Origin of the sequence: Pantoea sp. SJZ147, assembly GCF_007828605.1 — a bacterium.
Classification (GTDB): Bacteria; Pseudomonadota; Gammaproteobacteria; order Enterobacterales; family Enterobacteriaceae; genus Pantoea; species Pantoea allii.
Map to the genome: position 1 here is coordinate 110543 of NZ_VIVB01000015.1, position 46550 is coordinate 157092.

At 52.6% G+C, this 46550-nt stretch carries 41 protein-coding genes, 1 tRNA gene and 3 pseudogenes (1 of these 45 cut by a window edge); 31 read left to right on the forward strand and 14 right to left on the reverse strand.

The features are described 5' to 3' along the window. The 3 genes in view from FBY13_RS20240 to FBY13_RS20250 are tightly spaced (at most 24 nt apart) and all read right to left on the reverse strand, a layout consistent with a single transcriptional unit that may run on beyond the window. A protein-coding gene (locus FBY13_RS20240) for a molecular chaperone (protein WP_145394990.1) crosses the window boundary here: on the reverse strand, window positions 1-5 show its beginning. The gene continues 694 nt to the left of window position 1, outside the view; only the first 5 of its 699 coding nucleotides appear in the window; its start codon is at window positions 3-5; the stop codon falls past the left edge of the window. Window positions 6-29: 24 nt separating this feature from the next. Continuing rightward, window positions 30-551, reverse strand: coding sequence for a spore coat U domain-containing protein (locus FBY13_RS20245; RefSeq protein WP_109716928.1), 522 nt, complete (start codon window positions 549-551; stop codon window positions 30-32). 24 nt (window positions 552-575) lie between these two features. Further along, window positions 576-1142, reverse strand: a complete 567-nt coding sequence (locus tag FBY13_RS20250; RefSeq protein WP_063880923.1) for a spore coat protein U domain-containing protein — start codon at window positions 1140-1142, stop codon at window positions 576-578. Between the two features lie 706 nt (window positions 1143-1848). Here FBY13_RS20250 and FBY13_RS20255 point away from each other — a divergent pair. Then, on the forward strand, window positions 1849-3945 hold the full coding sequence (locus tag FBY13_RS20255; protein ID WP_145394991.1) for a bifunctional diguanylate cyclase/phosphodiesterase: 2097 nt from the start codon (window positions 1849-1851) through the stop codon (window positions 3943-3945). Window positions 3946-4024: 79 nt separating this feature from the next. Next, window positions 4025-5428 carry a PLP-dependent aminotransferase family protein gene (locus FBY13_RS20260; RefSeq protein WP_063881257.1) on the forward strand — a complete coding sequence of 468 codons (1404 nt, stop codon included), beginning with the start codon at window positions 4025-4027 and terminating at the stop codon, window positions 5426-5428. Here FBY13_RS20260 and FBY13_RS20265 read toward each other — a convergent pair. Together FBY13_RS20265 and FBY13_RS20270 are read right to left on the reverse strand one after the other, a co-directional pair. Then, complete coding sequence (locus FBY13_RS20265; RefSeq protein ID WP_014594608.1) at window positions 5425-5907, reverse strand: YlaC family protein; 483 nt, start codon at window positions 5905-5907, stop codon at window positions 5425-5427. The two genes, FBY13_RS20260 and FBY13_RS20265, sit on opposite strands and share 4 nt — an antisense overlap. Before the next feature lie 76 nt (window positions 5908-5983). Beyond that, window positions 5984-6847, reverse strand: a pseudogene (locus FBY13_RS20270) (amidohydrolase); the annotation flags it as partial. A 328-nt stretch (window positions 6848-7175) separates the two neighbouring features. Between FBY13_RS20270 and FBY13_RS20275 the strand changes: the two are divergent. From FBY13_RS20275 to FBY13_RS20300, 6 genes are all read left to right on the forward strand, one after another. Next, window positions 7176-7778: a cupin domain-containing protein gene (locus FBY13_RS20275; protein WP_063880910.1), complete on the forward strand. Its 603-nt coding sequence runs from the start codon at window positions 7176-7178 to the stop codon at window positions 7776-7778. A 336-nt stretch (window positions 7779-8114) separates the two neighbouring features. After that, the gene (locus FBY13_RS20280; protein WP_145394992.1) at window positions 8115-9821 is read left to right on the forward strand and encodes a lysophospholipid acyltransferase family protein; all 1707 of its coding nucleotides are present in this window, start codon (window positions 8115-8117) and stop codon (window positions 9819-9821) included. A gap of 74 nt (window positions 9822-9895) precedes the next feature. After that, window positions 9896-10963 (forward strand): ABC transporter ATP-binding protein, encoded by a 1068-nt coding sequence (locus FBY13_RS20285; RefSeq protein ID WP_145394993.1) that lies wholly within the window; start codon window positions 9896-9898, stop codon window positions 10961-10963. A 15-nt stretch (window positions 10964-10978) separates the two neighbouring features. Then, window positions 10979-11971 (forward strand): ABC transporter substrate-binding protein, encoded by a 993-nt coding sequence (locus tag FBY13_RS20290; RefSeq protein WP_145394994.1) that lies wholly within the window; start codon window positions 10979-10981, stop codon window positions 11969-11971. A gap of 2 nt (window positions 11972-11973) precedes the next feature. Next, on the forward strand, window positions 11974-13716 hold the full coding sequence (locus FBY13_RS20295; protein WP_145394995.1) for an iron ABC transporter permease: 1743 nt from the start codon (window positions 11974-11976) through the stop codon (window positions 13714-13716). Continuing rightward, window positions 13704-14792: an MBL fold metallo-hydrolase gene (locus tag FBY13_RS20300; protein ID WP_145394996.1), complete on the forward strand. Its 1089-nt coding sequence runs from the start codon at window positions 13704-13706 to the stop codon at window positions 14790-14792. Before FBY13_RS20295 ends, FBY13_RS20300 begins: the two co-directional genes overlap by 13 nt. Window positions 14793-14807: 15 nt before the next feature. Here the strand turns inward: FBY13_RS20300 and FBY13_RS20305 are convergent, their stop codons facing one another. Then, complete coding sequence (locus FBY13_RS20305) at window positions 14808-15872, reverse strand: LacI family DNA-binding transcriptional regulator (RefSeq protein ID WP_063880904.1); 1065 nt, start codon at window positions 15870-15872, stop codon at window positions 14808-14810. 220 nt (window positions 15873-16092) lie between these two features. Here FBY13_RS20305 and FBY13_RS20310 point away from each other — a divergent pair, with 220 nt between their 5' ends. Both FBY13_RS20310 and FBY13_RS20315 read left to right on the forward strand, forming a co-directional pair. Then, the gene (locus FBY13_RS20310; RefSeq protein ID WP_145394997.1) at window positions 16093-17400 is read left to right on the forward strand and encodes an MFS transporter; all 1308 of its coding nucleotides are present in this window, start codon (window positions 16093-16095) and stop codon (window positions 17398-17400) included. A gap of 10 nt (window positions 17401-17410) precedes the next feature. Beyond that, window positions 17411-19774, forward strand: coding sequence for a TIM-barrel domain-containing protein (locus FBY13_RS20315; RefSeq protein ID WP_145394998.1), 2364 nt, complete (start codon window positions 17411-17413; stop codon window positions 19772-19774). A gap of 70 nt (window positions 19775-19844) precedes the next feature. Here the strand turns inward: FBY13_RS20315 and ftnA are convergent, their stop codons facing one another. After that, window positions 19845-20351 carry a non-heme ferritin gene (gene ftnA / locus FBY13_RS20320; protein WP_063880901.1) on the reverse strand — a complete coding sequence of 169 codons (507 nt, stop codon included), beginning with the start codon at window positions 20349-20351 and terminating at the stop codon, window positions 19845-19847. 444 nt (window positions 20352-20795) lie between these two features. Here ftnA and FBY13_RS20325 point away from each other — a divergent pair, with 444 nt between their 5' ends. The 11 genes from FBY13_RS20325 to mrdA all read left to right on the forward strand — a co-directional run bounded on the left by FBY13_RS20325 (window position 20796) and on the right by mrdA (window position 33094). Then, a complete protein-coding gene (locus FBY13_RS20325; protein WP_145394999.1) occupies window positions 20796-21395 on the forward strand; it encodes a pentapeptide repeat-containing protein in 600 nt (199 codons plus the stop codon). Window positions 21396-21750: 355 nt separating this feature from the next. Further along, entirely contained in the window at window positions 21751-23337 is a 1587-nt protein-coding gene (prfC, locus tag FBY13_RS20330; RefSeq protein WP_063881256.1) for a peptide chain release factor 3, read from the forward strand. 256 nt (window positions 23338-23593) lie between these two features. Next, on the forward strand, window positions 23594-24208 hold the full coding sequence (osmY, locus tag FBY13_RS20335; protein WP_063880899.1) for a molecular chaperone OsmY: 615 nt from the start codon (window positions 23594-23596) through the stop codon (window positions 24206-24208). 99 nt (window positions 24209-24307) lie between these two features. Continuing rightward, on the forward strand, window positions 24308-24469 hold the full coding sequence (locus FBY13_RS20340) for a DUF1328 domain-containing protein (RefSeq protein ID WP_003848537.1): 162 nt from the start codon (window positions 24308-24310) through the stop codon (window positions 24467-24469). A 240-nt stretch (window positions 24470-24709) separates the two neighbouring features. Next, a complete protein-coding gene (locus FBY13_RS20345; protein WP_063880898.1) occupies window positions 24710-25759 on the forward strand; it encodes a patatin family protein in 1050 nt (349 codons plus the stop codon). Beyond that, window positions 25756-26529, forward strand: a complete 774-nt coding sequence (locus FBY13_RS20350; RefSeq protein WP_145395000.1) for a TatD family hydrolase — start codon at window positions 25756-25758, stop codon at window positions 26527-26529. Before FBY13_RS20345 ends, FBY13_RS20350 begins: the two co-directional genes overlap by 4 nt. Before the next feature lie 232 nt (window positions 26530-26761). Beyond that, window positions 26762-27541 (forward strand): deoxyribose-phosphate aldolase, encoded by a 780-nt coding sequence (gene deoC, locus FBY13_RS20355; RefSeq protein ID WP_145395001.1) that lies wholly within the window; start codon window positions 26762-26764, stop codon window positions 27539-27541. A 59-nt stretch (window positions 27542-27600) separates the two neighbouring features. Beyond that, on the forward strand, window positions 27601-28929 hold the full coding sequence (gene deoA / locus FBY13_RS20360; protein ID WP_145395002.1) for a thymidine phosphorylase: 1329 nt from the start codon (window positions 27601-27603) through the stop codon (window positions 28927-28929). A 94-nt stretch (window positions 28930-29023) separates the two neighbouring features. Then, window positions 29024-30247, forward strand: coding sequence for a phosphopentomutase (deoB, locus tag FBY13_RS20365; RefSeq protein ID WP_063880894.1), 1224 nt, complete (start codon window positions 29024-29026; stop codon window positions 30245-30247). A 33-nt stretch (window positions 30248-30280) separates the two neighbouring features. Continuing rightward, window positions 30281-30994, forward strand: a complete 714-nt coding sequence (gene deoD, locus FBY13_RS20370) for a purine-nucleoside phosphorylase (protein WP_145395003.1) — start codon at window positions 30281-30283, stop codon at window positions 30992-30994. Window positions 30995-31210: 216 nt separating this feature from the next. Further along, window positions 31211-33094 carry a penicillin-binding protein 2 gene (gene mrdA, locus FBY13_RS20375; RefSeq protein WP_096011840.1) on the forward strand — a complete coding sequence of 628 codons (1884 nt, stop codon included), beginning with the start codon at window positions 31211-31213 and terminating at the stop codon, window positions 33092-33094. On the opposite strand, the gene FBY13_RS20380 is transcribed toward mrdA, so the two are convergent. Genes FBY13_RS20380 through FBY13_RS20395 form a run of 4 tightly spaced genes read right to left on the reverse strand, consistent with a single transcriptional unit; the run spans window position 33091 to window position 36007 of the window. Continuing rightward, on the reverse strand, window positions 33091-33801 hold the full coding sequence (locus FBY13_RS20380; protein WP_063880891.1) for a GGDEF domain-containing protein: 711 nt from the start codon (window positions 33799-33801) through the stop codon (window positions 33091-33093). The two genes, mrdA and FBY13_RS20380, sit on opposite strands and share 4 nt — an antisense overlap. Beyond that, the gene (locus FBY13_RS20385; protein ID WP_096011839.1) at window positions 33798-34202 is read right to left on the reverse strand and encodes a DUF1987 domain-containing protein; all 405 of its coding nucleotides are present in this window, start codon (window positions 34200-34202) and stop codon (window positions 33798-33800) included. Before FBY13_RS20385 ends, FBY13_RS20380 begins: the two co-directional genes overlap by 4 nt. After that, entirely contained in the window at window positions 34195-34761 is a 567-nt protein-coding gene (locus FBY13_RS20390; protein ID WP_063881255.1) for a SiaB family protein kinase, read from the reverse strand. The genes FBY13_RS20385 and FBY13_RS20390 overlap by 8 nt, the downstream gene beginning before the upstream one ends. A gap of 16 nt (window positions 34762-34777) precedes the next feature. Continuing rightward, window positions 34778-36007, reverse strand: a complete 1230-nt coding sequence (locus FBY13_RS20395) for a SpoIIE family protein phosphatase (protein WP_145395004.1) — start codon at window positions 36005-36007, stop codon at window positions 34778-34780. Between the two features lie 294 nt (window positions 36008-36301). Here FBY13_RS20395 and FBY13_RS20400 point away from each other — a divergent pair. From FBY13_RS20400 to FBY13_RS20445, 10 genes and pseudogenes are all read left to right on the forward strand, one after another. After that, window positions 36302-36377 (forward strand) — tRNA-Phe (locus tag FBY13_RS20400). Window positions 36378-36676: 299 nt separating this feature from the next. Further along, window positions 36677-36976, forward strand: coding sequence for a hypothetical protein (locus FBY13_RS20405; RefSeq protein ID WP_255474517.1), 300 nt, complete (start codon window positions 36677-36679; stop codon window positions 36974-36976). Between the two features lie 149 nt (window positions 36977-37125). Next, window positions 37126-37476 (forward strand): annotated as a pseudogene (gene traF / locus FBY13_RS20410) (conjugal transfer protein TraF); the annotation flags it as partial. Window positions 37477-37588: 112 nt separating this feature from the next. Continuing rightward, complete coding sequence (locus FBY13_RS20415; RefSeq protein ID WP_370513246.1) at window positions 37589-38074, forward strand: hypothetical protein; 486 nt, start codon at window positions 37589-37591, stop codon at window positions 38072-38074. A 639-nt stretch (window positions 38075-38713) separates the two neighbouring features. After that, on the forward strand, window positions 38714-39706 hold the full coding sequence (locus FBY13_RS20420; protein WP_145395007.1) for a class I SAM-dependent methyltransferase: 993 nt from the start codon (window positions 38714-38716) through the stop codon (window positions 39704-39706). Further along, window positions 39703-40083: a cupin domain-containing protein gene (locus FBY13_RS20425; RefSeq protein WP_145395008.1), complete on the forward strand. Its 381-nt coding sequence runs from the start codon at window positions 39703-39705 to the stop codon at window positions 40081-40083. Before FBY13_RS20420 ends, FBY13_RS20425 begins: the two co-directional genes overlap by 4 nt. Beyond that, entirely contained in the window at window positions 40080-41123 is a 1044-nt protein-coding gene (locus FBY13_RS20430) for a histidinol-phosphate transaminase (RefSeq protein WP_145395009.1), read from the forward strand. The genes FBY13_RS20425 and FBY13_RS20430 overlap by 4 nt, the downstream gene beginning before the upstream one ends. 68 nt (window positions 41124-41191) lie before the next feature. Beyond that, complete coding sequence (locus FBY13_RS20435; RefSeq protein WP_255474520.1) at window positions 41192-42472, forward strand: MATE family efflux transporter; 1281 nt, start codon at window positions 41192-41194, stop codon at window positions 42470-42472. Window positions 42473-42494: 22 nt separating this feature from the next. After that, entirely contained in the window at window positions 42495-43727 is a 1233-nt protein-coding gene (locus tag FBY13_RS20440) for an acetyl-CoA carboxylase biotin carboxylase subunit family protein (RefSeq protein ID WP_145395011.1), read from the forward strand. A gap of 445 nt (window positions 43728-44172) precedes the next feature. Beyond that, a complete protein-coding gene (locus FBY13_RS20445) occupies window positions 44173-44415 on the forward strand; it encodes a DNA polymerase III subunit theta (RefSeq protein ID WP_145395012.1) in 243 nt (80 codons plus the stop codon). A 160-nt stretch (window positions 44416-44575) separates the two neighbouring features. Here FBY13_RS20445 and FBY13_RS20450 read toward each other — a convergent pair whose 3' ends face one another. From FBY13_RS20450 to FBY13_RS20460, 3 genes and pseudogenes are all read right to left on the reverse strand, one after another. Then, window positions 44576-45700, reverse strand: coding sequence for a lysogenic conversion protein (locus tag FBY13_RS20450; protein ID WP_255474518.1), 1125 nt, complete (start codon window positions 45698-45700; stop codon window positions 44576-44578). A gap of 48 nt (window positions 45701-45748) precedes the next feature. After that, a pseudogene (locus FBY13_RS20455) lies at window positions 45749-46261 on the reverse strand (DUF4113 domain-containing protein); the annotation flags it as partial. Window positions 46262-46285: 24 nt separating this feature from the next. After that, the coding region (locus tag FBY13_RS20460) for an integrase core domain-containing protein (RefSeq protein WP_145395014.1) at window positions 46286-46550 on the reverse strand (265 nt) is incomplete at its 5' end.

Below are 46550 nucleotides of genomic sequence, written 5' to 3' on the forward strand. Positions count from 1 at the left end.
GGCATGGTAAAGCTCCTTTGTACTTTTTATCACCAGGTCAGCGTGACGCTGAGCGTGTCGGAATAAACCCCGGCGCGCGTCGGGCCGGGTAACTGCAGCACGCCATAAATCGGTAACGTGATGTTATTGGCATTGCTGTAGCTCAGCGGCACTGCCGTATTCACCGGAATCGGGGTAGTGCGTGCTGCATTGCTAAAGAGGTAATAGGGAATCGTGTTGGTATTGTTCGCCAGCTTCAGGTTGCGGGTCGCGGTATAGTTACTGCCACCGTTGATGGTCATGCTCAGGGTGGTGCCGGGTGTACAGGCGAGGTTAATCGTTGAACTTTGCACATAGCTGGCGCTGACACTGCTGTTTGCCAGCCCGGACTGGGTGCCAAAATTAAGCGTGCCAAAGATCCCCGTATTGGTCCCGGAGATCACACAACCTGCAACGATTGACGCTGAAACCTGAAATGTCGTGGAGCTGGTCGTAATGCTCCACCCATTCACACTCACCAGGAACAGTAACCCGCCAGCGGTGATCGAACCAGGTGACCAGGTTGCTGTCATCTGCCGCTACTCAAACACGGGCGCTTAGTAGTTCACGGCAACGTTAATGGTATCGGTGTAAGTGCCAGCCGGAATCACAGGGTTAAAGCCGCCGCCCACCACGCGTCCGTAAATCGCGTAATTGGTGCCAAGCGTGGGATCGGTCGTGCCGCTTGGCGCAATATTGGTGTTATTCGCAATGGCGGTGCTAAAGGAGGCGTCGCTGTAGAGGGTATAAGCGATGCCCTGGGTGTTATCCGCGCCCAGCACCAGATAGCGCGGTGCAGATGACACAGTGCCGTAGACGGTTCCCGGTGCCGCATTACTGCTGGTCACCTGGACGTTAAACGTTTGCCCGGTAGTACAACGCACGTAGATACCGTTTCCTGCCGCGCCCACCAGGGTGGCATTCAGAGTATCGAAGGTGGCGGCACTGCTACCAAAGTTCAACGAACCAAAGTTTACGCCCGTGGTGGCTGACTGGCCGTTCACCAGACAACCTGTGGTTAATGTCAGCGTAGCGTTAATTGCACCCGTGGTGGTGGCAGCAAACGTCACGGACGGCAGCGCCGTGGTGAAACTGACAGCTAACAGAAAAAGCTTGAATTTCATAATCATTCCTTACCGATTATTCAGGACTTGTGCTTTTTCACCTGATGGCGTAATACAAAAAAACCAGAGAAAAGAAAACCTAACCGTAGAGTGTCAGCATCCTGCCGTTGTTTTTCCCGACAATCCAGAAAACAGGTAAGTCGATTTATATTAATTTTTTTTACTATACATCAGCCTGGCCGTTGTAGCGAAACCCGACGATAAATTTTTTATTAATTTGTTACATTCGTGCCCCCGGACACCCTTCATGGCCGCTCATTCTCGGTAAATGAAAATAAAAACAGGGGCATATTTTGCGCACCGTGACCCTTTCGAATTCGGTGGGATGGTCTTGCGCCGGTCAGAAACGGTTTCAGAATAATCGTCTAAGATAAGCAGATGTGGACAGGGGCGTGCAGACGAGTTGGCGGTATGTTTAATTATAATTTATTGGAATAGCAGTCTTTTTTAATTTTTCCTGCGTTTCTGTGTCTGTCGTTTCATGCCGGGAGAGCGGTAATTGCCTGGATAGCGCCCTGCGGACAACGACAGATTTCCTCGTTCGGCAGACCAGGTTGATTGGTCCGGACGCTCGGAAGCATTGGGAACCTCTATTAAAAAAGCCTAATTTAGTCTTTTTTCGCGCCGATAACCGGTAAATAAGACAAAACATCTTTTTCAACGTCAACATCACAGCTGCGCGCTCGGCGCTGTTCGGATAAACACTATGCTAGTGGCCTCATATAACGCATTCATCGTCGTCATTTCGGTATTAGTGGCGATGCTGGCTTCCTTTACCGCGCTGGATATGGCGGGACGTGTAGCCACTTCAACCGGTAAGGTCGCACTCGTGTGGCTGTTTGGCGGTGGCTTTGCCATGGGCATTGGTATTTGGGCCATGCACTTTATTGGCATGCTTTCCATGGACCTGGACATGATGATGAGTTATGACGCATCCCTGACGGCGCTGTCTGCCGGTATTGCGGTGTGTGCCTCCATTTTCGCCCTGTGGCTGGTCTGTCAGGGGGACCTGCCTCTGCCGCGCTTAGCCGGCGGTGCTGTTGTCCTCGGCAGCGGCATTGTCGCTATGCATTACACCGGCATGGCCGCCCTGGTGCTTTCGGCCCGTATCATCTGGAACTGGGGCTGGGTGCTGATTTCGGTGATCATTGCGCTGGCCGCCTCCGTTGCTGCCCTGTTGCTGGCGTTTAAGCTGCGCGAAGGGCATCAGGGACGCGTCGCCACACTGCGGCTGTGTGCATCGGTGGTGATGGGCGCCGCCATTGCCGGTATGCACTACACCGGCATGATGGCGGCTTCATTCCCTGCAGGCAGCCATACCATGTCTTCGGGCGTTAACAGCAACTGGTTAGCCATTGTGGTCACCGTAGTGACCATCGCCATACTCGGTATCACCCTGCTGGTTTCCATGCTGGATGCGCGCATGCAGGCACGTACGTCTATCCTGGCCAGTTCACTGGCTGAGGCCAATCGTGAACTGGCCCAGCTGGCGCTCCACGATAATCTTACCCGACTGCCAAACCGCATCCTGCTGGAAGACCGCCTTGAACAGGCGATGAATAAAGCCAATCGTGAGAGCAGCCAGTTTGCTCTGATGTTTATGGATCTCGATGGGTTTAAAGCGGTCAACGATGCCTTTGGTCACCACATTGGCGACAGTTTGTTGGTCAGCGTCACGGAAAGAATGAGTGAACAGATGAAAGGCTACTACACGCTGGCGCGTCTGGGTGGCGATGAATTTGTCCTGCTGATTGAAATCACCGAGCCAAATGATGCGGCGGCGGTCGCCGATCAACTGGTAAAAGCGGTGGTTCGCCCGTTCTCTATTTCCCGTTACGAGTTAGTGGTCTCCTTGAGCATCGGCATTGTGGTATATCCCGGTGACGGCGAGGATGAGCGCGAGCTGATGTTCAATGCGGATGCCGCGATGTACCACACCAAAAATAACGGCCGCAACGGCTATACCTTTTTCCAGCCCTCCATGAATCTGCTGGCGCAAAGTCAGTTACAGCTGAATAACGATCTGTGGCATGCGCTCGATAACAACGAGCTGCGGCTGTTTTACCAACCCAAATACTGTGCACCGCACGGCCCGATTATGGGCTTTGAAGCCCTGCTGCGCTGGCAGCATCCGAAACACGGCTTGCTGACGCCGGACTGCTTTCTGCCGATGGCGGAAAAAACCGGCATGATAGTGAATATCGGTAACTGGGTGATTAACGAAGCTTGCCGTCAATTGCATCAGTGGCACCTGCAGGGCCATCTGGCATGGTCCGTGGCGGTCAACCTGTCGGCGCTGCAGTTTGAGCAGAGCAACCTGGTCGAAACGGTTAAAGAGGCGCTGGCGCTGCACCATATTCCCGCCACGCAGTTAACGCTGGAGGTCACGGAAACGACGGCAATGCGTAATCCCGATGAAAGCGTCCGTATTCTGACCGAACTGACGGAGCTCGGCGTCAAAGCCTCGATTGACGATTTTGGAACCGGCTATTCCAGTTTGTTGTATCTCAAACGCCTGCCAGCCAGTGAGCTGAAGATCGATCGGGCCTTCGTGAACGAGCTTCAGCACCAGTCGGAAGATGCGACCATCGTCTCGGCGATTGTGGCGCTGGCGCAGTCTTTACAGTTAAAAGTCGTGGCTGAAGGCGTCGAAACGCCCGAGCAGCAGGCCTTTCTGACCCAACTTGGCTGCAACACGCTACAGGGATATCTGTTGGGTCGCCCCCTTCCACCGGAACGTATCGAAGAGCTTAACGAGTTTGTGGGCACTGAAGCAGACAAACCCGCAGCGCTGGAGTGCTAAGGCGTTAACCGCCACGGCTTTTTTTGTTACAGGTGATCAACATGATAAAGTGACGCCTCAGCATCAGGAGCGACATGCCGTGGCGAAATATCAGCAGTTAATGGATGACATTCAGCAGCAAATCGAAGCCGGTATCTGGCCGCCGGGCACCCGTTTGCCTTCGCTGCGCCAGCAGGTCGCCCGGCAGGGGCTGAGCCTGATGACCGTGCTGCATGCTTATGAATTGCTGGAAAGTCAGGGATGGATTGTGTCGCGCCCGCAGTCCGGTTATTACGTCGCGCCACGGGCGCTGGCAGCCGCACCGCTCAGCGTGGCTATCAGCGAGCGGGTGGATATTAATGACTTTGTGTTCGACGTTTTGCAGGCCACGCGCGATCCGGCCATTGTGCCGTTTGGTTCGGCGTTCCCCGACCCGGCTTTATTTCCCCAGCGTCAGCTGATGCGTTCGCTGGCGAACGTCTCACACCAGCTGACGCCCACCGATGCATTGCATAATCTGCCCCCCGGCAACGCCACGCTGCGCCAGCTGCTGGCGCAGCGTTACGCCCGACAGGGCATCACGTTATCCCCCGATGAAATCGTGATTACCAGCGGGGCGCTGGAAGCGCTGAATCTCAGTCTGCAATCCCTTACCGAACCCGGCGACTACGTGGTGATTGAACAGCCCAGTTTCTATGGCGCACTGCAGGCGATTGAACGGCTTAAGCTCAAGGCGCTGGCTATTCCCGTCGACACGCAGAACGGCATTGATTTACAGCAGCTTGAGGACGCGCTTCAGCGCTGGCCTGTTAAAGCCTGTTGGTTAATGACGACCCTGCAAAATCCCTCAGGTGCCACGCTGACCCCCGAGCGTAAACAGCAGCTGGTGGAATTGCTTGCCCGTCATCGGGTGCCGCTGATCGAAGATGATGTCTACGCTGAGCTGTCGGGTGAGGGCGCGCCGCCCCTGCCGGCAAAAGCCTGGGACAGTCATGGCAATGTGCTGCACTGCGGTTCTTTTTCAAAATCGCTGGTGGCGGGGTTTCGTGTGGGATGGGTCGCTGCGGGCCAGCATGCTCAACGTATTCAACGCCTGCAGTTGATGAGTACGCTTTCGACCAGTGCACCGATGCAGTTGGCACTGGCGGATTTTCTGGCGACCCGCCGCTACGATAATCATCTGAAACGGCTTCGGCAAAGTCTGGCAAAGCGCCAGCAACTGGCGCGTCAGGCACTGATGAAGGTGCTGCCCGCACCGTCCACGGTGAGCGACGCCGCCGGGGGCTACTTTTTATGGGTGACGCTACCGGACAGTATTAATACCACCCAGCTTTACCAGCGCGCGCTGGCAAAAGGTATCAGTATTGCACCGGGGCAGTTGTTTGCCGCTGGCGAACAGTTCAGCCACTGTTTTCGGCTTAACACCGCCTGGCCCTGGGATTCGCGAGCCGAGGCGGCGGTCGTCACCCTGGGTGAGATCATGGCCGACATGGCGCGCGGTTAAACCTGCGCAGCCTGGCGGTGCCCCCAGGTCAGGTAATAAACGTCGTAAAAGTCCACTTCCCCTTTCTGCTTCAGCAAACGGTCAATCCCTGTTTTGACGCGCTCTGGCGCATCCGGCAAAGACATAATGCGCGATACCGCCTGTTCAGGCACCGGCTGCACGTAATACCATTCGCCGTTGTAGCAAACCCGCAGATCCAGCGCATCGATATCTTCAAAACGGTATTTGGGATTGATATCCAGCAACATCAGAAAGCTCATCACCAGTACAAAGGCGGTCGCGAACCAGAAGGCTGGCCAGCCCAACATCTCAGTGGAAAAAATCAGTGCCACGCACAGGCCGTAGCACAGGTACATCACTGCCCACAGTCCGGGATGTTTTTTCAAAAAAGAGAAGCTGAAGCGCGGCAGGTTATCCCGGCGTTCTTCACGGTTGAGCGTATTAATTTCGTCGATCAAGATCTGTTTAATGGCGTCCATCGTTCCCCTCACTTTCAACTGATAGCTATTAGAACAGATAACAGTCAAGGCGTTCAGACACAGATTAGGCCATTTTTTATATAACAGTTTCGCTTTTGCTGACCGATTGCGCCGCCACCCGCGCCAGGGCGCGCGGTGCCAACTGTGTAAAATAGTCGACAGCGGGCCCCAGCATGGCTTCATCGGGATTAAACGCCGGATGATGCAGGCCATATTCGCTGGCACTGCCAATATTCACAAAGGCCCCCGGCACCTGTTGCAGATAAAAGGCAAAATCTTCACCGCCCATTAGCGGCGTAACGGCCTGTTCAGCGCGATAACCGCTTTGGGCGGCCTGATCGAGGGCCATTTCTGCCCATTCTGGCGTGTTTATCAGGGCAGGCGGCCCCGCTATCCATTCCAGCCCGGCGCGAGCGCCAAAGCCCGATGCGATTCCCTGAATCAGCGCCGTCATACGTTCAGGGATTTGCTGACGCAGCGCAGCATGGTGAGTGCGGACCGTGCCTTCCAGTTCCACCTCCTGCGGAAGCACGTTCCAGGTATTACCCGCCGTGAAACGGGTGACGCTCAGCACGACCGTTTCCAGGGCGCTAAACACCCGCGCAGGTAACGTCTGTAATGCCGTCACGATGTGGCTGGCAATCACAATGGCATCAATACCTTCCTGGGGCCGGGCGGCATGTGCGCCCTTGCCGTGCACCCGAATAATAAAGCGGTCGACATTGGCGTAAAACGCGCCAGGCCGGGTTCGCAGCGTACCCAGTGGCAGATCCGGCGCGTTGTGCATACCAAATATGGCCTGTACGCCGTCCAGCGCACCTGCGCCAAGCAGCTGTCGGGCACCTTCAAACGTCTCTTCTGCGGGCTGGAAAAGAATACGTACCCGGCCCGGAAGCGTGGCTTCACGTTGCTTAAGCTGATGGGCAACGCCGAGCATCGCGCATCGACCCGCCAGCCCTGGCGGGTTTTTTTGTCGCCGCGAAACAGATTAATGCCTTGTCATCGGCCCGTCATTTTCTGGGGTTATTAGCCTTAATCTTCACTTTGACGGATGCGCAGCGACTGCCGGTTCAGCGTGCAACCACGGGCGTTGTCTCTTTTACAGATTAATCCTACCACGTAAAAGAGACTTACTTACTTAGGGTGAAATTGTTAACAACTAATTTGGCTTTGGTTAGCGAGTTAGGGTGGTTGTGTAAATTGTGATGCATAGCGCACATTACAAACCCTGCGACCTTTGTCACACTAAAGAAAAAAGGAGACATTGTATGACTGCCCAAACCTCCAGTCTGATGTTGCTGATGTCTTTCGCAGCAGGAACATTTTCAGCCGGGGCATCAGATAACCCTCAGCATTTGATGTTCGCCAGTCCGTCTGGCGGCGTGCCGAATAATCCGTTACCGCTCATTATCTGGCCGCGCGTGGTGCCAGAGGATGAAGAGTATATCGCCGCCTGGTTCGAGCAGACGTTTGAAAAAAATGGCTGGCCACCCGACTGGCGCGATCAGCTGTTCCCTTACATGCATTACCATCCCAACACGCATGAGCTCCTTGGCGTGGCTGAAGGCTGGGCGGAAGTGCTGTTTGGTGGCGACAGTGGCCGTATGATTACTCTGCGGGCAGGCGATGCCGTGCTGATCCCTGCCGGTGTCGGACATCGACAGGTGTCTGCCAGCGAAGACTTCCTGGCGGTGGGTGCCTATCCTGAAGGCCTGAAGCCTGAAATCCTGCGCGATGAAATTGCCCATTTGAAGCTGTCGCAGGAAAAAGTGAAAACAGTAGCGCTGCCGAAACGGGACCCGTTCACCGGTAAAGCGGGCGCGATGACCGAGATCTGGCTCCCGGTTGCGACCATGATGCACAACCAGTAACGCGAAACGGGACCGGCTGCTCAGGATTGATGACAGTGCCGCTGCCGACAAACAGGCAGCGGAAATCGGTTCCGCCTTTTCTTGTCAAGCGGTGGCGAACGGACACGATTGCCGTTATCGCTAGCAGTATTAAGATTTTTCATGTCCCGACACCGTATCGCCCCGGTGAAATATCCTGCATTATCCCTCTGTTTTTATGGCTAAAAACCTGATGCGGCACCCATGTGTCGCTGACTGCGCCAACATATTTGTCTCTCGACCACTCGTTATTCATAAAAGTGCAAACAATGCGACTTACTTTCGCTGTATCTCCGGGACAGGCACGAAAGGTTAACTATGTTTTCAGTCGATCAGGTTATTGAGAGCTTCTGGCCCAACCAGCATCCCGCCAACTGGCAGAAACGGATTCTGAAGTGGATCTTACGTGAAGATGAATTCCAGCGATTTGCCGCGCGCTATCCTCACCTGAAAGGCCTGGATATGGTCGAGCAGGTGCTGGAGCACCTCGATGTACGTTGCGAGCTTAGTGAGCGCGATCTGGAGCAGATCCCCCCGCGCGGGCCGGTGGTCATCGTGGCCAACCATCCACTGGGAACCATTGACGGCATGGCGTTACTGCATGCGATATCACAGGTGCGCCCCGACGTGAAAATAGTGGCGAACCGGTTGATTATGCTGCTGGAACCGCTCAACAGCCTGATGTTGCCCGTCGACAATATTGGGAACCGCACCAGCCGCCAGCAGTTGCAGAGCATGCAGCAGCATCTTAGCAATCAGGGCGTGCTGATTATCTTCCCGGCGGGTGAAGTGTCCCGTCTTAGCAGTGCGGGCGTGCGTGACCGTGAATGGCATCACAGCTTCCTGCGTCTTGCGGCGAAAGCGCGGGCACCGCTGGTGCCGGTGCACGTTGAGGGCCGAAACAGCTGGCTGTTCTATGCTACCGCCAAAGTCGCACCGCCTGTGTCAATGTTAATGCTGGTGCGGGAAATGTTTAAACAGCGTGGGATGCGTATCAAACTGCGTATCGGTGCGCAGATTCCGTTTGCGCACTGGCACGACGGCCACACGCCAGGCAAAGAGCTGGCAAAGCGCGTGCGTAAACATGTCTATCGTCTGGGGCAGGGAAAAAAGGGCCTTTTTCAGACTGAATCCGCCATTGCGCTGGCGGAAGATCGTGCCGACCTGAAAAAAGCGCTGCTGCAAAGCGAACTGTTGGGGAATACCCCGGATGGCAAGCAAATCTATCTGTGGCGACGTAACGGGGCCACTTCGGTGCCGATACTGCGTGAACTGGGCCGACTGCGGGAGATTGCCTTTCGTGCCGTGGGCGAGGGCAGCGGCCGCCGACGTGATTTAGACAGCTACGATGATGACTATTATCACCTGATCCTGTGGGACGATGCAGAGCTGGAAATCGTCGGTGCCTATCGGTTTATTCCCGGTGGCGAACAGTTGGAACGCCGCGGCATGGAAGGACTCTACAGTCACAGCCTGTTTCATTACGACGAACGCATGATCCCCATCCTGCGTCAGGGCATCGAGCTGGGACGCAGCTTTATCCAGCCTGCTTACTGGGGCAAACGCGGGCTGGATTATCTCTGGCTGGGCATCGGAGCCTACGTCGCCAGATACCCTGAGGTGCGCTATCTGTTCGGACCGGTCTCTATTTCTGGCACCATGCCGCTGGCGGCACGTGATTTGCTGGTGGCGTTCTACCGCATCTATTTTCCGACGGACTTCCCCCTGGCCACGTCGCGCTGTCCTTATCCGGCCTCGCTGCCTGACGTGCTGGCCCAGTTCAGCGGCAATGATTACAAAGAGGATCTCCAGCGGCTGAAGCAGTTGCTCAGCAACCTCGGCGTGGCAATCCCGACGCTCTACAAACAGTATTGCGAAGTGTACGAACCCGGCGGCGTGCAGTTTATTGATTTTGGCAGCGACCCCGACTTCAACAACTGTATTGACGGGCTGGTTCTGGCGGATCTCACCAAAATTAAGCCGTCGCGCTATGAGCGCTACGTGGCGGTCCATCTGCCGAAGTAGCCTGCTGTCACGGTGTTGTCATCAATGTGTCGTAACGTTTTGCATAGAACGTTTATGGCACAGGCGACGTAATCATGGCCGCAATTTCACTCTCCGGGCTGCATAAAGCCTTCGCGGCGCAGCCGGTCCTTAACGCGGTATCGCTGGAGATCCAGCAGGGTGAATTTATCGCCGTGCTGGGTCCCTCCGGCTGCGGCAAGACAACCTTACTCCGCTTGATCGCCGGATTCGAAACCCTGGATCGCGGTGAGATCTGGGTAGGCGACACCTTGTTTGCCACTCAGGGTTTTCATCTTCCCCCCGAAAGTCGCGATCTTGGCGTGGTATTTCAAAACTACGCGCTCTGGCCGCACATGACGGTAGCCGAAAACGTGGGCTACAGCCTGAAAGTCAACGGCGTGAACCGTACAGAGCGGGCGGATCGTATCCGGCAAGCCCTGACGCTGGTCGATCTGCTGCCCTTTGCCGATCGTCGCCCGGCCGATCTGTCCGGCGGCCAACGTCAGCGCGTGGCGCTGGCCCGCTGCCTGGTGGCAAAGCCCAGGCTGGTCCTGCTTGATGAACCTCTGGCTAACCTTGACGTGCATTTGCGTAGCGCGATGGAAGAGGAGTTTCGCCGCTTTCATCGTCACAGCGGGGCAACGCTGGTCTACATCACCCACGATCAGCGCGAAGCAATGGCGCTGGCCGATCGCGTTGTGGTGCTGAATGCGGGGCAGGTCATGCAGTTTGCTTCGCCCCAAACGCTGTGGCGCGAGCCCGCCAACGAGATGGTCGCCACCTTCATTGATGAGGGACGGGTTCTGCCGGTACAGGATATTGAGCCGGTTGGACAGGGGCAGGCATCGGTCATGCTGTTCGGCGCACGACTGCTGCTGCGCTGCTCAGCGCAGCAGGCAACGTTACCCCACGGCAAAGCCAGCTTTCATCGTGCCAGTTTCCGCCTGATGCCTGTTAATCGCGGTCAGTTTAACGCGCAGGTTGAACGCATTATCTACCGTGGCGGTCATTACGACATTCACCTGTGCCCGCTGGCGCAGCCGGATGTCTCTTTCACCCTGGCCCTTGATGATGTTTCTGCGCTTGCGGTGAACGACACCGTAAGTATTGCTGTTAATGACGGCTGGATTCTTCCCGCATAAAGGACTTTAGACAATATGAAAAAGGTCATTCTTACCTCGCTACTGTTCACGGCTGCGCTGACAGGTTCAACGCTGGCGCAGGCGGCTGACAAGCCCAGCGGTAAGCTGGTGGTGTACACCTCGCAGGCACCGGAAATTGCGCAGCAAACCATGGATGCGTTCAAAGCCGCTTATCCCGCGATTCAGGTGGAATGGACGCGCAACGGCACCACGCAGTTAATGAATGTCCTGCACACGGAAATGATGAGCGGCAAGGTCAAGCCTGACGTGCTGCTGGTGGCGGATGCCATCAACCTCGGCGCGCTGAAGAAAGAGAAGCAGCTGTATGCGTACCAGGATGCGCCTGTCGATCACCTGAAGCCTGCGTTTTATGACCGTGATAAAACCTTTTTTGGTACCAAAATCATCGCCACCGTGATTGCCTATAACACGCAACGTGCCAAACCGGTCAACAGCTGGAAAGCGTTGCTCAATGCTGATAACAAAGGGCAAATAGCCGTACCCAGCCCGCTTTACTCCGGGGCGGCCCTGTATAAACTGCACACCGATATTACGACGCCGGACATCGGCTGGAACTTCTATAAGCAGTTGGCGGCGCTGGGTATTGCGCCGCAGGGCGGCAACGGACCGGCTTTAAAAGCCGTGGCCAGCGGGATGGATAAATATGGCGTGATTACCGATGCCGACATCATCCGGGCCAAAAAACAGGGTTCGCCCATCGACCTGGTTTATCCCGAAGAAGGGGTTTCTTACGTCACCGAACCGGTTGCCATTATGAAATCGGTACATAACCTGCCTGCCGCCAAAGCCTTTGTGGACTTTTTACTCTCCGAACAGGGGCAGAAACTGGTGGTGCAGCAGGGTAACCGGCCGGTCGATGACCGCGTTGCCGCGCCTGAAGGATTTGTCCCTGTCGACCAGATCAAACTCCTGACGCCGGACGTTGAGAAGGCGGTTGCGGACGATGCGCAGGTGCGGGAGCAGTTTACCGCGCTGTTTGGTGGCTGAACATGAGCGTGCTGAGTAACGACTGTCGGCCCCGCCGTTTGCAGCCCGCGCGCTGGCGTTTCCGCGCCGAGCCGTGGGTACTGGGGCTGCTGGTGCTGACGATCGGACTGCTGTCCGTCGCGCCCTTTGGGCGGCTGATCTGGACAGCGTTGGCGCCGCAGGGCGTGCCGGATCTGGCCCGGCTGACGCAGTTGCTGGTCAGCCGTCGGGTGCTCAGCGCCACGCTAAATACGTTAAGCGTCGGGCTGAGTGCCACCCTGCTGTCGCTGCTGCTCGGCACATTCGCCGCCTGGCTGGTCGCGCTGAGCGATATGCGCGCCAAAGCGGCCTGGGTCTTTGCGTTTATCTTACCGTTAATGATTCCGCCGCAGGTGACGGCGCTCGCCTGGCTCCAGGCACTGGCACCGGGTAGCCTGCTGGCATCGCTGTTTCAGCGGCTGGGTTTACCCTGGTTCGCGCCGGGTGAGCAGCCGCTCTGTTCATGGGGCGGAATTGTGTTGCTGCTGGGTTTGCACAATGCGCCGCTGGTGTTTCTGACGGTGCGAGCCGGTCTGCGACGTTTACCCGCCGAACTGGTGGAGGCGGCGCAGATCAGCGGTGCATCGCACGGGCAAATTCTGCGCACCATCATTTTGCCGCTGGCGCGCCCCGCTATTTTTGCCGGGGCGGCGCTGGCATTTGTGGCGGCCGTCGGTAATTTTGGTATTCAGGCGATGCTGGGCATTCCGGCGCGTTTACCGACCTTAATTACCCTGGTCTATCAACAGCTCAACGCCATCGGCCCCAGCGCGTTGCCGGATACCGCCGTCTATTCCTTGCTGATTGCGCTGATCACGCTGACCGGCATGATGCTAAGCGCGTGGCTGGGCGGTCGGCAGGATGTCCGGGTCAGTGGCTCGCCGCGCCCGTTCCATCAACCGCTAAAAGGCGCTCGCCTGCCCACGGAAGTCATGGCCTGGCTGTGGATGGCCGCCACGCTTATCATGCCCGTCAGCGCGCTGCTGACCACGGCGCTGACGCGGGGTTTTGGTCAGGCCTTAACGTGGCAAACCCTGACGCTGGAGAACATTTACCAGGCGCTGTGGGGCTATCCTGCAATCCGTCATGCTTTCGCGACCAGCCTGTGGCTGACCTCCCTGGCGACGCTGATCCTGACCACCATGGCGCTGTTTCTGGCTTTTTTCCTGAGCTGGCAGCGCACCCGGCTGGTTCGCGGCCTGTGGTTTGCCAGTGAACTGACGTACGCGCTGCCCGGCATTGTGACAGGCGTGGCAGCCATACTGTTCTTTCTGCCGCCGCTTCCGCTGCTGGAGGTGTCGATTTACGGCACGGTCTGGATCATTCTTGCTGCCTATCTGTCCAACTTTCTGGCTTTAGTCTTGCGGCCCACGCTGGCAGGCTTCGCACAAATTGAGCCGTCGCTGGACGAAGCCGCCCGTCTGTGCGGGGCTGGTTTTATGCGTCGCATGCGCGATATTTTACTGCCGCTGGCGGCACCGTCGGCGCTGGCGGGAAGCCTGTTGGTGTTTCTGACCGCGCTAAATGAAATTCAGGTATCGGTGCTGCTGGTGACGTCTGACACACAAACCCTGGGGCCTACCATCATCTTTCTCGATGAAGGCGGTTCCGCCCCGCTGGCTGCCGCCGTGGGATGCCTGATGATTCTGGTTGTTCTGACCTTAATGCTGCTGGCAACGCGTCTGACGCGCCGCCTGCCGCAGGGAGTATTGCCATGGCAAGCCTGACGGTGGTGAGCGGCGTGGGCGGTAAATTGCCCGCCGCTTTCCTGCTTGAGATTCAGGGATATCGCCTGTTGTGGGACCTGGGCGCGGGGCCTGAACCGGGCGTAAAGCCGGATCTGACTAAGACAGGCCAGGTTGATGCGATTTGCCTTACCCACTCCCACGGCGACCATGCCGGTGCGCTCGACAGCTGGCAACAACTGGGATCGCCGCCGGTTTATGCCACGGAGTTGACCTGGCAGCAGTTGGCTGCTTGCCCGGTGCCCGCCCGCTGGCGGCATTCTCTGCCGTTGCACGGGCAGTGCGCGATGGGGCCGCTTAACCTGTTTACCGGCCGGAGCGGCCACTCGCCCGGCTCCGTCTGGTTGCACCTGGCGGTCGCGGGCGGGATTACCTATATGGGAGACTGGAGCTGTGAGTCGCTGCTGCTGCCTTTTGACCGGCCGCCACGGGCGCGCTGGCTGATTACCGATGCATCCTACGGCGACCGCAATCAGCGTCTGAATCAGCAGGTTGATGCCCTGGTGCAGGCAGCCCGAAAAGGCGCGGTGGTCACGGCGCCGTTGCATGGCAGAGGCCCGGAGATGGCATTACGGCTGCGTAGCCAGGGTTTATCTGTCGTGCTTTGCCCGCAGGTACGTGAGGAAGTGTCACAGCTGCTGGCGCAAAATACATTACCTGCCGCTACCGCGCTGGCGTTACTGCCGCTACTGCGCGAGCCGACGCCAACGCAATGGCGGCCTGACAGCATTATTGTCGCAGCCGATGCGGTGGCAGACAGTGGCCTGGCTGCCACGCTAAGCCAGCGACCCGAATTCAATCTGATTTTTAGTAGCCATGTGGCGCGCGGCACGCGGGCCTTTGAGATGCTGCAAAACGGGTTGGCGCAGTGGCTACCCTGGAATGTCCACCCACCGCTGGACGATCAACTGGCGCTGATCCAACACAGCGGGGCGGAACAGGTGATCCCCGCTTTTGTCGATCCGGCGTTGTGTCAGCAGTTAATCGCCCGAACGCCCGCGACGCTGAACTGGCAGCGTCATTTCATGCTGTCATCCCGCTGGGAAAGCTTTGCCTGAGCGCGCGATGCCTCCTCAGCTGTAAAGCCCGTGTTGCTGCACCGAGGCATGGCCCGGATTATCCCGGATGCGGCGGACAGAGTCGCGTACCACCAGCTTGCCGTTCAGCAGCAGATTGCCGGGTGGCAGGTCCGGGTCTAAACGCAGGGCCTGAAGGACTTTAACGGCGGCTTCTCCCAGTTCATCCCGCGGCACCTGCACCGAGGTTAACGGAATCTCCTGTACGGTCGCCAGATTAAAACCATCCATGCTCATGACGGACACATCCTGCGGCACCCGCAGGCCGGCCTGTTGTAACGCCTGCACGGTTCCCGCCGCAATATAATCCCCACTTGCCAGAATCGCCGTGGGCCGCTGTGCCTGAGGACAATGACGCAGATATTCACCCAGACAAGCGCTGGCTTCGCTGCTGCTAAAGCTGTTGAGCGTAATCAGGTGCTGACGGCTGTCGAAGCGCAGATTCATGGCATGCCAGGCATCGCGCACTCCCTGCAGCCGCTGTTCCATGGTGTAACGCCGCAGGCAGTGCAGCGACAGAATTTGCCGGTGACCCTGTTCAAACAAATAGCGCGCCGAAAACTCCCCAATGAGCTGATGATCGGGCGATACCGAGGGCAGCCGCATTCGGCGATCGCGGGCATTGATCAGCACGCAGGGCTTATTCATTTCGGCTGCCAACTGATGGATGTGCTCGTCGTCGATACCGATTAACAGCGCCGCCTCCGTCTGCTGCATCTTGTCGATAAACAGGGCGGCATCGCTTTCCACCTCTTCCAGCGGGCAGTAGCGCAGCCGGACATCGTGCGGTTTGACGGCCTCGCTGATGCCCTGGATCACCTTGTAATAAAATATATCCGTGCGGATATCAAACGCGCGCGGTGGTGCAAACACCATCAGATCGTTGAGCAGCAGCCGCCCATGATGAAGGTTGTCCAGTACGCCTTGCTGTTGGGCAATGCGCAGGACTTTATCGCGCGTGGCGGTGCGGATATTGGCTTTCCCGGCCAGGACGCGAGAAACCGTGCTGACTGACACGCCGCTCAGGGCGGCAATCTCGCTCACTTTTAAGCTTTGTTTCATTCTGTGATCGCCCTCAAATCTGCAAATGAAAAAATTTTCATAACGTGCTGAATCGTGTCCCTACTGGTCTGAGAGGGGTTTTTTGTTATTTCCAGATAGTGTCATGAAAAGAGTTGCAAAAAATGGGCTGTACCCACGTTTTGCGCTTTTTTAAGGTCGGATCAGACAAAAAGGTTTGCTTCGCGGCAACGCGGTTATTACTGGCTACAGGAGTTTCATCATGAGTCTCGACTCGACCACCCGCACCAGCGCATCGCGCACGGTGCGGGTTATTAAAAATCTGCGCTGGTGGATGCTGGGTATGTTCCTGCTGGGCGTGACGGTGAACTACATCACCCGCAACTCCCTGGGCATTTTGGCCCCCGAACTGAAAAACACCCTGCATATGACTACGGAGCAATATTCCTGGGTGGTTGCCGCCTTTCAGCTGGCCTATACGCTGTTTCAGCCTCTTTGCGGTTGGTTGATCGATATTATCGGCCTGAAGATGGGCTTTTTAATCTGCGCCGTTATCTGGTCCATTACCTGTCTGCTGCACGCCGGAGCCGGAAGCTGGCTGCATCTGGCGCTGCTGCGCTTTGTGATGGGGGCATCCGAGGCCGCGGCCACGCCTGCGAATGCCAAAGCCATTGGGGAATGGTTTCCGAAAAAGGAACGACCGGTAGCAGCAGGCTGGGCTGGCGTAGGTTTCTCCATTGGCGCGATGCTGGCACCGCCCATTATTTATGTCGCGCATATCTCGTTTGGCTGGCAGGGCGCATTTCTGCTGACCGGCGGGCTGGGCCTGATCTGGGTCGCGCTCTGGTGGTGGGGTTATCACTCGCCTGAAAGCCATCCGCGTCTGTCGGAGGAAGAACGGGCGTTTATCACCCAGGACAAAGAAGTCATCGGCGAAAAGCTGCCGTTTTTCACCGCCATGAAAGAGATTGGTAAAGAGAAGAAATTTTACGGTATTGCCATTCCGGCCTTTCTGGCTGAACCCGCCTGGGCGGTACTGAGCTTCTGGGTGCCGCTCTACCTGGCCAATGAACGCGGCATGGATCTGAAACAGATCGTGATGTTTGCCTGGCTGCCCTTCCTGGCTGCGGATCTGGGCAGCATCGCCAGCGGTTATCTGACCAAACTCTATGTGCGCTGGTTTGGCTGCTCCCGCGTCAACTCTATCGTTGCCAGTTCCGTGACCGGGGCTGCCCTGATGATCTCTCTGGCACTAATGACGCTGGTTAAAGATCCCTATCTGGCCATCGCCCTGATCTCCATCGGCGGGTTCGGTCACCAGGTGATCTCCTGCATGTTGAGTGCGCTGGTGGTCGAGCGTTTTGATCGCCGCCAGATGGCAACGGTTAACGGGATGCGCGGCTCCTGTGCCTGGATCGCCAGCTTTATTTTCTCGCTGATTATCGGCGTCACGGCCGACACCATTGGCTTTAATCCCCTGTTTATTGCCATGGGCTTTTTTGACCTGATTGGCGCGGTTTTCCTGGTGATGTTTATCGCCGAACGCCGCCAAAGTACTGCTAAAAATTGAGGGTAACCTGATGAAAACGCTTAAGACATGGACGCTTCATCACCAGGCGGCGAATTTCGTCGAACTGAAAGTCGAGCAACGTCACTTTTTACGTATTTACGTATTAGAAAATGGCCTGATGCGCGTGCTGCTGAAACGCGATGGGGAGCTGGCGCTTAATCGCACCTGGAGCATTGCTCCCCAGGAGGATGTGCCATGGGAGGGACGCGATCGCGAATCGCTGGAAGGCTTTACACTGCCCGCTTTTACCGTTGAGCAGGAGGCGCAGCAAATCCGCCTGGCTACTGACCGGCTGCGCGTCACCGTGCATTATCCGCTGTGCCTCAGTTGGGAACATTTTGACGGCACTGGCTGGCAACCGCTGGCGGTCGATCGCCATACCGGGGCTTACCTGCTGAACATGCATGGCGATGGCGTGGAACATTATCAGCGCCGCCAGCCGCAGGATCGGGTTTACGGCCTGGGTGAAAAAAGTGGCGACCTCAACCGGGTTAACCGTCGTTATGAGATGCGTAACCTGGATGCCATGGGCTATAACGCGGCCAGTACCGATCCGCTCTACAAGCATATTCCCTTCACGCTGACCCAGCGTGACGGCGTCAGCTTTGGCCTGTTTTACGATAACCTCAGCAGCAGCTGGCTGGATCTGGGCAATGAGTTAGATAATTACCATCTGCCTTATCGTCGCTACCGTGCGGAGGCGGGCGATCTGGATTACTACATGATGCTGGGTCCGACGCTGCTGGACGTCACTAAGGCCTTTGTTCGCCTTACCGGTCGTACCCTGTTTCAGCCGAAGTGGAGCCTGGGCTATAGCGGTTCCACCATGCACTACACGGATGCGCCTGATGCGCAGCAGCAACTCCTGTCCTTTATCCAGCTGTGCCGTGAGCATGAAATTCCCTGCGATTCGTTTCAGCTGTCGTCGGGTTACACCTCCATTAACAACAAGCGCTACGTGTTTAACTGGAACTACGACAAGGTGCCGAACCCGGAGGGGATGAGCGCTTCTTTCCATCAGGCCGGGATGAAGCTGGCAGCCAATATCAAGCCTTGTCTGCTGCAGGATCATCCACGTTACAAAGAAGTGGCGGACCAGGGACTGTTTATCCGCGATTCGGAACATGACCGGCCTGAACGCTCGGTGTTCTGGGATGACGAAGGCTCGCATCTGGATTTTACCCATCCACAAACCGTGGCGTGGTGGCAGCAAAACGTCACTGAGCAGTTGCTGAAAAAAGGCATCGATTCAACCTGGAACGACAATAACGAATATGAAGTCTGGGACGGTGAAGCGCGCTGCTATGGCTTTGGTCAGCCCATCGCCATCAAGCATATTCGTCCGGTGATGCCGCTACTGATGATGCGGGCCTCGATGGAAGCTCAGCAGCGCTTTGCCCCGGAGAAGCGGCCGTATCTGATCTCGCGCTCTGGCTGTGCAGGGATGCAGCGCTATGTGCAGACCTGGAGCGGCGACAACCGGACAAACTGGCAAACCCTGCGCTACAACATCCGCATGGGATTAGGGATGAGCCTGTCAGGCCTGTTTAACGTGGGGCACGATGTGGGCGGCTTTGCCGGGGATAAACCCGATCCGGAGCTGTTTGTACGCTGGGTGCAGAATGGCGTGATGCATCCACGGTTTACCATTCACTCCTGGAATGACGATCATACGGTGAACGAGCCCTGGATGTATCCGGAAGCCACACCGATGATCCGCGAGGCGATCCGCCTGCGTTATCGTCTGATGCCTTATCTGTATACGCTTGCCTGGCAGGCCAGCGAGCAGGATGAACCCATGCTGCGGCCGACCTTCCTCGATCATGAGGACGATCCCCGTACGTACGACGAGTGCGATGATTTTATGCTGGGACGCGATCTGCTGGTGGCCAGCGTGGTGGAGCAGGGCGCACGCCAGCGCCAGGTTTATCTGCCGGAAAATACCCACGGCTGGTATGACTGGCACACCGGCAACTGGCTGGCGGGCGGACAAACCGTGACGCTGGATGCACCGCTGGATCGGTTGCCGTTGCTGGTCCGTGCCGGGGCCGCTATCCCACTGGGACAGTGCGAAACCACCACCGATGCGCAACGTGATAACGTGCGTGAGCTGCAGATTTGGCCTGCGCCGGGCGATGCCACCACCCAGGGTGAGGTGTTCGATGACGACGGCGAAACCCACGGTTGGCAGAAAGGCAATGCGTTATGGTTGAACTGGTCTTTAACCAGTAGCGCGTCACGGCTGGATCTGACCATTGAAAAGCGCGGCGATTATCTGCCGGCGTGGCGTGAGATAGCGATTATGTTGCCGCCGGGTGAGCAGCGTTCGCTGTGGATCAACGGTGAAAGGACGTCATGTTATCGGCTGGCGTAAGCGATAGCGCATCAGGCTGTCGTCATCCGCAATATTGATAACCGGCCCACCTGCGTGGGCCGGTTTATGTTCAGGCTGAGTGGTTTTCGGTGCTCATGCGTCCAAGGTCTTTATCGACCAGGAACAGACCGTTACCGCTGTCGCCCACCATCGCCAGTTTATCCAGCACGGTTTTAAACAGTTTCTCTTCTTCATGCTGTTCTGCAACATACCACTGCAGGAAGTTGAAGGTTGAATAGTCCTGCGTCGTCATGGCAGAGTGCGCCAGTTCGTTGATTTTGCTGGTGATCAGCTTTTCGTGATCCAGCGCCTGAATCAACACTTCGTTCAGCGAATTGTAAGCAACGGGCGGTGCAGCAATGCTGCCCAGCACCGGCATACCACCTGTATCACTCAGATAGTCGAACAGGCGCTGCATGTGTTGCATCTCTTCACGCGAATGCATTTTCAGGAAGGACGCTGCGCCCTCGTAGCCTTTATCGCTGCACCACGCACTCATTTGTAAATAGAGATTGGCGGAGAAGAATTCCAGGTTCAGCTGGTCGTTTAAACGTCCAGTCATTTCAGCAGTCAGCATGGCCGCGTCCTTTTGATTGTCATTAAATTAGTGGTGAATTATGCAACAGTCTGGTAACGAATGGGAAGCCTTTTGTTGAAAAAGTTGCAATTTATCTGATTGATTTAAAAAGAATTATTTCAACTGTTGAATGCGAGCGATTATCATTGTGGTCTGCTTTTCGCGCGGTCAATTTTCTCCCTGAATGTTAACCTGGCGGGGCGTGCGCCGATCCTTTGCGATGTTGCGGAGGGCTGAGGCGCAGTCTGTATGCGGCCTGGGGAGGCGACAGAGGAAAATCAGGTACGCGATCGGACCGCGCGTTTTTTTGCCCGCCACGCTGAACAGACATGTTCGATGACGGTTCATGAGGCAAAATATGAAGGGTGATCGTGAGAAGGTTCCGTCGCGAAAAAATCGCATAAGCTTTTGGTAAAATGCCACCGTTAACCGATAAGGGTGAATATGCAACGTATCGACAGTCACGCTGAATTTTATGATACCCATTTTTCAAAAGAGGATTTCACCGGTCTGACCATCGCTGAAACCCATTTTGAAGACTGCGACTTTAGTAACGTCAACTTCACCTCTGCGCAGTTTACCGCCTGTAAGTTCATTAACTGCACTTTCAGTCACTGTAATCTGAGCCTGTTGGATGCGCCGAATACCCGCTTTTATGGCCTGCAGTTCACGGAGTGCAAGCTGACCGGCATCGACTGGACAAAAGCCTACTGGCCTGATTTTCATCTGGATCATGAGCTGTATTTTATGAACTGCATGCTGACCAGCGCATCCTTTTATGGCCTTAAGCTTCAGGGGCTAAAAATGGAGGCGTGCAGAGTGGCGGAGGTTGACTTCAGAGAGTGCGATCTGACTGGCGCAACGTTCAGCGGATCGGAGCTGACAGGCAGCTTATTCAATCACACGCTGTTGCGGGGCGCCGATTTTACCGACGCATGGAATTACAGCATTGATGTCTTAAACAATACGGTCACTAAAGCCAAATTTTCGCGTCTTGAGGCGGTGTCTCTGCTGGAAAGCTTAGGGATTGAATTGGTGGATTAACCGGCACCGGGCCGCAGTGACGTGGGGGTTTTCACTTTCACAGCCGTGGCTGGCGGCGGGATGACTGCGCCGCGCGCCTGGGCCGCCGCATCCGTGCTAAGCCTCGTTAAGCGGAGTTTCAGGCCGACGTGACTTTCTCTTCGGTACGCTGTAGGCCATTAGCACAAAATATTGTATGCTATGCCGCCTTAAAGTTGACCAGGTAACCGGAAGCACGCCAATGTAACTTTGCGCTCACCCCGCGACGACATAAAGTCGCATTTGGCACCGTTTACCTGCCGGTAAGGTTCTGCCGGCCACCGTGATTTATCTGCTGCGCCTGTTAGTGCGTGGCTACGTTGAGAAGAATTCACTCATGTCTAATCCCTTTTTAGAAGAGGTGGCACGCCGCCGCACCTTCGCAATTATCTCGCACCCGGATGCCGGTAAAACCACCATTACCGAAAAAGTCCTGCTGTTCGGACAGGCGATTCAGACCGCCGGAACGGTAAAAGGCCGTGGCTCTAACCAGCATGCTAAGTCTGACTGGATGGAGATGGAAAAGCAGCGTGGTATTTCGATTACGACGTCGGTTATGCAGTTTCCCTATCGTGACAGCCTGGTAAACCTGCTGGATACGCCGGGGCACGAAGACTTTTCTGAAGATACCTACCGTACGCTGACTGCCGTTGACTGCTGTCTGATGGTGATCGATGCGGCAAAAGGCGTTGAAGATCGTACCCGCAAGCTGATGGAAGTCACCCGTCTGCGTGATACGCCCATCCTCACCTTTATGAATAAACTCGACCGTGACATCCGCGATCCGATGGAAGTGCTGGATGAAGTGGAAAGCGAGTTAAAAATTGCCTGTGCGCCCATCACCTGGCCGATAGGCTGCGGTAAGTTGTTTAAAGGGGTTTATCACCTTTATAAAGATGAAACCTATCTCTATCAGACCGGTAAAGGGCACACCATTCAGGAAGTCCGCACCGTCAAAGGCCTGGATAACCCGGAACTCGACGCGGCGGTAGGCGAAGAGCTGGCCGCTCAGTTGCGTGACGAGCTGGAGCTGGTGCAGGGTGCTTCAAACGAATTTGATGAAGAGGCATTTCTTAGCGGTCAGCTCTCTCCGGTGTTCTTTGGAACCGCGCTGGGTAACTTCGGCGTTGATCATATGCTGGATGGCCTGGTAGCGTGGGCACCACGTCCCATGCCGCGCGATACCGATACCCGCAAGGTTGAAGCCAAAGAAGAGAAATTCACCGGCTTCGTGTTTAAGATTCAGGCCAACATGGACCCTAAACACCGTGACCGGGTGGCGTTTATGCGCGTGGTTTCCGGCCGCTATGAAAAAGGCATGAAGCTGCGCCAGGTGCGCACCGGGAAAGACGTGGTGATTTCTGATGCCCTGACCTTTATGGCAGGCGACCGTTCGCATGTGGAAGAAGCCTATCCGGGCGATATCATCGGCCTGCACAACCACGGCACCATTCAGATTGGCGACACCTTTACTCAGGGTGAGAACATGAAGTTCACCGGGATTCCGAACTTCGCCCCAGAACTGTTCCGCCGTATCCGCCTGCGCGATCCGTTGAAGCAAAAGCAGCTGCTGAAAGGGCTGGTACAGCTGTCGGAAGAGGGCGCGGTGCAGGTGTTCCGCCCGGTGCATAACAATGACCTGATTGTGGGCGCCGTGGGTGTACTGCAGTTTGACGTGGTCGTTGCGCGTCTGAAAAGCGAGTACAACGTTGAAGCCATCTATGAGGCAATTAACGTCTCTACGGCGCGTTGGGTCGAGTGCAGTGACGCCAAAAAATTTGAAGATTTCCAGCGTAAAAACGAGGTTAACCTCGCGCTGGATGGCGGTGATAACCTGACCTATATCGCGCCGACGATGGTGAATCTGAACATTACGCAGGAACGCTATCCTGATGTGACGTTCCGCAAAACCCGCGAGCATTAATCCGCGCCTGCAAGGCCATTCCAGCGCGGGATGGCCCTGTTTTAACCGATACAGAACCCTCCTAAAACACGCTTTTTCCTCGCTTTTGACGCACGATCAACCAGTTACCCAAGCAAATCTCTAAATCCCGACTATGATTACTTCATCGGACGGTTAAAGAGACTTATTTCTCCCTGCGTCCAGTGCCGCAGCAGCACTGTTTGCTGCTCTTGCGCCCACAGTTTTGGGCGAGTTAACAGATAGAAGGATGATATCGATGCACACAACGAAGATTACTAAAACATTGATGGCTGCGATGATCGGTACTGCTCTGCTGAGCGGAAGCGCATTTGCAGAGGAATCCGCGTCTCAGAAAGCGTCACAGACGGCTGACAGCGCCGGTTCTAAAATCGACAGCTCAATGAAATCAGTGGGCGGCTTTATGGATGACAGCGCCGTCACCGCCAAAGCGAAAGCGGCCCTGGTTGATGACGACTCCATCAAAAGCACCGACATTTCTGTCAAAACCCATAAGGGCGTGGTGACGCTGAGCGGTTTTGTCACCTCACAAGACCAGGCTGAAAAAGCCGTGGCCGTGGTGAAAAAAGTGGAAGGCGTGAAATCCGTCAGCGACAAACTGCACGTGAAAGACGCAAAAAATCAGTCAATGAAAGGTTATGCCGGTGACGCTGCTACAACCAGCGAAATTAAAGCTAAGCTATTAGCTGATGACATGGTTCCTTCACGTAACGTGAAAGTTGAAACCACCGATGGTGTGGTTCAGCTCTCAGGTGAAGTGGCGAACCAGGCACAGTCCGACCGTGCTGAGAGCATCGCTAAAGCTATCGAAGGCGTAAAAAGTGTTAAAAATGACCTGAAGGTCAAGTCTTAACACGACCCGGTGCGGCTTCCCCGCGAGGCCGCACTGATAAAAATACCCATCGTTGGGATGAAACAAGCAGTTCAATATTAAATGGTGAAGGAGAGGCTTATGTTTCGTTGGGGCATTATTTTTCTGGTGATTGCACTGATCGCTGCTGCATTAGGTTTTGGTGGCCTGGCCGGTACCGCAGCCTGGGCCGCTAAAGTGGTCTTCGTGGTGGGTATTATTCTGTTCCTCATCAGCTTGTTCACTGGCCGTAAAAAGCTATAGCGATGACCCAGACAGTTTAATGCTGGCGTAGCCAGTATTAAACGGAGACCAGTTATTTGTAGCGAATGTTATTGTGAAGCAAAGGATGCTTCATATTCGCAACGATGTGTTAAACGGCGCAACGCCAATAGCACAATTTATGGACACCATAGCTGGTTCTCCGTGCTAGTATCGACCCACAATTCTACTCCCTGCATTCCCTACATTTGTCTATCGGGAACCCAATCTGAGGTCGGTACATTGGGTATACGTATTCCCGTGACGCTGGGGGCGATTGAACCCCTTGCTCTCACACCTTTTAAAGCCAGGAAAATCGCCTTAGTCTGCGAGGGCGGCGGTCAACGCGGCATCTTTACCGCTGGCGTTTTAGATGAGTTTCAGCGGGCTAAATTCAACCCCTTCCAGTTACTGCTTGGCACCTCAGCCGGGGCACAGAACCTGTCTGCCTTTGTGTGTGCACAGCCGGGCTACGCACGTCGGGTCATTACGCGCTATACCACCAGCAAGCTGTTTTTCGATCCGCTACGTTTCTTACGCGGGGGCAATCTTATTGACCTCGACTGGTTGATCGATATTACCCGAAGTGAATTTCCCCTGGCGATGAGCAGTGCCGAAACGCTGTTTGCTAACGGGCGCGAATTCTATATGTGTGCCTGTCGCAGTGATGACTATGCGCCCAGTTATTTTGCGCCCACCAGTGATAACTGGCTGGAAATTATTAAAGCTTCCAGTGCGATTCCGGGCTTTTATCGGCTGGGCGTGGATCTGGAAGGAATAAGCTATCTGGATGGCGGCGTCAGTGACGCGATTCCCGTCCGTGAGGCCGCAAAACGCGGCGCGGATACCATTGTGGTGATCCGCACCGTGCCCTCGCAGATGTTTGACACGCCGCGCTGGATGACGCGCATGGAGCGCTGGTTCAACGGCAGTGCGCTGCAGCCGATGATCAATATCCTGCATCATCACGAGCAGAGCTACCGTGAAACCCAGCAGTTTATTGAGAAGCCACCGGGTGATTTACGCATCATCGAAATCTTCCCGCCGCGCGCCTTAGCCAGTAACGCGCTGGGCAGCCGGGTCGCTTCGCTCAATCAGGACTACCATCTTGGACGTCGCTGTGGCCGCTATTTTATGGCCACGCTTGGCCAGTGGCTGAGCGATGCCGAACCCGCAACCGGGCTGGATATCGTGTTGCCATCAGCGCCGGTGGCGAATGAACCGGAGCGCGCGGCGGTGATCACGCCGTTGGCAGGCAACGATGATGCCTACAGTAAAGGTTCGCTGGCATGAGGTTTGTGGATACCCACTGCCACTTTGATTTTCCGCCGTTCGTGGATGAGGTCGACGCCAGTCTGCGCCAGGCCGCGAACGCGGGCGTTGAAAAAATTATTGTGCCGTCGGTAGAGGCCGGGCGCTTTGACCTGGTTTGCCAGTTAGCCCGCGAGCATCAGGCCCTTTATGCTGCCCTGGGGCTGCATCCGATTGTGATTGAACATCATAAAGAGCCGCACCTTGCTGAGCTTGAAAGGTTGCTGAAACAGCGGCCCGCTAAACTGGTCGCCCTCGGTGAGATCGGTCTGGATCGTTATCGTGAAGATCCCCATTTTGATCAGCAGACATATTTTCTGGATGCGCAGCTGAAGCTGGCGAAACGTTACGATCTGCCGGTGATCCTGCACTCGCGCCGCACGCACGATCAACTGGCGTTGCATCTGCGCCGTCACGATCTTCCGCGCCGCGGCGTCGTGCACGGTTTTGCCGGTAGCCTGCAACAGGCACAGGCGTTTATCAAACTCGGCTATGCGATTGGCGTGGGCGGCACCATTACCTATCCCCGTGCCAGTAAAACCCGGCAGACCATTGCGCAGCTACCGCTCTCCTCGCTGTTGCTGGAGACCGATGCACCGGATATGCCCCTCAACGGTTTTCAGGGACAGCCTAACCGGCCAGAGCGTGCCTTTCAGGTGTGGCAGGTGTTGTGTAAACTGCGTGACGAATCGCCCGAGACGATCGCCGATGCGCTATGGCATAACAGCCACAGCCTTTTTCTTCTTCCGTAATCCCGCCGGTTTACCCCTTTCTCACCAAAATGTTATAATAGTAACATTCTCAGTGCTGGCTTATACTGGGTTGACTCGGCCGGATAGCGTGCATTAATCCACTTTCTTGTTAGATATTGCAGTTGTTTCATACTTTGATGTGACGTATGGCACATATTACCCGGCCCCGAATTGTTACTATTATCACATGCAAGGGTGATTCAACGATTCACCCCATGTTCTGGAGAACGCTATGACCGATATCAAACAGCAGGCCCTGCGCGCGCTGAAACTGATGGATTTAACCACCCTGAATGAAGATGACACCGATGAGAAAGTGATTGCACTGTGTCATCAGGCTAAATCCCCGGCGGGCAATACCGCAGCCGTCTGCATTTATCCGCGTTTTATTCCCATTGCCCGTAAAACACTGCGTGAGCAGGGAACCCCGGATGTGCGTATTGCTACCGTGACCAACTTCCCCCACGGCAATGACGACATTGAGATTGCGCTGGCCGAAACCCGTGCGGCTATCGCTTACGGTGCCGACGAAGTGGACGTGGTTTTCCCGTACCGCGCGCTGATGGCGGGCAATGTTCAGGTGGGTTTTGATTTGGTGAAGGCGTGTAAAACCGCCTGCGCCGACGCCAGTGTTCTGCTGAAAGTGATTATCGAAACCGGCGAGCTGAAACAGGAAGCGCTGATTCGTCAGGCCTCAGAAATTGCCATTGACGCCGGGGCTGACTTTATCAAAACCTCAACCGGTAAAGTGGCGGTAAACGCGACGCCAGAGGTGGCGCAGATCATGATGAGTGTGATCCGCGATAAAGGCGTTAAAGCGCAGGTCGGTTTTAAACCTGCCGGTGGTGTGCGCACGGCGGAAGACGCCGCCATCTATCTGCAACTGGCAGAAGATACGCTGGGCGCTGACTGGGCTGATGCGCGCCACTTCCGTTTTGGTGCCTCCAGTCTGTTGGCAAGCCTGCTGAACACGCTTGGACACAGCAGCGATACTCGTCAGTCAGGCTACTGATATTTCTGGGCGGCATCCGGCCGCCTTTTCTCCTCTTTCCCTGACGTAAGGGGGCAACTTTGTACCTCGCACAAGAAATCATTCGAAAAAAACGTGACGGCCACGCGCTGAGTGAAGACGAGATTCGTTTCTTCATTAACGGCGTGCGCGATAACAGCGTTTCCGAAGGACAAATTGCCGCACTGGCAATGACCATTTATTTTCACGATATGTCGCTAGCGGAACGGGTGGCGCTGACGATGGCGATGCGTGACTCAGGTACCGTGCTGAACTGGACATCCCTGAACCTCAACGGGCCGGTGGTCGACAAGCACTCCACGGGCGGCGTCGGCGATGTCACGTCGCTGATGCTGGGGCCGATGGTGGCCGCCTGTGGCGGTTATATCCCGATGATCTCAGGTCGCGGGCTGGGGCACACCGGCGGCACCTTAGACAAGCTCGAAGCGATTCCTGGTTTTGATATTTTCCCCAGTGATGACCACTTCCGCCAGACCATTAAACAGGTTGGCGTGGCGATTATCGGCCAGACCAACTCCCTGGCTCCGGCGGACAAACGGTTCTATGCCACACGTGATATCACGGCCACCGTGGATTCCATTCCGCTGATCACCGCCTCGGTCCTGGCGAAAAAGCTGGCCGAGGGCCTGGATGCATTGGTGATGGATGTCAAAGTCGGCTCAGGGGCATTTATGCCGACCTATGAGGCGTCTGAAAACCTGGCGCAGGCCATTGTCGGCGTGGCCAACGGCGCGGGCTGCCGAACCACGGCGCTGTTAACAGATATGAATCAGGTGCTGGCCTCCACGGCCGGTAACGCGCTGGAAGTGCGTGAAGCGGTGCGCTTCTTAACCGGTGCGCAGCGTAACCCGCGCCTGCTGGAAGTGACGCTGGCGCTGTGCAGCGAAATGCTGATCTCCGGCAAACTGGCGGAAAATGATGCTGAGGCACGCGAAAAATTAATGACGGTGCTGGATAACGGCAAGGCCGCAGAGGTGTTTGCCCGCATGGTGGCAGCGCAAAACGGCCCGAGCGATTTTGTTGAGCGCTACGACAGCTATTTACCTGCGCCGACGATGAGCAAAGCGGTTTATGCCGACAGCGCGGGCTGTGTTACCCATATGGATACCCGCGCGCTGGGCATGGCGGTGGTCGCGATGGGCGGTGGACGCCAGCGCGCCAGCGATGCCATTGATTACAGCGTCGGGTTGAGCGACATGATTACCCTGGGTGAGCAGGTGGATGCCTCCCGTCCGTTAGCCGTTATTCATGCCAGCAGCGAAGCGCACTGGCAGCAGGCCGCTGCCGCCGTAAAAGCGGCCATCACGCTGGGTGACAGCGCGCCAGCGGCCATGCCCGTCGTGTATCGCCGGGTGACTGAGGCGGGTTAACGCGGATAGCGACTGTATACCGCACAGGATTCGGGTATACTGATCTGATCGCTTTTTTTTGACTTGTCGCGCGCTTTTGGCGCAGGAGACTGGCATGAAACGTGCTTTTATTATGGTGCTGGATTCTTTTGGAATCGGTGCCAGCAAAGATGCCGATAAATTCGGTGATGCAGGTTCAGATACGTTAGGTCATATCGCAGAAGCCTGTTTTAACGGTCAGGCGGATAAAGGTCGTAAAGGGCCGCTGCACTTACCGAATCTGACCGCGCTGGGGCTGGGCAAAGCGGCAGCGCTTTCAACCGGGCGTTTTCCGCCGGGACTAGACCCTGAGGCTAAGATCACGGGCGCTTATGCTTACGCCCGTGAACTGTCATCTGGCAAAGATACGCCGTCAGGCCACTGGGAAATCGCTGGTGTGCCTGTGCTGTTTGACTGGGGTTACTTCAGTGATAAGCAGAACAGCTTCCCGCAGGAACTGCTGGACAAACTGGTGGAACGCGCCGGTTTACCGGGCTATCTCGGTAACTGTCACTCATCGGGTACGGTGATCCTCGACCAGTTGGGCGAAGAGCACATGGCTTCCGGTAAGCCGATTTTCTACACCTCGGCGGACTCGGTATTCCAGATCGCCTGCCACGAAGAAACCTTCGGGCTGGAGCGGCTGTATGAACTGTGTGAAATCGCCCGCGAAGAGCTGACCGAAGGCGGCTATAACATTGGCCGGGTCATTGCCCGTCCGTTTGTGGGCGACAAGGCAGGCAGCTTTGAGCGCACAGGCAACCGCCACGATTTGGCCGTCGAGCCGCCATCGCCGACCATGCTGAAAAAGCTGGTGGACGAAAAGGGCGGTCATGTGATTTCGGTCGGTAAAATTGCCGATATCTATGCCGAGCAGGGCATCACGAAAAAAGTGAAAGCCACCGGGCTGGACGCGCTGTTTGATGCGACCATTCAGGAAATGAAGACTGCGCCGGATCAGGCAATTGTGTTCACTAACTTTGTCGACTTTGATTCCACCTGGGGCCATCGCCGCGACGTTGCGGGTTACGCGGGCGGGCTGGAGCTGTTCGATCGCCGTTTGCCAGAGCTCATGGAATGGGTCAAAGAGGATGATATTTTGATCCTCACGGCGGATCACGGTTGCGATCCGACCTGGCAGGGCACCGAACATACGCGCGAGCACATTCCGATCTTAATCTACGGACCAAAGGTTGAGCCGGGATCGCTGGGCTATCGTGAAACCTTTGCCGATATCGGCCAGACGATCGCGCACTATTTTGACCTGTCCCCCATGGACTACGGCAAGAACATGCTGTAAAAACAGCGAAATTTTTAAAAAGGATAGAGAATTATGGCAACTCCTCACATTAATGCAGAAATGGGTGATTTCGCAGACGTCGTACTGATGCCGGGCGATCCGCTGCGTGCGAAGCACATTGCAGAAACCTTTCTGGAAAATACCGTTGAGGTGAATAACGTGCGCGGCATGCTGGGTTATACCGGCACCTACAAAGGCCGCAAAATCTCGGTAATGGGCCACGGTATGGGTATTCCCTCCTGCTCCATCTATACGAAAGAGCTGATCACCGAGTTTGGCGTGAAGAAAATTATCCGTGTGGGTTCCTGTGGTGCCGTGCGTGCCGATGTGAAACTGCGTGATATCGTTATCGGCATGGGCGCGTCTACCGACTCGAAAGTCAACCGTATGCGCTTCAAAGATCACGATTTTGCCGCGATTGCGGACTTCGATATGGTGCGTAACGCCGTTGATGCGGCTAAAAATCTGGGCGTCGACGCGCGCGTAGGGAATATCTTCTCTGCCGACCTGTTCTACACGCCCGATCCGCAGATGTTTGACGTAATGGAGAAGTACGGCATTCTCGGCGTTGAAATGGAAGCTGCAGGCATTTACGGCGTAGCCGCCGAGTTTGGTGCGAAAGCGCTGACTATCTGCACCGTGTCGGATCATATCCGTACCCATGAGCAGACCACTGCGGCAGAACGTCAGACAACCTTTAATGACATGATTAAGATTGCGCTGGAATCAGTACTGCTGGGTGATTAAACCCCGACGTCATTAATGTCATCCTTAACCCGGCAGCGCGCTGTTGCCGGGTTAACGCGTCAGAAATTTACGCTTCCCGTTCTTTTCGCAACATTCTCATCAAATGACACACTTTTCATCAGGCTTGTGCATCTTGGCACTGGCAAGGATCGCTTATGTCACTATCATGAAGACGAACAATAAATAACAATATGCCAGACTGAAAATACCTGCCTGATGAATTTCCGAAATTTCGACGCTGAAGAGAAGTTATTTGTACGCCGTGCCGTGATGGCATTTGTGCTGGTCTGCATCTGCTTCACCATTCTTGGTTTAAACCTGTATCGCCTGCAGGTACGCGATCACAGCTATTACCAGACACGTTCAAATCAAAACGACATCAAGATGATCCCTATCGCGCCCACGCGCGGGCTGATTTTTGACCGTAACGGCATTCCGCTGGTGCGCAACGTAACCTGGTACGACATCACCATCACCCCGTATAAAGTGGATGATATGAAAGACGTGCTGCGCCAGCTCACGCCGCTTATCGATCTGACCCCGGACGATATAGAACGTTTTCAGCACGATCTTCACCAGAGCAGCCGCTATAAGCCGGTTATCCTCAAAGAGGAACTCACCGACGAAGAGGTGGCGCGCTTTTCGGTAAACCAGTTTCGCTTTACCGGCGTCAGCATTGATACCTACCAGGACAGAGAATATCCCTATGGGGCCGATCTGGCACATGTCATCGGCTACGTTTCTAAAATCAATGACAACGACTACAAACGGCTGAATGCAGAAGGTATTGCAGAAAACTACGCGGCTGACCACAACATCGGTAAACAGGGAATTGAAGGCTATTATGAATCCCTGCTGCACGGTAAGCCGGGTTATCAGGAAGTGGAAGTGGATAACCATGGGCGCATTGTCCGGGTGCTGAAAGAAGTGCCCCCGGTGGCGGGTAAGAATATCACTCTGACGCTGGACCTGCATCTGCAGCAGTATATTGAAAGCCTGCTGGCCGGGCAGCGCGCCGCGTTGCTGGTGGAGGACCCTCACGACGGCTCCGTGCTGGCCATGGTTTCCAGCCCCAGCTACGATCCTAACCCGTTCGTGAAAGGCATCAGCTACAAGGCCTACAAAACGCTGCTGCAGGATAAAAATCTGCCGCTGATCAACCGTGTCACGCAGGGCCTTTATCCCCCGGCTTCCACCGTAAAACCCTATATGGCGATGTCTGCGCTGTTAACCCATGTGATTACCCCGCAAACCACCTTTTTTGGTGGGCCGACATGGACCTTACCGGGCACCGATCGTCGCTATCGTGACTGGAAAAAAAGCGGGCACGGCACGCTCGATGTCACCAAAGCTATCGAAGAGTCTGCCGACACCTTCTTCTATCAGGTGGCCTTTATGATGGGCATCGATCGTATTCACACCATGCTCAGCAAATTCGGTTACGGTCAGCCCACGGGCATTGACCTGAACGAAGAGTACAGCGGGCTGCTACCGAGCCGCGACTGGAAAATGAAAGTGCATAAAAAGCCGTGGTATCAGGGCGATACGGTGTCGGTGGGGATTGGGCAGGGCTACTGGATTGCCACCCCGATACAGATGGTGAAAGCGCTGGTGACGTTAATTAATAATGGCCGGGTGATTGCGCCGCATCTGCTGGAAAAATCGCAGCGCGGCACCAGCGTTCAGCTCTATCAGGCTAAACTGCCCCAGGCGCAGGTTGGCGATCCGCATTCACCGTACTGGTCACTGGTGCGACATGCCATGTTTGGCATGGCCAACGCACCGAACGGGACAGGCTATAAATATTTCCATACTGCGCCCTACGGCATTGCAGCGAAAAGCGGGACATCACAGGTATTCAGCCTGAAAGAAAACCAGACCTATAACGCCAAAATGATTCCGGTACGGCTGCGCGACCATACGTTTTACACTGCCTTCGCGCCCTTCAACGATCCCAAAGTGGCGGTGGCCCTGATTCTGGAAAACGGCGGAGGTGAAGGCGTGGTTGCCGCGCCGGTCATGCGCCAGCTGCTTGACCATATCTTCCTGCCGCCGACCACCACACCGCCGGTCGAGGTGGTACAGCATCGGGCAGGCTAGCGGAAGAATACCCGATTACGCCCGTGCTTTTTGGCATCGTAAAGCGCCGCATCGGCATGGGTATACAGCGTTTCAAACCGGGTGCCCGCCGCGCCCCAACTGACGCCGAGGCTGGCCGTGACCAGCCGCTCTGGCAGGGCATTAAGCGGCGAGGCGTTTAATGAGGCAAGAATGGCCCCGGCAACGATCACCGCATCACCCAGCCAGGTATTGGGTAACATGATGGTGAACTCTTCACCGCCGATACGGCCGATGCTGGCCATGTCGGGCGTATTACGCTGAATGCGCTGCACCAGCTCGCAAATCACCTTATCTCCGACGGGATGCCCGTATTCATCATTGATGCGTTTAAAAAAGTCGATATCGAGGATGATTAAGGCCGCTGGTGTTTGATCCAGCGTGTCGCTGATGCGTTGAATAATGGCGCTGCGGTTCCAGACATTGGTCAGGGGATCGTGCGTGGCTTTGTACTCCAGCTCTGTTGCCAGCTCGTTAAGTTGTTCATTCACCCGGTTCAGCTCACGCTCTGCCCGATCGCTGCGCGAGATTAGCCGATAGGTTTCCCGCATCAGCCGCTGGTAGTGGCTGTTAAGCTGCAGCAACGCCTGGCGATACTCTTCGGCGTGCAGGCTTTGCTGTGCCGCGATATGGCTGGCCTGATTGAGTGCCTGGGTTTCTTCCAGAAACAGCTCGTTAAGTTGCGTCATTGGCGCTGTTCCGCATGCAGCTTCACGGTTAATGCGGTGAAATCCAGCGACAGCTCCTCACCAAACTCTTCCGAAACGTCGTCTTCGGCATCGTAGAACCAGTTGAGTATTATCGTGCAGCCGTTCTGCGCCAGCCTGTTGAACTGATCGAACAGCCCAAACAGCATCTTGGTGCTTGAGCTGTTGAAATAGCTCAGGTCAATATTCACCTCTGCAGGTTGGCTGGCCTGCGGTTGCCAGCACTCCAGCGCGCTTTGCAGCGGCCGGTAAAAGGCTGCGGCGTTCTCGGGCCAGGATTCTCCTTTCAGGGAGAATCGGTGGGCCGCAAAGTCAAACTCTACGGCGGGCGTACATTCAGTGGCGGTAAGTTGAATGGTTTGCATAAGGGTTTCTTCAGTCATGGCAGATAGTGGCCTTTAACCAAAAGGCAGAGAGCTCGCTGGCCTCCAGTGGCTGGAAACAATATTCCAGCGGTTCACTGACGTCGCGCGCCAGGGTAAGCAAGCCGATATTAGCGCCTTTGCTCCAGACCGGACTCTCAGCGCGTAACCGGTTTCGATAAGCTTGTTTAATTTCATCCGCATTCATCACCCGCAGCGAATCCAAATCACCGCGCAGTTGATGAGTGGCGTCACTGGCGACCAGGTTAGCGCTTTCCAGATAGTAGCGACCATCATCGTAGCGCAGGCTCAATGAACCAAAGCGATACAGCTGATCGTTATGGCTCAGCGCCCGGCTGTCCTGAGAGTAACGTAAAATGTTTTGCGCAATCTCGACAAAGCTGGAGAACAGCCGCCGTCTGACCTTTTGCGACTGCTCATGGTTTTCCAGAAACAGTTTGACCACTTCACCCATTGCCGTGATGTTCTGGGGTGAAAAAAAGCCGGTGTACTGTAGTGCAATAAGGCCGGACTGCGATTCGGTATTGAAGGGCAGACCCCGTAGTGACTCGTTTTTCATTTTCTTCCCGGTGCGGTCAATAGCGAAAGCCAAACCAGGTGACGTCATCGCGTCGCGCCTGGTTACCTTGCCAGCTTAAATAATCTTGCTGAAACGCCAGTGATAATTGCGGCATGGGCAACTGCTGATAACGCATCAGCAGAGACTGGATGCGCTTATTACCAAACATGATATTGCGCTCGCCACCCGGCTGGTCGGTGACGCCATCTGTCAGCACAAACAGCATGTCGCCACGGTTAAACGCTAAGCTCTGCTCAGGCCAGTGATAGTCTTCTGGCGTATCGGTATAGCCGACGCCGACGCGATCCTGACTGAGCGAGGTAATTTCTTTACTGATGTGGCTGAGCATAAAAGCCTGGGTTCGGGCGCTGGCCCAGCGCAGCTGATGCCGCTCGGTATCGACCGATATCACGATGGCATCGCAGCCGTCGTTAGAGAGTGACGTTTGCTGGGAGGCATTCAACTGGCCGAGCGTCTGTTTGATATGGTGGTTAAGGGCATGCAGGATGCTGGCCGGGGCCTGGAGATCGGCCTCGCGTAGCGCGTTTTCCAGCGCAGACTGCAAAATCACCGTCATAAAGGCACCAGGAATCCCATGGCCTGTGCAGTCGGCGATCACCGCCAGCCAGCCGCTGTCGTGACGGTGAAAGGCATAATAATCGCCACCCACGCCGTCACGCGGTTGCCAGTACAAACACCAGTCGTCGAGCAGAGAGGCGATTAACTGGTTGGAGCGGTCCAGCATCGCGTCCTGAATCACCCGCGCATAATCAATGCTCTGTAAAATCTGCTGATGCTGGCGCGCCTGTAAATCGGAGACGCGGCGAATCAGATCGATCCCTAAACCAATGCCGATATAGTGCCCGTGCTCGGTCAGGATAAACCCATCGGCCACAGACTTATCGCCGTTAGCCACCACCTGCTGTGCGACGCTTTCCAGGGTATTTTCCACGTCAATCACCAGCGGGAACTTATCCATAAAGGCGATACAGCTTTTGCGGTCATAGAGTTCGGGGAAAAACGGGCGCGCCATCTGCGACAAAAAGATGTGGCGGTTAATCATGCCAAACGGCTTGCCGTTTTCAACCACGGGCAGGCCGATAAGATCTTTATGCTCGGCAAAGAGCGCCATCACGGCACGGTTATCCGTGTCGGGGCTGACAAAAGGAACATCAATGCAGAGCACCCGTGCGTCATAACGGCTTGAGGCGGAAATCACAGTATTCACAGAGGCGGGTAACTGCATGATGCGGCTCTTGATTGTCCAGGAATAATCTTAGAGTAATGAGCGCAGATGACGGATTTATGGCAAAAAAACGGTTGGGAAAAAGAGCGCGGATAAATCGTGGATAAAGCAAAATAGCAGCGAAAAATCGCCTGTCAGAGGGCGTTCGGCAGCGCGAAAATCCGGTGTCTTTTTGAGCGCATCGCTAAATTTTCGTCCGTGACTATCCGGGTTGATGGAAAACCCGTCAGTTGATTTCATTTTTGTGAAAAGCGTTTGACGCTGGGGCCTGCATAAGGTTTAATGCGCCCCGTTGCCCGAATAGCTCAGTCGGTAGAGCAGGGGATTGAAAATCCCCGTGTCCCTGGTTCGATTCCGGGTTCGGGCACCACAAATTTGAAACCCTCGCTTCGGCGGGGGTTTTTGCGTTTGGGGGGTTTTAAAGCTGTATTTCAGTGGGTGAGTGAGCTTGGTTTAGGTGATGGTAAGGTTTTGATTTCCGGGATTGGGTGATAGTCGAGATTTCTACGAAAGGATTCGCGGAGCAGACGGGCGGTGATAGCACTGATGAGCAATGCCTCCATCGCCGAGAGCAACAAGCAGGTTCGGCATAGATAAGCTCGTACTAAATTACAGAAATGCATTAATGGGGATCACTAACCAAGTTTATTAGTAAGAGGAAACTACATAATGAGACGTGTATTATTTTTAGGCATCTTTTATCCCGCTTTGGCATTTTCAAACACTCCCGGTTTTATGACATCCGAAGTTGAATGCCTCAATAACAATACGATTCCTTTCATAAGCACAACAACTCCAGCAAATAAAATCGTCGAAGATGCATACATTAAATGTAAGCCGGAACTGGATGCCTGGTCAAAATCTCGTGAAATGCTTCCTGAAGAAATGAGAGAAAGCCAATATAAAGAGTTCCATGATTTTTATATAAGAATGATCGAGAAAAGACGGGCATATGGCGCTAAGAAATAGTGTAAATTGCTCAAAAAGCATAAGTAGGTTTTACAATTAACGGACCGGATCTTATTGGACTTACTAACTATTTGAAATAAATGGATGAATGTTAAATAGGAAATTCATGTAAAAATACATGTGCTCCTTGTTCATTCAAGCTAACTAAGGATGCCATAGGGCGAACCAGCGTGGCATCTTCAGGTTATCTAGCCGCTGCGCTGGCAAACCTCGCGCTGATGACCCGCCACAATACGAGTCATGACGTCGAACTCATCTTGCCGGGAGTGGGTGCACAAATCAGCAATCCGGATAGCCTGCGTGACGGACTGGACAAGGTAAAAAGCACCTTTGACGATTTCTGCGATTCAGCCGGAATCGAGATCAGCTCTCGACAGGCGGCAGCGCTGAAAAAAGCCCTGCAGGACGTTGACGGCGACAGCGGGCATGCCAGTGCTGATCTTTCTGCGGTAATTGCCATTCCTAATGACGCTATCCCATTCGTCTTTGTGGCCAGGGGCACGAGCTGCCGGGTGCATCCTGCCCCTAAACCGGAGAATGCCATGTCAAAAAAAAGTACTTACTCTTTCTGCCATTGTGCTGGCGACCACGCTTACAGGCTGCAGCAGCTTCGTGAGCGGTATTGGCAAGTCTGGTTCGCTGTATGACGGTCATCCAATTCCTTCAGATGTAAAAGACCAGACAACAGCGGAAAAACGCAATCAGGTCAGCGATGCCTGTGGCCCAATTGCCATACCGGCCGATACGGTGGCGATGCGTCTGAAAGAAAAGTTTGGCTTCGTCTCAGACGGGGATGGGGTTGCCGCACGCAACAGCGGACAGGGGAATGCGGGCTGGTCAGCCTCGGCCATTTCAGAGGGCACCAGCTGGTCGGCAGAGCCCGGCAACTATTACCGCATGTCCAGGAACTGGGCCGGAAATGACAGGCTGACGATTGAGGTTCACCGGACGTTCAAAGGCACGGGCGCCACCGGCAACAAAGCCGGGAGCTTTGTTGTATCAACGTATATCTCATCCGATCCGACGCACGTCACTGATGCCTGGACTAAACGTCTTTTCAGTCAGATTCATGCGGCGGCATGCGGTGAAGCGGAGTAACGCTGTCCTCAGGCACCGGATTGTCCGGTGCCTGAGAACGAACAAAGAGCATGCTGACTATGAGATATTCTTCGCAGAGCATGCACATAGTAATTGCGGTGCTCCCTTTACTAGACGTGACCATATTTACTACTGGCTCAGGGGGGCCCCTGTGTATAACGTATTGCTCTGCCATCAGGTAGACCCAAAAGTATGAAAAATAACGACAGGTACACAGATACGCAGAAGAGTATCCGGATTAAGGGGCTTTTTGCTGACGGCGTGCAGAAATACAGATTAGAGAAAAAAACCAATCGTGGCATGAGTGCATTGCTTATATGATAAAAAAAATCAAGCCAATGAGTTTTTATGTTATTAATTATAAAAAAAACGGGATTTAATTCCACATTGAAGGAATGATTAAGTGGGTTTGATGTAAAAATATGACTTTACAAATCTATACATTCAGTGTTTTTATGATTGCGAGTTAGATTTGCGACAGAAAATATTTCAAAAATAAAACATATCAGCCACACTCAGGCTGAGACATCGCTTCGATATTTGATTAATAAAACCTTGGGATAAGTGGACTTCGCATAACATCGTGAAGTATCAGTACAGAACGACATACGAGACCTTAATTTAAAAAGGATATCATTAATGTTGGCTTCCCATATTTTTAACGGATATATCGGCTCCCACCTATGCTATCACCTTTCACGTGAGGGGATCCTAGATTTATTTAAAGATAAAAGCACGCTAAGTAAATCAGAAATAAATGACGCAAATTTTTCCGGAACACGCTTGGAAAATATCAGGTTAATCATTGACTATGCTGTTAAATTTGGAGTGTTCCATGAGAATGATGAACAGTACCGGTTAACTGAGTTAGGTAATGACATACGGAAAAATATTGGTTTTTTCACATGGGCCGTTGGCGGATATGGTAGTTTCTTAAGAAACTTTACTGACATAAGTAAAGAAAAAGAAATGACCATGAGCAGCATGATTGATGGTGCAAATGTAGCATTAGGTTCTCGCCAGGCTAATAAGCAGTTCATGTGGGATATTATCATCGAAGAATTATCATCACTTCAAACAAGGAGCTTTGCCGATTTAGGCTGCGGCGCGGCAGGTGCGCTTATAGACATTTGCAGAAAATTTGATGGGGTTACTGGGACTGGCATTGACATTAGTGCAAAAGCAATCGACTCCGCTAAAATAAACATTGAAAAAAACAATCTTAAAGGCAGAGTCGAAGTCATCAATCAGAATGTCCTTGATGCAATTGATTCACCATATCTGATAGATAAATTCTCCCGCGTTGATACAGTATTATCCTTCATGATGATGCATGATCTGTTTAATATTAAAAATCCCGTGGAGATACTTAAGAAGTTACAGTCGACATTCCCTAATGCAAAGACCTTTATCATTGCGGATACCTTTTTATCTGAAGAAAAATCATTAAAGCATGATACTCCTATTTTTACCTATGGATTTGAGTATGTTCATCACTTTATGAAAATAAAATTATTCCACAAAGAACAATATTTGAGATTTTTTTCAGAGGCAGGCTTTTCCTTGGAGCGGGTCACATATCTAAATGTACCTAACACATATTTGTTTGTGTTACACAGGGACTTTGCATGAAAAATAAAAAAGCAGTTACAGACCTCCCTCTGATGCTCCTGGTTGAGGGTCATCATAATAAAGTGCCTTTCTTTATCACGAAGGAAATGTTTTATGGCGTTCCTTTTGAACTGGCAGGAGGTGATATTTCTGGTCTGGTTGATAAACCAGTGGCGGACACCCATAAACATGAAGTAGACGAAATCTACTTCCTCATTTCACCTTTACCAGGTGAGGCCGTTATTGATGTTACCATCAATATGGAAACGACCACTTATTCCTCACCTGCAGTTATTCATGTACCTGCAGGGCACGAGCATAAGTTCATAACAAGAAGGGCAGGAAAAGGCAGTTATTGTTTTGGCATTTTATATAAAAAGGACGAGGTGGCTGTATGAATTTCAATGCCAGTGATGTGCATGTATCTCACCGACTACATCTGAACGAAAGTGACAGCGGTAATCTTGACGATTTCCGGGAGGTATTCTGTGATGAGTTTAGTAAGATAAGCACATATCCTGACCCTGGTAATACAGAGATGATAAATGCTATTTCACGTCATTATCTGATATCTCCTGACCAGATAGTGCCTGGCAATGGTGTAGATGAGATAATTCTTCTTCTTTGCCTGACTTTACTTAAAAAAAAGAAAAGCATTATTACAAGTATGTCTACTTTTCCTGGCTATGAAACTGCAGCCAGAGTCTGTGGGGGAAGTGTCATTCATACTGAACTTTCCGGCAGTCTTAAATGTTGTATTGATAACTTTGTTAAAAGTGTAAATCAGGATACGTCGGTTGCTTTCCTGTGTAATCCCCATAATCCGACCGGGTCTGTACTAACCAGATCTGAAGTGATTTCTTTCATTGAAAAAATGAATGAACTGAATGTAATCCCTGTAATAGATGAGGCTTATATTCAGTTCGCTGATGAAGATCGGCACTCAGTTCTGAGCTATATAGCGGATGGAGGAAATGCCATTGTACTGCGTACATTCTCAAAAGCATATGGGCTGGCGGGGCTGAGAGTTGGTTTTGCTTTTGGAGCAGAGCAGCTCATCAAAGATGTTGCCAATACTGCACTGGCTTTACCTTTCAGAATTAACAGATTTGCTCAGAAAATGGTTCCTATTATTCTGCAACATAATGATATTTTTCTGAAAAACATATTAAAAACTAAAGGCTGGATTCAGTATATAGAATCGCAGTTTGTTTCATGTGGTATTGAGTTTATTCCTTCCAGTACAAATTTTGTCTGTTTCAGGCCTCCACAGGGGGGCTGCGAATATACAGAGGCTGCGGCCGCTGTAGGGGCAGCGATGAGAGACTGTGGCCTTTTTGGCCTTCCGGGATGGGTTAGGGCGTCGGTAAGTTCACAGCAGGATGCTGATCTGCTCCTGTCTTTAACAGGAAGACATCATAACGAAGCAAGCAGGTAACGTTCGCCATGATAAGATTTAAACTATCCGGGAAATATCGTGAGATAGTACGTACTTCTTTTCCGTTTATGCTCCTGATGATGTCACAGAGCATTAACAGTATAGTAGATATGTTTATCGTAGGCCGTATTGGCATGGATGCTATTGCGGCTGTTGGTCTCTGTGGTTTCATCTTTTCAATCATGACTAGTGGAATTACTGGGATAATGATTAGTGTACAGACAGAGGTCGCTAAAAGTGTCGGTTCCAACCGTTCAGATATGGCGATTAATGCTTTGCACAGCGCTCTGATTGTGGCTGTTTTACTGGGGGCTGGAGTGATCGGTTTGAGTTACTTACTTCCCTCTGTGCTTATTCTTTTTATACATGATCACTACCTGCTGGCAAACTGTATCAGTTACCTGCATATGCTTTCATTTGCTGCTCCTGCTATTGGAATGGTCAGAGCTTTAAGGGGATATTACGCAGCTATTGGAGAGAACAGAATCAGCGTTATTATTATCTTATTAATTTATTTCTTTAACTTTATTATTGGTTTTACACTCGTGTACTCAGGTTATGGCATCTCCGGCGCCGGGGCGGGAACAAGTCTCGCTTTTTACATTGGTGCATTATCATTTCTTATAAGCGGTAAATTCCTCCCGCAAAAATATCATTTTTTCAAAATACATGATGCGTTCAGTAAAATAAAATCGATATCGTCGCTTTCATTTTATGCGGGTTCTCAGCAGTTATTCTTCTCAGGGGGATTTGCTGTGATGTTCGTCATAGCAGGACAAATGAACGCTCCGTCTCTTGCCGTCATCACCGTCCTGAATAATTTAATGCTGCTCAGCATTACTCCATTAATCGGAATGGGTATGGCCTCCGCAGTATATGTCAGTAAATCGATTGGGGCCAAAAGACTGAAGGATGCAGAAGAATGGGGGAATATTGCATTAAAAATGGGAATGGTGATATTCATAATCCAAATGCTAATCCTGATCAATCCTCACCAGGTGATGAGTGTATTCATTAAAGATATCAGAATAGTCAATGATTATGTGTGGCTGTTCAAAATTACTGTTGTTATGGTAATTTCTGAAGTATTTGCCCAGATTTTAAAATTTTCAATGTTCGGTGCTGGCTATAACAAAAAAATTGCAATAACGACCATCCCTCTACAGTGGCTCCTTTTCATCCCGAGTGCGCTTTATTTTTGCGTATATCATCACTATGACATCGCATTTTTATGGTTTTTATTTCTCGCCTATCGAGCTATTGAGGCCATTTGTATGTTCATAATATGGAAAAAGAAAAATTGGCTGCCCGCAGATGCTGAATATAAACCCCAGGAAACTGTCAACTGATGTCTGACAAAAAGGATCAATCATGAACTTACTTATTATTGATTATGAGGCACTGAACACAAATCCGGTGACAGACTGGTATAAGGGACATGATTGTTATCTTATTACGTCTGAGCAATCATTTCGTTCTATGGATGAGAAGACCCGGTCATCTTTTAAAGAGATCGTCGCCATAAACAGTTTTCATCCTGAAAATGATGATTTGATTTTTTATCATGCCGAACAATTAAAAAATCATGTAAAATTTGACCACATTATTGGTGTGAGAGAATTTGACCTCTTACCAGCAGCGGTTATAAGGAATAATTGGTCTCTTCCGGGGGCCAGTATCGAATCTATTGAGGCTTATCGTGACAAAGGTATAATGAAGAAAATACTGAAAGAAAAGCTCATTTCAGTACCTGACTTTAAAATTATCACTACAGCAATAGATATTATTGATTTTATCAAGGATAATGGCTATCCCGTATTACTAAAACCCCGTACATCCAAAAGAGCTAGAGGTATTAGTGTACTCCATAATGATAATGACCTCTACCATGCCCTCCATAAGGGACTAAAACAATCATCAGAAGACCTTGTAAATATGATGGTTGAAGAGTTCGTTTCCGGTCCCATGTACCATATTGACGGCGTAGTCATTAATAATGAGATAAAATTCATCTGGCCTTCACTGTATGTATCTAACTGTATGGGGTTCCCAGATGGTGACTATATATCTAGTTGTCTTCTTTCACCAGATGATGATTTATATATTCCACTTGTGGAATATGTCAGTGAATGTATTTCTGCACTACCTTCCCCGGTCAATTTTGCTTTTCATGCCGAGGTTTTTTACTGCACTGATGGAACACTGAAATTATGCGAAATTGCTGCCAGAGCGGGAGGTGGACCTGTTATGACGTCAATTGAAACGGTATTTAATTTCAATCCTAAAGAAACAGCATTCATGGCTTATCTGGATGCTAAAGTTAAACCCCCAGTAATAAAGAAAGAACCTGAAAATCTGTGTGGGTGGATAATAATTCCCAATAATATGACCGATGCTTATATTGAAAATATACCCGAATCATGCCCTTTCCCTCAGGTTACAAATTATAAAATATTTACAAAGAATGGAGATTATTTTTCTGATGAAAGACAGGTTGTTGCTGAGGTGTCGTTACATGGGAAAAACTCAGAGGAAATAATCAGTTCTATTTCCGAAATAATGAAGTGGTTTTACTGCCATACACAATGGTCTGCGAGAGTTTGATGGGGGATATCCCCCTGCATTCCAAACCCAACACAATGGAAAACACCTGTCTATAACCTGGCCCCACGGAAAGCAGTAACGCCGGGGGGCTTTTTCCGTGCCTAAACCCTGCCGGAGAGCTGAAACTAAGGGCCGCTTGGGAAACGGAAAATATTGTACTTGTACTCCGACTTTTTTAACACGATTAACTTTAGCAGCAGGATATACTCCTGCTCTATACGGGGTGGATGAGGTAAATCCGATAGGACAAGGGCGATAGTGTAAAAGCAATAACCACTGATGTAAAAAATACGTAAAGGATTTATCTTGCTGAATTTTTTATATTACTTTTATAAAAAAAGGGCGCAGGGATACTCTCTTGGCTTTTCTAAAATCTTCATATAAAGCCACAGATTAATCTTGAAAAAAAACTTTCCTGATATGATTTTTTCAGGGTGGGCTTCATATGTCACATAACATAGCAGCAAAAAGCAAAGAAGAGTGGGATAAGGTCAACGTGCATCTGGCTGCATCAGGGGTTGCTTATAAAGAACGCATGAACCTGCCGGCGATTCCTCAGGAAGTCGAGAGACAGCAACCGGAAGAGCTTCAGGAATACTTCAGACAAAGACTGCAGCACTACAGAAACGAAGCCTTGAAGTTTCCGCGTGGAACGGACCCTGTCTATCAGAAGGAGGAAGGAAAATAGTGTATAAGCCAAGAACATGTCCCTTTTGCAACTTTTATGGCATAAGAAAAAACCCAAACGGCAAATGGTCCTGCGATAAATGCGGACTTGAATGGGCTCCTGATCAGGACAAGCGCGAAACCCCGTAGATGCGGGGTTTTATTTTCTGCCTTTTACTTATTCAGTCTCGGATATATTCACCTTCATGATAATCAACATTTACAGTTATTGTCGAAATGATAGGCCCCTGACCTGATAAAACAAAATTTACAAGATTTTCGAAACGGGGTTGCCAATATTTTTTATGTCTAGGCCAACGTCGCAAAATAAAATGCTCTTCATGCGATAAAAATCTAAGCGAGTTTAAATGATGGGTCATCAAACTAAGGCCGTTGATGATGTCAGGAATATCTCCAGATGAATTATAAAAACGTCTTTGGCAGTTATAGCCTTTCATTGTTACGGACTGGTAACTTGTTAGCAAGTCATCTATCATTTTTGACCATTCGCACGTCCTGTCAATTGCACCATTGTCAAATTTCACTTCTTTTCCCATGCTTTGAGACTGAAGCATTTCATGGATGACAGCATCTAAGTAATTACTTGTCACACCGAGACTTTTGCTTGTTAAACTTTCTGGCCAACCAATAACATAAGGATCTGTATTTTTAGGTGCTTTGTAGTTCCATTTTTCATGTTTTGGCATCATAAGATACTTCGCACAATCAGCGAGTCCAGGTGTATTGCCTCCGAGCGTATACGATCCTATATCAGCACCAGACGCTTTTGTACCAGGATACAAGGTCAGCTCTTTATTCCGGTTAACTGATTCAAGTAGTTTCCTTTCTTTTTCTGTTGAAGGACCATCGGGTAGTACATTATTTTTATCTGCGCATTTACCTTGTAACAAAACGGCGCGCACTCTTTTGAAACTATTTTGATTATCAAATTCATTGAAAATAAACAGAAGGTCTGCCAGCTCACAGTTCAGGACTTCATCCTTGCCTGGTCTAACGTTTGGCTGTGTAGCATTTCCGCTGATTGCAGATAAACTGCCATAAACACGTTTGTAATTGCTTACTGTGAATTTAGCCTGAGGTGTCCCATCAACCCAAACTGAGTTTGCGGTGACTTTGATATGAGGATTGTTATTTAAGTATTTTGTTTTAACTTCAGATACAATGTGATCAAGCGTTTCTACAGAATGTAGATTTCGTAGCCCCCATCGTTCAAGTGAGGCTCTCTTATTGTGTTTCTTGTTTAAATAAACCTCGCTCCATTTCTTCCAGCTTAAAGGATTCGTCATCGTATTCATTCCATAGAAGTTTGCGAATAATCATCATATATGGATTGTCTAGAGTCTGGCGACAGGAATATCACTCCAGCGCGTTGTAGTATAGGCTGGTGAAAGCATCTCGCGCTTCATTTGCCAAGCAGGCGCTATGCCCCTTCCGGCAAACCAGATATTCCCTATCCCGGTCTGATTAATATGGCCAATCACCTGCATCAGAGGCTTGCTGTTCGCTCTCGGTTGAACTTCGTCAAAGAGGTTGAGCTGGGCAACACCTGAGGGAGTGAAGTCGTTCAGCATAACGCCTGCCTTGGCATAGCGATGGCCGCTTATACACACCCGATCAAGAGCTCTCATCGCAGCCTCTATAATGTCTCTGGAATCCTGGCTGGGCGAAATCAGTATCTCTGAAGCCACATTCCCGTAGTAAGTCTCACCGGGCGAAAAAGGTGAGGTTTTGATGAATGCACAAACCTGTTTGTAGTATTGTTTTTCTCCCCTCAATTTAACTGCCGCCCGTTCGGCATGCTGGCAGATTGCCTGCCTCATGTGTTCATATTCTTTGACCCTTTGACCTGCCCCCAGGATTAGATACAACCTTCAGTTAGTAATGTCAGTTGGTTTTTCTTCAAATTTCCCGTTTCGCCAGCTCGCTGCAAATTCAGCCGGCGTGAGGTAATTCAGCGATGAATGTGGTCGACACTCGTTATAATCCTGCCGCCAGTCATTAATTATTTCCCGGGCATGTAGAATATCGCTGAACCAGTGCTCATTCAGGCATTCATCGCGAAAGCGTCCGTTAAAACTCTCAATAAATCCGTTCTGTGTCGGTTTACCGGGCAGAATAAGCCGCAGCTCCACGCAA

Excerpts from the sequence above, each read along its gene's own strand:
- FBY13_RS20245 (WP_109716928.1), bottom strand. The coding sequence starts at position 551 with ATGACAGCAACCTGGTCACCTGGTTCGATCACCGCTGGCGGGTTACTG.
- FBY13_RS20250 (WP_063880923.1), bottom strand. The coding sequence starts at position 1,142 with ATGAAATTCAAGCTTTTTCTGTTAGCTGTCAGTTTCACCACGGCGCTG.
- FBY13_RS20255 (WP_145394991.1), top strand. The coding sequence starts at position 1,849 with ATGCTAGTGGCCTCATATAACGCATTCATCGTCGTCATTTCGGTATTA.
- FBY13_RS20265 (WP_014594608.1), bottom strand. The coding sequence starts at position 5,907 with ATGGACGCCATTAAACAGATCTTGATCGACGAAATTAATACGCTCAAC.
- FBY13_RS20275 (WP_063880910.1), top strand. The coding sequence starts at position 7,176 with ATGACTGCCCAAACCTCCAGTCTGATGTTGCTGATGTCTTTCGCAGCA.
- FBY13_RS20280 (WP_145394992.1), top strand. The coding sequence starts at position 8,115 with ATGTTTTCAGTCGATCAGGTTATTGAGAGCTTCTGGCCCAACCAGCAT.
- FBY13_RS20285 (WP_145394993.1), top strand. The coding sequence starts at position 9,896 with ATGGCCGCAATTTCACTCTCCGGGCTGCATAAAGCCTTCGCGGCGCAG.
- FBY13_RS20290 (WP_145394994.1), top strand. The coding sequence starts at position 10,979 with ATGAAAAAGGTCATTCTTACCTCGCTACTGTTCACGGCTGCGCTGACA.
- FBY13_RS20295 (WP_145394995.1), top strand. The coding sequence starts at position 11,974 with ATGAGCGTGCTGAGTAACGACTGTCGGCCCCGCCGTTTGCAGCCCGCG.
- FBY13_RS20300 (WP_145394996.1), top strand. The coding sequence starts at position 13,704 with ATGGCAAGCCTGACGGTGGTGAGCGGCGTGGGCGGTAAATTGCCCGCC.
- FBY13_RS20305 (WP_063880904.1), bottom strand. The coding sequence starts at position 15,872 with ATGAAACAAAGCTTAAAAGTGAGCGAGATTGCCGCCCTGAGCGGCGTG.
- FBY13_RS20310 (WP_145394997.1), top strand. The coding sequence starts at position 16,093 with ATGAGTCTCGACTCGACCACCCGCACCAGCGCATCGCGCACGGTGCGG.
- FBY13_RS20315 (WP_145394998.1), top strand. The coding sequence starts at position 17,411 with ATGAAAACGCTTAAGACATGGACGCTTCATCACCAGGCGGCGAATTTC.
- ftnA (WP_063880901.1), bottom strand. The coding sequence starts at position 20,351 with ATGCTGACTGCTGAAATGACTGGACGTTTAAACGACCAGCTGAACCTG.
- FBY13_RS20325 (WP_145394999.1), top strand. The coding sequence starts at position 20,796 with ATGCAACGTATCGACAGTCACGCTGAATTTTATGATACCCATTTTTCA.
- prfC (WP_063881256.1), top strand. The coding sequence starts at position 21,751 with ATGTCTAATCCCTTTTTAGAAGAGGTGGCACGCCGCCGCACCTTCGCA.
- osmY (WP_063880899.1), top strand. The coding sequence starts at position 23,594 with ATGCACACAACGAAGATTACTAAAACATTGATGGCTGCGATGATCGGT.
- FBY13_RS20340 (WP_003848537.1), top strand. The coding sequence starts at position 24,308 with ATGTTTCGTTGGGGCATTATTTTTCTGGTGATTGCACTGATCGCTGCT.
- FBY13_RS20350 (WP_145395000.1), top strand. The coding sequence starts at position 25,756 with ATGAGGTTTGTGGATACCCACTGCCACTTTGATTTTCCGCCGTTCGTG.
- deoC (WP_145395001.1), top strand. The coding sequence starts at position 26,762 with ATGACCGATATCAAACAGCAGGCCCTGCGCGCGCTGAAACTGATGGAT.
- deoB (WP_063880894.1), top strand. The coding sequence starts at position 29,024 with ATGAAACGTGCTTTTATTATGGTGCTGGATTCTTTTGGAATCGGTGCC.
- deoD (WP_145395003.1), top strand. The coding sequence starts at position 30,281 with ATGGCAACTCCTCACATTAATGCAGAAATGGGTGATTTCGCAGACGTC.
- mrdA (WP_096011840.1), top strand. The coding sequence starts at position 31,211 with ATGAATTTCCGAAATTTCGACGCTGAAGAGAAGTTATTTGTACGCCGT.
- FBY13_RS20380 (WP_063880891.1), bottom strand. The coding sequence starts at position 33,801 with ATGACGCAACTTAACGAGCTGTTTCTGGAAGAAACCCAGGCACTCAAT.
- FBY13_RS20385 (WP_096011839.1), bottom strand. The coding sequence starts at position 34,202 with ATGACTGAAGAAACCCTTATGCAAACCATTCAACTTACCGCCACTGAA.
- FBY13_RS20390 (WP_063881255.1), bottom strand. The coding sequence starts at position 34,761 with ATGAAAAACGAGTCACTACGGGGTCTGCCCTTCAATACCGAATCGCAG.
- FBY13_RS20395 (WP_145395004.1), bottom strand. The coding sequence starts at position 36,007 with ATGCAGTTACCCGCCTCTGTGAATACTGTGATTTCCGCCTCAAGCCGT.
- FBY13_RS20405 (WP_255474517.1), top strand. The coding sequence starts at position 36,677 with ATGAGACGTGTATTATTTTTAGGCATCTTTTATCCCGCTTTGGCATTT.
- FBY13_RS20420 (WP_145395007.1), top strand. The coding sequence starts at position 38,714 with ATGTTGGCTTCCCATATTTTTAACGGATATATCGGCTCCCACCTATGC.
- FBY13_RS20425 (WP_145395008.1), top strand. The coding sequence starts at position 39,703 with ATGAAAAATAAAAAAGCAGTTACAGACCTCCCTCTGATGCTCCTGGTT.
- FBY13_RS20430 (WP_145395009.1), top strand. The coding sequence starts at position 40,080 with ATGAATTTCAATGCCAGTGATGTGCATGTATCTCACCGACTACATCTG.
- FBY13_RS20435 (WP_255474520.1), top strand. The coding sequence starts at position 41,192 with ATGCTCCTGATGATGTCACAGAGCATTAACAGTATAGTAGATATGTTT.
- FBY13_RS20440 (WP_145395011.1), top strand. The coding sequence starts at position 42,495 with ATGAACTTACTTATTATTGATTATGAGGCACTGAACACAAATCCGGTG.
- FBY13_RS20445 (WP_145395012.1), top strand. The coding sequence starts at position 44,173 with ATGTCACATAACATAGCAGCAAAAAGCAAAGAAGAGTGGGATAAGGTC.
- FBY13_RS20450 (WP_255474518.1), bottom strand. The coding sequence starts at position 45,700 with ATGACGAATCCTTTAAGCTGGAAGAAATGGAGCGAGGTTTATTTAAAC.